This window comes from Lactobacillus mulieris, assembly GCF_007095465.1.
Classification (GTDB): domain Bacteria; phylum Bacillota; class Bacilli; order Lactobacillales; family Lactobacillaceae; genus Lactobacillus; species Lactobacillus mulieris.
In genome coordinates this window covers 1-57,671 of record NZ_SDGL01000004.1, presented here as the reverse complement: position 1 = coordinate 57,671, position 57,671 = coordinate 1, and the positions used below count along the sequence as shown (strand labels likewise).

The 57,671-nt window shown below is 33.1% G+C and carries 48 protein-coding genes and 1 pseudogene (1 of these 49 running past the window's edge); 16 read left to right on the top strand and 33 right to left on the bottom strand.

The genetic code is table 11. From position 1 onward, the window contains the following. Window positions 1-307, bottom strand: the 5' portion of a protein-coding gene (locus ETI37_RS02410) for a histidine phosphatase family protein (protein WP_006586213.1). 293 nt of this gene lie to the left of the window's left edge; 307 of the gene's 600 nt are visible here — the first part of the coding sequence; the start codon lies at window positions 305-307; its stop codon lies beyond the left edge, outside the window. A 74-nt stretch (window positions 308-381) separates the two neighbouring features. Between ETI37_RS02410 and ETI37_RS02405 the strand changes: the two genes are divergently transcribed. Next, a complete protein-coding gene (locus ETI37_RS02405; protein ID WP_006586212.1) occupies window positions 382-1,134 on the top strand; it encodes an alpha/beta hydrolase in 753 nt (250 codons plus the stop codon). Here the strand turns inward: ETI37_RS02405 and yaaA are convergent. After that, a pseudogene (yaaA, locus tag ETI37_RS02400) lies at window positions 1,121-1,882 on the bottom strand (peroxide stress protein YaaA). The gene ETI37_RS02405 and the pseudogene yaaA sit on opposite strands and share 14 nt — an antisense overlap. 102 nt (window positions 1,883-1,984) lie before the next feature. Between yaaA and ETI37_RS02395 the strand changes: the two are divergent. Beyond that, window positions 1,985-2,647 carry a hypothetical protein gene (locus ETI37_RS02395; protein WP_006586209.1) on the top strand — a complete coding sequence of 221 codons (663 nt, stop codon included), beginning with the start codon at window positions 1,985-1,987 and terminating at the stop codon, window positions 2,645-2,647. Window positions 2,648-2,682: 35 nt separating this feature from the next. On the opposite strand, the gene ETI37_RS02390 is transcribed toward ETI37_RS02395, so the two are convergent. After that, entirely contained in the window at window positions 2,683-5,220 is a 2,538-nt protein-coding gene (locus ETI37_RS02390; protein ID WP_143458384.1) for a M1 family metallopeptidase, read from the bottom strand. 125 nt (window positions 5,221-5,345) lie between these two features. Here ETI37_RS02390 and ETI37_RS02385 point away from each other — a divergent pair, with 125 nt between their 5' ends. Together ETI37_RS02385 and ETI37_RS02380 are read left to right on the top strand one after the other, a co-directional pair. After that, a complete protein-coding gene (locus ETI37_RS02385) occupies window positions 5,346-6,560 on the top strand; it encodes a L,D-transpeptidase family protein (RefSeq protein ID WP_006586207.1) in 1,215 nt (404 codons plus the stop codon). 164 nt (window positions 6,561-6,724) lie between these two features. After that, window positions 6,725-7,606, top strand: a complete 882-nt coding sequence (locus ETI37_RS02380) for a LysR family transcriptional regulator (protein WP_006586206.1) — start codon at window positions 6,725-6,727, stop codon at window positions 7,604-7,606. A gap of 45 nt (window positions 7,607-7,651) precedes the next feature. Here ETI37_RS02380 and aroD read toward each other — a convergent pair whose 3' ends face one another. The 3 genes from aroD to ETI37_RS02365 are packed head-to-tail and all read right to left on the bottom strand — an operon-like array spanning window position 7,652 to window position 10,566. Next, the gene (gene aroD / locus ETI37_RS02375; protein ID WP_006586205.1) at window positions 7,652-8,410 is read right to left on the bottom strand and encodes a type I 3-dehydroquinate dehydratase; all 759 of its coding nucleotides are present in this window, start codon (window positions 8,408-8,410) and stop codon (window positions 7,652-7,654) included. An 8-nt stretch (window positions 8,411-8,418) separates the two neighbouring features. Further along, entirely contained in the window at window positions 8,419-9,606 is a 1,188-nt protein-coding gene (locus ETI37_RS02370; protein ID WP_006587577.1) for an MFS transporter, read from the bottom strand. 36 nt (window positions 9,607-9,642) lie between these two features. Next, the gene (locus ETI37_RS02365) at window positions 9,643-10,566 is read right to left on the bottom strand and encodes a shikimate dehydrogenase (RefSeq protein ID WP_006586203.1); all 924 of its coding nucleotides are present in this window, start codon (window positions 10,564-10,566) and stop codon (window positions 9,643-9,645) included. A 150-nt stretch (window positions 10,567-10,716) separates the two neighbouring features. Here ETI37_RS02365 and ETI37_RS02360 point away from each other — a divergent pair, with 150 nt between their 5' ends. Next, window positions 10,717-11,637 carry a LysR family transcriptional regulator gene (locus ETI37_RS02360; RefSeq protein ID WP_006586202.1) on the top strand — a complete coding sequence of 307 codons (921 nt, stop codon included), beginning with the start codon at window positions 10,717-10,719 and terminating at the stop codon, window positions 11,635-11,637. A gap of 47 nt (window positions 11,638-11,684) precedes the next feature. On the opposite strand, the gene ETI37_RS02355 is transcribed toward ETI37_RS02360, so the two are convergent. Both ETI37_RS02355 and ETI37_RS02350 read right to left on the bottom strand, forming a co-directional pair. Further along, window positions 11,685-13,394 (bottom strand): FAD-dependent oxidoreductase, encoded by a 1,710-nt coding sequence (locus ETI37_RS02355; RefSeq protein WP_006586201.1) that lies wholly within the window; start codon window positions 13,392-13,394, stop codon window positions 11,685-11,687. Window positions 13,395-13,524: 130 nt separating this feature from the next. Then, the gene (locus ETI37_RS02350; protein ID WP_006586200.1) at window positions 13,525-14,703 is read right to left on the bottom strand and encodes an MFS transporter; all 1,179 of its coding nucleotides are present in this window, start codon (window positions 14,701-14,703) and stop codon (window positions 13,525-13,527) included. Between the two features lie 261 nt (window positions 14,704-14,964). On the opposite strand from ETI37_RS02350, the gene ETI37_RS02345 reads away from it, so the two are divergent. After that, window positions 14,965-15,840: an ROK family protein gene (locus ETI37_RS02345; protein ID WP_006586199.1), complete on the top strand. Its 876-nt coding sequence runs from the start codon at window positions 14,965-14,967 to the stop codon at window positions 15,838-15,840. A gap of 47 nt (window positions 15,841-15,887) precedes the next feature. Here ETI37_RS02345 and ETI37_RS02340 read toward each other — a convergent pair whose 3' ends face one another. The 9 genes from ETI37_RS02340 to ETI37_RS02300 form a co-directional block, all read right to left on the bottom strand. Then, complete coding sequence (locus ETI37_RS02340) at window positions 15,888-17,099, bottom strand: L-lactate MFS transporter (RefSeq protein WP_006586198.1); 1,212 nt, start codon at window positions 17,097-17,099, stop codon at window positions 15,888-15,890. A 227-nt stretch (window positions 17,100-17,326) separates the two neighbouring features. Continuing rightward, complete coding sequence (locus ETI37_RS02335; RefSeq protein ID WP_143458383.1) at window positions 17,327-17,809, bottom strand: PTS sugar transporter subunit IIA; 483 nt, start codon at window positions 17,807-17,809, stop codon at window positions 17,327-17,329. A gap of 10 nt (window positions 17,810-17,819) precedes the next feature. Next, window positions 17,820-18,335, bottom strand: coding sequence for a hypothetical protein (locus tag ETI37_RS02330; RefSeq protein WP_006587575.1), 516 nt, complete (start codon window positions 18,333-18,335; stop codon window positions 17,820-17,822). Between the two features lie 63 nt (window positions 18,336-18,398). Continuing rightward, complete coding sequence (locus ETI37_RS02325; RefSeq protein ID WP_225306401.1) at window positions 18,399-19,088, bottom strand: MurR/RpiR family transcriptional regulator; 690 nt, start codon at window positions 19,086-19,088, stop codon at window positions 18,399-18,401. Between the two features lie 132 nt (window positions 19,089-19,220). Further along, complete coding sequence (locus tag ETI37_RS02320) at window positions 19,221-21,092, bottom strand: PTS sugar transporter subunit IIBC (RefSeq protein WP_143458381.1); 1,872 nt, start codon at window positions 21,090-21,092, stop codon at window positions 19,221-19,223. 76 nt (window positions 21,093-21,168) lie between these two features. After that, a complete protein-coding gene (locus ETI37_RS02315) occupies window positions 21,169-22,512 on the bottom strand; it encodes a family 4 glycosyl hydrolase (RefSeq protein ID WP_006586193.1) in 1,344 nt (447 codons plus the stop codon). A gap of 240 nt (window positions 22,513-22,752) precedes the next feature. Further along, window positions 22,753-22,905 carry a hypothetical protein gene (locus ETI37_RS02310; protein WP_006586192.1) on the bottom strand — a complete coding sequence of 51 codons (153 nt, stop codon included), beginning with the start codon at window positions 22,903-22,905 and terminating at the stop codon, window positions 22,753-22,755. Between the two features lie 25 nt (window positions 22,906-22,930). After that, window positions 22,931-23,842: an ROK family protein gene (locus ETI37_RS02305; RefSeq protein WP_006586191.1), complete on the bottom strand. Its 912-nt coding sequence runs from the start codon at window positions 23,840-23,842 to the stop codon at window positions 22,931-22,933. Window positions 23,843-23,950: 108 nt separating this feature from the next. Continuing rightward, window positions 23,951-25,150, bottom strand: coding sequence for an MFS transporter (locus ETI37_RS02300; protein ID WP_006586190.1), 1,200 nt, complete (start codon window positions 25,148-25,150; stop codon window positions 23,951-23,953). Window positions 25,151-25,331: 181 nt separating this feature from the next. Here ETI37_RS02300 and ETI37_RS02295 point away from each other — a divergent pair, with 181 nt between their 5' ends. Continuing rightward, the gene (locus tag ETI37_RS02295; protein ID WP_006586189.1) at window positions 25,332-26,237 is read left to right on the top strand and encodes an alpha/beta hydrolase; all 906 of its coding nucleotides are present in this window, start codon (window positions 25,332-25,334) and stop codon (window positions 26,235-26,237) included. 29 nt (window positions 26,238-26,266) lie between these two features. Continuing rightward, complete coding sequence (locus ETI37_RS02290) at window positions 26,267-27,127, top strand: helix-turn-helix domain-containing protein (protein WP_006586188.1); 861 nt, start codon at window positions 26,267-26,269, stop codon at window positions 27,125-27,127. A gap of 2,035 nt (window positions 27,128-29,162) precedes the next feature. Here the strand turns inward: ETI37_RS02290 and ETI37_RS02280 are convergent. The 4 genes from ETI37_RS02280 to nagA form a co-directional block, all read right to left on the bottom strand. Continuing rightward, entirely contained in the window at window positions 29,163-30,650 is a 1,488-nt protein-coding gene (locus ETI37_RS02280) for a glycoside hydrolase family 1 protein (RefSeq protein WP_006586186.1), read from the bottom strand. 10 nt (window positions 30,651-30,660) lie between these two features. Continuing rightward, the gene (locus ETI37_RS02275; RefSeq protein ID WP_006586185.1) at window positions 30,661-32,628 is read right to left on the bottom strand and encodes a beta-glucoside-specific PTS transporter subunit IIABC; all 1,968 of its coding nucleotides are present in this window, start codon (window positions 32,626-32,628) and stop codon (window positions 30,661-30,663) included. A 198-nt stretch (window positions 32,629-32,826) separates the two neighbouring features. Continuing rightward, entirely contained in the window at window positions 32,827-33,660 is an 834-nt protein-coding gene (locus ETI37_RS02270; RefSeq protein WP_006586184.1) for a PRD domain-containing protein, read from the bottom strand. Further along, window positions 33,660-34,820 carry an N-acetylglucosamine-6-phosphate deacetylase gene (nagA, locus tag ETI37_RS02265; RefSeq protein WP_006586183.1) on the bottom strand — a complete coding sequence of 387 codons (1,161 nt, stop codon included), beginning with the start codon at window positions 34,818-34,820 and terminating at the stop codon, window positions 33,660-33,662. Before nagA ends, ETI37_RS02270 begins: the two co-directional genes overlap by 1 nt. A gap of 144 nt (window positions 34,821-34,964) precedes the next feature. Here nagA and ETI37_RS02260 point away from each other — a divergent pair, with 144 nt between their 5' ends. Further along, window positions 34,965-37,943, top strand: a complete 2,979-nt coding sequence (locus ETI37_RS02260) for a TIM-barrel domain-containing protein (protein WP_006586182.1) — start codon at window positions 34,965-34,967, stop codon at window positions 37,941-37,943. Between the two features lie 50 nt (window positions 37,944-37,993). On the opposite strand, the gene ETI37_RS02255 is transcribed toward ETI37_RS02260, so the two are convergent. The 4 genes from ETI37_RS02255 to ETI37_RS02240 form a co-directional block, all read right to left on the bottom strand. After that, entirely contained in the window at window positions 37,994-38,749 is a 756-nt protein-coding gene (locus ETI37_RS02255) for a YibE/F family protein (protein WP_006586181.1), read from the bottom strand. A gap of 1 nt (window position 38,750) precedes the next feature. Beyond that, complete coding sequence (locus ETI37_RS02250) at window positions 38,751-39,851, bottom strand: YibE/F family protein (RefSeq protein ID WP_006586180.1); 1,101 nt, start codon at window positions 39,849-39,851, stop codon at window positions 38,751-38,753. Window positions 39,852-39,925: 74 nt separating this feature from the next. Beyond that, complete coding sequence (locus tag ETI37_RS02245) at window positions 39,926-40,645, bottom strand: hypothetical protein (RefSeq protein WP_006586179.1); 720 nt, start codon at window positions 40,643-40,645, stop codon at window positions 39,926-39,928. Window positions 40,646-40,656: 11 nt separating this feature from the next. Next, entirely contained in the window at window positions 40,657-41,742 is a 1,086-nt protein-coding gene (locus ETI37_RS02240; protein ID WP_006586177.1) for a D-alanine--D-alanine ligase family protein, read from the bottom strand. A 204-nt stretch (window positions 41,743-41,946) separates the two neighbouring features. Between ETI37_RS02240 and ETI37_RS02235 the strand changes: the two genes are divergently transcribed. Beyond that, window positions 41,947-43,446 (top strand): CAP domain-containing protein, encoded by a 1,500-nt coding sequence (locus ETI37_RS02235; protein ID WP_006586176.1) that lies wholly within the window; start codon window positions 41,947-41,949, stop codon window positions 43,444-43,446. A 353-nt stretch (window positions 43,447-43,799) separates the two neighbouring features. Here the strand turns inward: ETI37_RS02235 and ETI37_RS02230 are convergent, their stop codons facing one another. The 3 genes from ETI37_RS02230 to ETI37_RS02220 form a co-directional block, all read right to left on the bottom strand. Next, window positions 43,800-44,633, bottom strand: coding sequence for a hypothetical protein (locus tag ETI37_RS02230; RefSeq protein WP_006587569.1), 834 nt, complete (start codon window positions 44,631-44,633; stop codon window positions 43,800-43,802). 10 nt (window positions 44,634-44,643) lie between these two features. Further along, window positions 44,644-45,330 (bottom strand): TetR/AcrR family transcriptional regulator, encoded by a 687-nt coding sequence (locus tag ETI37_RS02225; RefSeq protein WP_167494283.1) that lies wholly within the window; start codon window positions 45,328-45,330, stop codon window positions 44,644-44,646. 137 nt (window positions 45,331-45,467) lie between these two features. Next, entirely contained in the window at window positions 45,468-46,454 is a 987-nt protein-coding gene (locus ETI37_RS02220; protein ID WP_006586172.1) for a ribose-phosphate diphosphokinase, read from the bottom strand. Between the two features lie 141 nt (window positions 46,455-46,595). On the opposite strand from ETI37_RS02220, the gene ETI37_RS02215 reads away from it, so the two are divergent. Then, on the top strand, window positions 46,596-46,970 hold the full coding sequence (locus tag ETI37_RS02215; RefSeq protein ID WP_006586171.1) for a DUF1304 domain-containing protein: 375 nt from the start codon (window positions 46,596-46,598) through the stop codon (window positions 46,968-46,970). Between the two features lie 28 nt (window positions 46,971-46,998). Here ETI37_RS02215 and ETI37_RS02210 read toward each other — a convergent pair whose 3' ends face one another. After that, the gene (locus ETI37_RS02210; RefSeq protein ID WP_006586170.1) at window positions 46,999-47,655 is read right to left on the bottom strand and encodes an alpha/beta fold hydrolase; all 657 of its coding nucleotides are present in this window, start codon (window positions 47,653-47,655) and stop codon (window positions 46,999-47,001) included. A gap of 18 nt (window positions 47,656-47,673) precedes the next feature. After that, window positions 47,674-48,489: a glycosyltransferase family 2 protein gene (locus ETI37_RS02205; protein WP_034530443.1), complete on the bottom strand. Its 816-nt coding sequence runs from the start codon at window positions 48,487-48,489 to the stop codon at window positions 47,674-47,676. 162 nt (window positions 48,490-48,651) lie between these two features. Here ETI37_RS02205 and ETI37_RS02200 point away from each other — a divergent pair, with 162 nt between their 5' ends. Then, window positions 48,652-49,611, top strand: a complete 960-nt coding sequence (locus ETI37_RS02200; protein ID WP_006586168.1) for a DUF1002 domain-containing protein — start codon at window positions 48,652-48,654, stop codon at window positions 49,609-49,611. 51 nt (window positions 49,612-49,662) lie between these two features. Here ETI37_RS02200 and ETI37_RS02195 read toward each other — a convergent pair whose 3' ends face one another. Next, complete coding sequence (locus tag ETI37_RS02195) at window positions 49,663-50,427, bottom strand: TerC family protein (protein ID WP_006586167.1); 765 nt, start codon at window positions 50,425-50,427, stop codon at window positions 49,663-49,665. 28 nt (window positions 50,428-50,455) lie between these two features. Next, a complete protein-coding gene (locus tag ETI37_RS02190) occupies window positions 50,456-51,223 on the bottom strand; it encodes a ribonuclease H family protein (protein WP_006586166.1) in 768 nt (255 codons plus the stop codon). A 75-nt stretch (window positions 51,224-51,298) separates the two neighbouring features. Between ETI37_RS02190 and ETI37_RS02185 the strand changes: the two genes are divergently transcribed. From ETI37_RS02185 to ETI37_RS02170, 4 genes are all read left to right on the top strand, one after another. Further along, window positions 51,299-52,222 (top strand): alpha/beta hydrolase, encoded by a 924-nt coding sequence (locus ETI37_RS02185; RefSeq protein WP_006586165.1) that lies wholly within the window; start codon window positions 51,299-51,301, stop codon window positions 52,220-52,222. Between the two features lie 37 nt (window positions 52,223-52,259). After that, window positions 52,260-52,964 carry a zinc metallopeptidase gene (locus tag ETI37_RS02180; protein ID WP_006586164.1) on the top strand — a complete coding sequence of 235 codons (705 nt, stop codon included), beginning with the start codon at window positions 52,260-52,262 and terminating at the stop codon, window positions 52,962-52,964. Between the two features lie 22 nt (window positions 52,965-52,986). Continuing rightward, window positions 52,987-54,444: a cardiolipin synthase gene (gene cls, locus ETI37_RS02175; RefSeq protein ID WP_006586163.1), complete on the top strand. Its 1,458-nt coding sequence runs from the start codon at window positions 52,987-52,989 to the stop codon at window positions 54,442-54,444. 327 nt (window positions 54,445-54,771) lie between these two features. Then, entirely contained in the window at window positions 54,772-55,323 is a 552-nt protein-coding gene (locus ETI37_RS02170) for a hypothetical protein (protein ID WP_006586162.1), read from the top strand. 24 nt (window positions 55,324-55,347) lie between these two features. Here ETI37_RS02170 and ETI37_RS02165 read toward each other — a convergent pair whose 3' ends face one another. Further along, window positions 55,348-57,477 (bottom strand): glycoside hydrolase domain-containing protein, encoded by a 2,130-nt coding sequence (locus tag ETI37_RS02165; protein ID WP_006586161.1) that lies wholly within the window; start codon window positions 57,475-57,477, stop codon window positions 55,348-55,350. Between the last annotated feature and the right edge of the window lie 194 nt (window positions 57,478-57,671).

The following is a 57,671-nucleotide window of genomic DNA, read 5'->3' as shown; positions in this document are numbered from 1 at the left end:
AGCCCTTAGGATATTTTTTAATTAAGTCGTCAACTTTTAATGTATCCCATTCGCCAAAATCCATTTCTTTAATTCGCTCATCAAAATTAATTTCCTTTTTCCCCTTAACAAAGATTTCTGCTGTTTTTTTGGCTCTTTGCAAAGGACTTGAGAAGACTAAATCATATTTTTCTGGATTAAAATGACTAGCTGCAACTGTCGCTTGCTTAATTCCCGTTTCGTTTAATGGCTGGTCAATTTCTCCACCTTGAATACGATTATCCTTATTTAAGTCTGTTTGTCCATGTCTAATAAATGTTAATTTCATATTATTTCCTTTCTAGTTGTTACTATTCGAACTAAAAGCGCTAAAATAAAGTTATAAGAGAAGGAGGGACTATAATGTCAATTTTCACAATCCAACGCGATGGCTTAAATTTAGTCTGTGAACGGGAAGATCCCTTTGGTGAAAAATACGATTTAGCCATTATTATGCACGGTTTTACAGCCAATCGAAATACGGCATTAATTAAAGAAATCGCAAACAAATTGCGCGATGAAAATGTTGCCAGTATTAGATTCGATTTTAATGGGCATGGTGATAGTGATGGTGCTTTCGAAAATATGACAGTCTGGAACGAAATTGAAGATGCCAACGCAATATTATCTTATGTAAAATCTGACCCTCATGTTAACCATATTTACTTAGTTGGTCTCTCTCAAGGGGGAGTAGTTGCATCTATGCTTGCTGGCCTTTATCCTGATTTAATAAAAAAGGTGGTTTTACTAGCTCCAGCAGCCTGTTTAAAAGATGATGCCCTAAAAGGCAATACTCAAGGAGTATCTTATAATCCAAAAAAGATTCCAGATTCTGTTCCTTTTAGAAACAAAAACTTAGGTGGTTTCTACTTACGTGTTGCTCAAAATCTTCCAATTTATGAAATAGCTCAAAATTATTGTGGTCCAGTTAGTTTAATTCATGGTACCAATGACCAAGTAGTCCCTGCTAAATATGTTGAAAAATACCAAGCTATTTACCAAAATAGCGAATTGCATTTTATAAATGGTGCCGATCATCGCTTTAGTGACACATATCAAAACATTGCCAGTGATTTAACGGCGGACTTTTTAAAACCTGATTTTAGTGTCTTTTAAAATCATACTGCGTTTTAAAAATATATTTATCAGCGCTTGAAGTTAATTCATCAAATTTATATCCAAAATCACTAAACGCTTGAAGTTCTTCAGGCGTTTTTATTTGGTTTTCACCAATCCATCGCACCATTTCTCCTCGACTCATTTTTGCATGTGTCCCAATCATTTTCCATTGATCTTTTCTTTTTTCTAAAAAATCAACTGTTATAAATTTTTCTCCTTCATGTAAATATGGTATTACTGCTCTAGCGTATTCTTTAGAAGCTAAATTAACAACTGTATCATCATCTTCGAATAATTTATCATGAATTAAACTATCCCAAAAATGATACAAGCTATAATCCTTAAAACCTATCAGCTTATTTTTTAATTCTAACCGATATGGGCTAACTGCATCAAAAGGACGTAAGACACCATATAAACCAGAAAGAATTCGTAAATTTTTTTATATATAAATTAAGGCAGGTTCAGTAAACAAGTCTGGAGCCATGTATTGATACTGAATTCCTCCATATGAAACAATTGCTGGAGTTCTTGCATTCTCTAAATCCATGGTTTTTAACTGAGATATTCCCTCTTGCACTATCTTGTCGCTTGCTTCCCAGATTTGCTTTAATCTATCTGCTTCTTGCCTCTTTAAAAAATCAGCTAAAATTTTAGCCTGTTCAAGAAAATCCGGCTTAGTCTTTGCTAAAAAACTTTCTTGATTAACTACCATCTTTTTAGCTGGTGAAATAATAGTTTTCATATGACTATCTTTCCTTTTTTAATATGTGGAGAATGCTAAAATTTCTCCTTACTGCAATTATACGGTAAAATATAAATGAATACCTAAGGGAGGGCTTAAAAAGTGAATCCAGATTATGGAATTATTTTAAATTTCAAAGTAAATGCCAATGCTAATGCACAAAAAATAGTCCGTTTAGCAAGAAATATCGGCGCTCGTGCTATTAGTGTTGAGGGAGCTAATGATTTAGCTCCATATAAGGAAGCTTGCAAAGACTATACTATTGAATTGGTTAATGCACATGGCATTGACTTAACTAGTGCTAATGCAATTGATGAGTTAATCAATTTTAAACGTAATGAACAACATGCAGTTTTTAATGTAGAATTGGACGAAATAGGTGATTTACTTGATGAACAAAAAGCAGCACTAACTTTACTTAATGATTGGATGCACTGGTTTGGTCACGCCTATAATGAAAGTGGTAAAAGCACTTTAAAAACAGCAGACTCTAATTCTTTTATTTGCGAAAATCGTCATGCAAAATATCAAGTATATGTTTTTATTAAGTCTCCATTACCTAAAACTATTAAAGTTGAAGGATTCGATCATAAGCCAATGCGAGCTGAATGGATTGATGAAAGAGTTGAACTACCCTTTAGTTTTCAAAATAAGGAAGTAACAGTAGAATTATCACCTTATCCGGATGGTATTGACTACAAGTGGCGTGTTTTAAGAATTATGAAGCACCGTCCTGAAGATGATATTAAAGAAACACAATTTTAAACATAAAAAAGAGAGGCGCATCTAGCGCCTCTCTTTTATTCTTCTATAAATAAATTTTTAACTGCTTGATTAACCTTAACTTTTTCAGCTTCAACTAATTCAACACGAGTTTCAATAACCTTAGTATCCATCTTAATTTCACGAGTTAACATTGGTTGATCAAGTTTAGGTTCAAAGAATGCCTTAAATTCCTCAAGGCGCTTAGCTGTCTTAAAGTTTCTCGCAATTACTGTAATGAACGTAGTGAATTCCATGTCACCACCAACAGTCTTATCCAGCCATGCCCATTCATTTCTAATCCAATCCCAGGCAAGTTGTTCACCTAGCTTATTATTTAAGACACTTGCAAACCAACCACGTAAATCTTGTGGCTTAACAATATCAGCATTCTTAAAGTAAGAAACCACTTTTTCAAGTTCACTTTCACTCTTAGATGAAGTAATTGCAGCAGTTAAATCACTCTTAAAGCTTGCATCACTAGTAGTTTGGTAAAGATTAATTAACTTATCAGTTAATGCACTTGAGCCACAATTCTTTACTTCGTTAATTAAAACATATGGACGAACATCCGCATTTAAACTTTCTAAGTCATCTTCATGATCTTGGTAAAGCTTGTGTGCTGCACGAACTGAATCAATATTTCCTCCATAAAGACTTGCGCTTAAAACGTATGGACGAGTTAACTTATCTTCATCACTTTCATCAGGTTTTACATCCCAACCCAATCTCTTAACTTGTTCTTCACTTAAGCGGTTGTAGAACTGCTTCAAGTAGTTTTCAGCATCTGAATCTGGAGTTACAAACTGACGTAACTTTCTAGCTGTAGTGTAAATTGCATTATTTACAAGGTTTGACTTAGAATCTTTAAGTTTATCAAGTAAAGGAACAACTTCAGCATATGAACTTTCGCGACCTTCACTAAGTAAGCGTAAATCTTGAAGAAGTTGTAACTTACTAATTGAATCTAAATCTTCTACTTCTGCTAGAATATCATTCATTAAAGTTTCATCGTACTTAACAACACAGTGAGTAGTATTGCCAACATTAATTCTTAATGCATGACCCGCTTTTTCACGTAAAGTCTTGTAATCACCCAAGTCTAATTCTTTTTCAGTCATAATAGCTGGTGCTTCAAAGTTGGCATTTAATGGAATTTGCCAAGTTCTGCCCTTATCTTCACCTTCACCAACAAAGAATTGCTTTTGCGCTAACTTCAAGTGGCCATCTTCAACAAAAGCATTCACTACAGGATAACCTGGTTGATTGAGCCATGAGTGCATAATTTCTGCAATATTCAAATCAGTTGCAGTTGACAAGGCATTCCATAAGTCATCCCCAGTAGTATTACCAAATTTGTGATGGTCAAAGTAGTACTTAAGTCCTTTTTGTAAAGCCTTATCGCCTAAAAGTGCTCGTACCATTACTAGCATTCTAGAACCTTTAGCATAAACAATGGCACCATCGAATAAAGTATCAATCTCTGCTGGATCTTTAACTTCAACATAAACCGATTGAACACCATCAGTTGCATCTCTTGTCAAAGCTGCTGGAGCTTCAGAAGATTGGAACATTTCCCCAACATTCCAGTTAGGTTCCAAGTGATCAAGTGATAAGTATTCCATCATATTAGCAAAACTTTCGTTAAGCCATAAATTATCCCACCACTTCATGGTTACTAGGTCACCAAACCATTGGTGAGCAAGTTCGTGCGTAATAACAGTTGCCACTAGCTTCTTCATATCAAGTGGAGTGTTGTCTGGATCTAGCAACAAGTAAGCTTCACGGTAAGTTACCAAGCCCCAGTTTTCCATTGCACCAGCACTAAAATCTGGTAGCGCTAATTGCCATGAATGTGGTAATGGATACGGTGTTTGGTAGAAATCTTCATAAAATTCAATTGCACGCTTAGCAATATCCAAGGCAAAGTGTAATTCTTTGGCCTTGTGTGCCTTAGTTGCAAACACACCAACTTTAACGCCACTCTTAGTTTCTGTCATCTTAGATTGCAAATCACCAAAGGCAAAGGCCACTAGATAAGTTGACATCTTTACAGTCTTTTCAAAATAGTGAACGCCATCTTCACATTTAATTTCTGGCATGTTAGCAAGAGCGGTTTCACCTTCATGCTCGTCAAATTTAAGAGCTAAACTAAAAGTAGCTTTTGCTTCTGGTTCATCAATACATGGAAAGGCTTGTCTAGCAAAAGTCGTTTCAAATTGAGTACCAATAATTTCTTCTTTTTTGCCATTTAGTTGGTAATACGATGGATAAATACCCATCATTGTATCAGTAAGCGGTGCACTATAGTCAATGCTGATAGTAGTATTGCCGGCTTTAGCTAATGTAATTTTAATTGCTTCAGCTTTTTCATCTACTTCAAAAGGTACTGCTTCGCCATCTTGAGTTACCTTACTAATGCTCATAAACTTTTGATGAACAGATATTTCTTTAGATAATGCTTCACCAGCAATAGTTGAAGTACCATTTATTTTTTTATCGGCCCGATTTACATTAATGAATAAATCATAATGATTAGGGTGAAATGTATCATAAAAACGATTGATTTTTCCCATTATTTTTTCTCCTTAACTTAATAAAAAGCTGTTAATTAGATAATACCAAAAAAGTGCAACATTTTAGCAATAGAATGCTTTTTTTGGTAAAATATATTCAAATTTAAATAGGTGGCGAAAAAATTTTGACTGGAAAACATTCAAAAAATACTGCAGATAATTGGTTTAAAAAAAATAAGATACTCGTTTCTCTTTTTTCTGCAATTGTTATCCTTTCTTTGTTTGGTGGTTTTATCTATCACAATCATATCGAAGAGCAGCGACAAGCTACACTAAAGTACACAAGCAAACATTTTAATAAAAATGTAAAAATATTTGGCGTTAAAGTTGGTGGATTAACAATCAATCAGGCTGTTACTAAAATTAACAAAAACGCTAAAACAGCTGCAACAATGACTGATGGTAAAATTACCAGCATGAAATTAGATGGTATTCAAGTAACAGATAAAAAAACTGTTACTAAATATTTCAATAAACAGCATACTTCTCTTCCATCAGATAAGAAATGGAATTTTGCTGATAACACCTTAAAAGAAGCAAAAAAGAAATTATCCGAATTTTACAATGCCAAAACAACTTATAAAGTTGGGGGAAAAGATTTCTCACTTGAAGCAAAGAACTTATTTAAGACAGTTGAATACTATGGTGGCCAATTCCACTTTACTGATACTTCTGCTTTATCTGCCAAATTGTCCCAAATCAACTCAGAAGTCTCAACTTTAGATAAATCATATTCATTTACAACTCCTAATGGAAAGACAATTACTGTAACTAATAAATCTTACGGATGGGGCATTAATACTAAAACAGCTATTCCTGCAATTGAAAAAGCTCTAAGCAACGGAGATACCACCATAGATGGTTCTAATTACATTTATGGTAAAGGCTATAGTACTTATGGTACTGGATACACAACAACTAATAATGGCTTAGGTAAAAATTATGTAGTAGTTTCTATCAAAGAACAAAAATTATGGATTATTAAAAATGGTGTAGTGGCTGTGACTTTGAATGATGTAGTAACTGGAACTGCTCAAACTAGTTCCGGATCTTCTGATGCTACTCCAACTGGTGTTTGGTACATTGAATACAAACAATCACCAAGTACTTTAACAGGTACTAATGATGATGGCTCAAGTTATTCATCTAAAGTAAGTTACTGGATGCCATTTACTTTAAGTGGTTGTGGACTACACGATGCTAGCTGGCGAACTGATTGGTCAAAGACTGCCTATCTAAAAGGTGGCTCCCATGGTTGTGTAAATATTCGACCTAGTGAAATAAAAAAGGTTTGGGATGCTGTTGAAATGCATGAAGCAGTAATCGTTTATGACAATTAAGTAAACAATTCTCCAAAAAGAAGCTCTATCAATATAGTTATAGGGCTTCTTTTTTAGTAAACATTTTTTGTTATTTAAATATAACACTATTGCATAATTAGTTATTTTATTTTATATTCATAGAGAGGGTATTAGGGATTTCATAGAAAGAGTGGATTTTTTCAATGAATTTACGTCATTTAGAGTTTTTCGTTGAACTAGCACATACTGAACATATGGCAAAAGCTGCTGAAAATTTAGGTATAACGCAGCCATCTTTGTCATATGCAATTAGCAGTATCGAAAAAGAATTAGGTGTGCCATTATTTGAAAAAGATGGACGTAATATTAAGTTAAGTAAATATGGAGAAATATATTTAAGATATGTCAAAGCTGGCTTAGCAGATTTTAGTAAGGGAAACACTTATATTAGTGAATTAGTTGATACTAATAGTGGAACTGTTCGTTTCGGTTTTTCATCCGCAGCACGTGAAGTAGCACCTGTAATAGTAAATAACTTTAAACATGAAAATCCTGAACAACATATCAGTTTTTACTTTGAACAAGATATCACATCAATTATTATCAAAAAACTACTAGATGAAAAAGTAGACTTAGCAATTGTAGCTAATCCTGATGATTTAGAAGCAGTGAATCTAACTCATTTATTTGATCAACAGCTATATTTAGCTGTTTCTGTTAATAGTCCATTAGCTAATCAAGATAAAATCAGTGTTAATGACCTTGCTTCATATCCATTGATTACATATCCCCACGTCAACTGTTTAAGACAAAATATTGATACTTTCTTTGAAAGAGCCGGGATAGAACCTAATATTTCAATGGTTTTGGCAGATACGGCACCTATAATGAACTTTGTAAATTCAGATTTTGGCGTTGCCATTGTGCCTAAAAGTGAACTAATTAATCAACACAAAATAAAATTTCTAGATATTGATAGTGATGCTGCTATTAATCCAGTTTATGTAGCAACTAAGAAAGATCACTTTTTATCTCCCGCAACTAAACGAATACTTGCTTATATCAAAGAATATTATAAAAAATAAAAACAAAACCGTTAAAGCCTTGCTTTAACGGTTTTTTATGCATTATTAATGTAATTCTAAATACTTCTCAGCATTTCTCAAATCAGAAATAGTTAATTGACCTGGAGCAGATGTCTGACCAACAGCACCAAATGATAAACTTGATCCAAATACCTGTCCAGCTATCCGACTGACTTTTCCTAAATCCCCCATTGCCATTGTAATGATTGGATTAGAAATAGTTTCATTTACAACTGTAGTAGCCATCAATAAAGTTAAAACATCCATGCTTGAATGTGGCATACATGCAAATTTAGGGATATCAGCACCTAATTCGGCCATCTTTTTCAATCTAAATTCGATTATATCTTTACTAGGTACTTTATCAAAATCATGATTGCTCATAACTACAATTACATTATATTGATGCGCCACTTTAACTAACCGTTTAACTGTATCTTCATCATGGAAGAGTTCAATATCAACAGCATCACCTAACCTATTTACAATAATTTGATTAAGCAAAGATAAATATCTTTCTTCAGGTAATGATAATACTCCACCTTCGTTTTTGGTTCTGAAAGTTATTAAAATAGGTATTTCTTCCATAACCTTACGAAGTTCTTGGGCTACCATTTTCAATGTATCAAAATTATTTATACCTGCTTCAAAATAATCAATCCGCCACTCCATCAAATCTGGCTTAGCCTGTATAATTTCTTTAGCTGCAGATATAATTTCTTCCCTTGTCCTTCCGACATTAGGTACGGCTATTTTAGGTAATCCTTCACCTAAAACCACATTTCTAATTTTTACAGTCGCCATAATACTTCCTACTTTCCTAATTTGCCAAACATCTTTTTATACCGCATAGCAATCATACTAGTATCAATAAATCCAATTAATGCAATAATCACATCAAAAAGCATCACATTTCGCATGTTTCCAATCCAATTAATTGCTAAAGGTATCGTAAATGATGCAATTGAACCTGCTGTATAAAAGAAACCTGTAACTGTTCCTTTACCAGCAGGGAAAAATTCAGCCATGACTGTTAATGCTAATTGCATTACACCACCTGCAGCAAAAAATCCAACCAATATCGATAAAATAATCATCAAACTAGCATTAGTAGGATATAACCACATTAGGGCTAATGAAATAAATGCACCTAAAGTGTAAATAGGAACAAATTGAATTTCACTAAATTTCTTACCCAAAACAGCAGTAGTTAGCACACAAATAATTGATCCTAAAGAATACCAACTAACTAATGAGTGAGCTGTTACTTGCGAAAGATTACCTATTTTTTGACCATATTGTGTAAGCATCTGGCTTACCAAATAAAAGGTTGCTTGTGAAATATATCCATAAATAATAAATAAAGTGCCATCTAACCATAAATTAGTTTTTACATTATTATCAGTTATCTTTTCTTCAACAGTTTTATTAGTTGAATTTGAGTCTGGGAAAGCTCCACCAAACATGAAATAAAGAAAAGTAAGCACCAAAATAGTTGCTGGAATTAAAAATGACCATCCATACCACATATGTGCAGCTGCTAAAAAGCTAACAATAAAGGGTAAGAAAAATTGCCCTGCACTAATAAATGCCTTTAATACAACATTAGAAGTTCCTTTAGAATTTGGATAAATTTCCATCAAACCTGGATAAGTACCGGTATCAAGGAACGAATTAGCCATTCCTGCTAAAATTCCTAGAATATACGCAATAACCGTATTCGGTGACATTAAAATGCCAACAAAGAAAATAAAATAAGTAACAATTCCTAATTGAACAAATGGTTTTCTCCCAAATTTATCAGATAAAACTCCTGAAGCTAAAAGATTTATAATTCGTCCAATTCCTAATGAAGAAACTACTGCAAGAGCACCAGTTTCCGTAGTTCCCCATTGGTGAGCCAAATTAGCTGCATTTTGAGACAGGATAATAACGCCCATCCCATGAACAAAATAATTGAAATAAAGCGCTAGGGCCGTAGGTGTATATTTATTCTTCATAACTATCCCCATATCTACTCAGTAAAATAATAGCTTTTAATTATTATCTTTAGCATCATTTTCAAAAATAACTTGACGAATATAATCAGTTGGCATGTCTTCACCAGTCCAAAGCTTAAATGCGGCAGCCCCTTGTTCAATCATCATGCCGATACCATTTAAAACATGCTTTACACCAGCTTTTTGAGCGACTTTCATTAGCTTAGTAGTTCTTGGAGCATAAACGGTGTCAAAGACAGTCATATCTTCGTGGAACCAACTAGGATCTTCAACTAAAGTCATATCTTCAAGAGGCTTCATCCCAACACCTGTTGCATCACAATAGATGTCGCATTCACTAATGGCACGCTTGAAGTCATCTTTGTCTTCCAAGTGGTGTAAACTAGCCTTACAGTTAGTCTTTTCATTGATTGTCTTCACATTCTTTTCAGCTTGAGACCATTTATCATCGTTAAGGTTAAAAATTTCAATTTCACTAACACCATCAAGAGCAGCTTGAACAGCAATTGGAGTTGCGGCACCGCCAGCACCAGCTAAACACATCTTCTTACCACGGATATCAATACCTTCATCTTCCAAGCTCTTCATAAAGCCAATTCCGTCAGTAGTGTAGCCTGTTAAAACGCCATTATCGTTAACAATAGTGTTTACAGCATCACACATTTCTGAAGCTGGAGATAATTTATCTAAGTATTTAATAACTTCTTTTTTATTAGGCATAGAAACATTTGAACCACGCATATCCAAAGTTCTAATAGCTTCAACTGCCTTAGGTAACTTCTTGTTATCAATTTCAAAGCAAAGGTAAGTAAAGTTTAAACCTAATTTTGCAAAAGCATTATTGTGCATTGTTGGAGACATTGAGTGGCGGATTGGGTAAGCCATCAAACCAATTAAGTAGGTATGACCATCAAGCCAACCATTAATAGGACCATTTACACCAGTTATTTTATTTGTCATAATTAAAATCTCCTTAATAAAAATCTTTGTTAATATGTTCTCAATTCACTTTTTATGGTATCGTTTTCAAAGTAAGCAATAAATAAAACTAGTTCAATTTATCAATAAAGACAGTTTATTATTTATCCTGTAAATTCGAGGAGAAATTTTATGAATTTAAGACACTTGGAATTCTTTGTAGAATTAGCTCATACTGAACACATGGCACGAGCTGCAGAATCTTTAGGTATCTCCCAACCTTCTCTTTCATATGCAATTAACAGTATTGAAGATGAATTAGGAGTGCCATTATTTGAAAAAGAAGGTCGTAATATTAAGTTAACCAATTATGGTCGCATCTATTTAAAGCACGTAGAAGCAAGCCTAGATGCCTTAAAAAAGGGCAATGAATACGTTGCAGAATTGCATGATATTAATCAAGGACATATTCATTTAGGATTTACCTATACTATGGGCCAAGACCTAGTACCTGAGTTAGTTTCAACCTTTAAAAATAATCCAACTGCTAAGAAAATCACTTTTTCGTATAGCCAAGATATTACAGATAAATTAATTGAAGAATTACTAGAAGAAAAACTTGATTTAGTTTTTGCATCAAAAGCTACAACTCCTGCTCTGGTAGCGCAAGTTAACCAATTTCACCTAGTAAATCAAGAATTATTAGCTGCTGTTCCCTTTAACCATCCTCTTGCTAAAAAAGATGAGGTTACTCTTTCCGAACTAGCTAAATATCCTATGGTACTTTATCAGCGTAACAGTGGCTTAGGAATTTTTCTCAAAAAAATATTCGATCAAGCAAACATAAAACCAAAAGTAGCTGTCGAAGTTCAGGAAGATCATTCGGTCTTAGGGTTTGTTCGTTATAACTTTGGGGTTGCAATCGTACCTCATATGTCACAATTAAGTAGTGGGATAGTGAAACTGTTACCTATTAAAGATAAGGCAGTAGTCCACCCAATTTATGCCATTACTAAAGCAAATCACTTTTTACCACCAGTTGTGCAACGTTTTCAAAGTTACGCTGAAAAATATTGTCGAAATAGTTTTAACGAAAAAAATACTATGATTTAAAAAAATAAGCTATTCTTATCTCTTAAAGGATAAAAATAGCTTATTTTTTATCGATTATTGCAATTGTCACTAGCATTAGTTCCAGCTAAAAAGCCTGAAGCATAGCTCCATGAATTCATCATACTTGGCATAGAGTCATGACCATTGGCACCACCAATTATTTCACCAGCTGCATAATAATTAGCTACTGGCTTCATATCACTATTTAATAATTGCATTTGGCTATTAGTTTCATACCCACCTAAAGTTGTACAGAAGCGAAGTTTTTGTTCAATAACGTAGTAAGTATCACCTGAATATTCATGCATAAATTTTGCCTCACGTCCGAACTCAGGATCCTTACCATTTTTAGCATAATTTTGATAATTAGATAAGGTATGCTGTAAATTTTCAAAATTAATACCAGCTTTATTAGCTACTGTTTCAAGATTTCCTTTTACTAAAATTGGGCTTTGCTTGCCATCAAGTGCAAAATAATGACTAATTTCATCAGCAGTAAAACCATATTTAAGCATTAGTTCATAAAATCTGTTCCAAATTCTTTGATCCATAAGAACAAAAGCTATCTGATCTTTTTGAGCAGCAATTGCATCTCTAAAATGAGTGTATGGATCTGATTCATTTACAATTCTATTACCAGCCCGATTAATAAAAATTGCCCCCATATCACTTGCTTCTTTTGTTGAATAAGTTGTAAGTTTAGCAATTCCAGGTTCAACTTCTAATCCATGTGGATAAACTTTATACCAATCTAAATTACGGCTAGCCAGATTTAATCCCTTGTTAAAGAAGAAATAATCTCCAGTTGAAGTCATTGGGCCATAATAAGGAATCGAAGTCCGCTTTTCTTTGAAGTCTTTGGCGCCCCAACCACCGGCAGCCAAAATAAGAGATTTAAACTTAACGTTTGTAGTTTGGTGCTTTCCTTCAGCAACTAAACTAACAGGTACACCATCTTCAGAATTGATTTTTTCAACACGCGCATCAAGTAAAATCTTGCCACCTTTTTCTTCAAAAGCAGTTGCTATCTTCTTAATTAATTCATATGAACTTTCACTTGGCATTTCCACTTGCCGATTAACCGAATGCTCAATTGTTTGTGTTTCTGCTTTTTGATAAGTCAAATTAGCAAACTCTTTAATAAAATCAACAGCCTTACCAATATTATTAACTAAAATCTTTGATAATTCAGGATAATTGGTACCTCGGCATTCACGAGTAATATCATCAAAAAGTCGTTTACTGCTGTCTTCTTGCGCCTCAGTACCAAATAATTGCTGAGCCAAGTTAGAACCTGTAGCTACTACATTTGAACCATTTAATATTGTAGCTCCACCTAAATAACCATTCTTTTCAAGAACTACTACATTTTTTCCCATTGAAAGAGCTCGGCAAGCTGCAATCAATCCTGCAGCTCCTGAGCCAATGACGGCAACATCTACATCTAGGTTTACTTCCCGATGTGTTTTATCGCTCTCTTTAGCTACTGGTGTAACTCCTGCTTGATTTAAGGCATTTTTTCCAGAATCAAGTAAGGCACTTGTCATAATAGTAGCGCCCGATACAGCGTCTACATCAAATGATTGCTCCTCTATAATGGAATTTTTTAATTTATCAAAAACCTGATTAAATATTGCTGGTGTTTCACTAGATTTGGTAACTTTTATATCTTTTATTTCGTTATTATCAATATTAATATCAAATTTAATCTTGCCATTACGACCATTAGCTTCAGCTTGCAAAGTTTGTTTTGTCATATTTTACCTCTCCTATCACTAATAGTAATCGGTTTCATTTTAAAATGTTTTTTAATTAAAAAAAACAAACAATGACATAATTATTAATAGATTCAGACTATTGATAGTTTTTCGTTTAATCCAACTGAAGCTAACCTTTTTTATTACATACTTTTACAATTAAAGCTAATACTGAACCTAATAAAGATAAAAATATATTCATAATTACAATATATTTCGCGGAATTAGCCCCTGAAAAACCAGTTATCCAGCTCGCAATAGAAAAAATTGTCAAATTAGATAAAGCTGAAAAGAAAGCTGCCCACGATTGCGCTGTTGCCTTAATTGTTGGATAGCTATTACCTAATACTGTTAAAGCAAGCTGATACAAACCACCGGCAGCAAAAAAGCCTACAGCCAGATTTGCAAATGACACTATCCAGCTTGCTTTAATTAAAACAGTAAGAATTAAGCTAAGTGCGGTAAATAAAGGATAATATAGCAAAAGGTCCACTTCTTTAATACCCTTTTTTATAATGAAGGAATTAAAAACTACTGCTATACTTGCTCCAAAAGCATAAATTGTTTGAAGATAGATGGGATTACTTACTCCATAACTTTTAGCTAATTCTTGATATGTATTTACCCATAATAAAAATACTGCAGTAGAAGTATAACCAATTAAAGCTAAAGCAATAACACTAATTGGCAGTCTATCAGTAAAAGCAAATGATTGTTTCACCAATTGCTTTTTAGAATGGTGTTGAGGAAATGGCAAGCATATTAATAAAAAAGCTAATGCTAAATAAACCAACCCTGTACCCCAAAAAACTATCCGATAGTTTGCTCCCAAAAGGCTAACAACAAAAGCAAAAATTGGTAAAGCAAATTGACCGATATTAATTGCAAATTTTGTCATAATTCCAGCAATTGAAGCATTTTTAGGAAATATTTCCATTAGAGAAGGAAAATTACTTGAATTAACGAAACTCTGTCCTATCCCAGAAGTAGTAGCAATTATATACGCAACAGTTAGATTAGGTGCATAAAGTAACCCTATAAAATAACTTGCCCAGATCAAATGACCTATAACAGCACAAAATTTTCTACCAAAATAATCAGACACTGGTCCTGTTATCAAAATCGATATAATACCGCCTAGCCCTATAGCTGCAACCACTTGCAAAACTCCACTTACATCAGTATGCCATATAGTAGCGAATTCTGGTTTATATTGTGCAACCATTGATAAACGTAATCCCATCATAAAATATGACAAATATAAAATACTTGCAGTTATTTTTAAATTATTTATTTTTTTACTAGCCATATCTATCAGCCTCGTACCTATAAGCTTATCTCAAGTATATTTGTAAGCGTTTATTCAATCAATTGTGCTTTACCATTAAATCGATAGATATAAACAATCAATCTTATAAAACCACTTATATCTTCCATCTAAAAATACTTGGTATCTTTTTTAAGAAAAAATGTGTTAAAGCTACAAGTAATGTCTAATTTGTGCTAAAATCGTTATGATTTTTAAAGCCTTTACATTTTATAAAAATCAAAAACGGAGAGGAAAACACTAATGACAAATGCAAAAACTGTCGGCAGCATTGAAGCTGGAGGTACCAAGTTCATTGTTGCTGTTCAAGATATTGAATCCGGTAAAATAATTGCAACTGACCGAATTCCCACTACAAGTAGAGAAGAAACTTTCAAAGCTTGTGCAGAATTTTTTAAGAAAAATCCAGTAAATGCCCTTGGTATTGCAACCTTTGGACCAGTTGATATTAATCCTGATTCACGTACTTATGGTTATATTTTGGATACACCTAAGCCAGGTTGGTCAGGTGCTAACTTCAAAGGATTTTTCGAAAAAGAATTAAACATTCCAGTTTACATCACAACTGATGTAAATGGGTCTTGTTATGGTGAATATATTGCCCGTGGTGCTGATAATACCAAAACTTACTTATACGTAACTATCGGTACTGGTATCGGTGGCGGTATTATCCAAGAAGGTAAATTTATTGGTCGTAACTACCACCCAGAAATGGGTCATATGATGGTAGTAAGAGCTGAAGGTGATGATTATAAAGGTGGTTGTCCTTTCCATGGTGCTTGCGTTGAAGGCATGGCCGCAGGTCCTAGCTTAAAAGGTAGAACTGGCATCCCTGGAGAAGATTTACCAAGAGATCATAAAGCATTTAGCTTTTTACAATATTATGTAGCACAAATGCTCTACAACGCCTACATGACCACTCGACCTGACGTAATGGTTGTTGGTGGTTCCGTTTTAAACGAAGATGATTTAGTACAAATCCGCAAATACTTTGATGACTTAAATAATAACTATGTAGCAACTCCTGACCTTGATGAATTAATTGTTCGACCAGCAGTTGCCAACAATGGTTCAGCAACTTTAGGTGACTTTGAATTAGCCAAAAAGTTATTAAAATAAATAATATAAAAAGACCTCGGAAATCCCGAGGTCTTTTTATTGCTTAATTAGGCTTTTTTCATGTGTTTGATTTGAGTTTTTACAAAAAATGAGACAAGTAAAGATATAACATCAATAATAATAAAAATAAGTAAAGTCTTGGAATAGTCACTGCCGTGACTGGTATAGGTGATAATTGTAGGACCAACCATTCCAGCAACTGCCCAAGCAGTTAAAGTGTAACCGTGCAAAGCACCAAGTTCACGAGTGCCAAACACGTCACCTAAATAAGCAGGAATTACGGAGAAACCAGCTCCGTAACACGATAGAAGAAGACAAAGTGCCATTGAAAATAGTAGTTCTTGTCGCAAATAAAGAATCGTGCCTAGACAAAGAATATCAACAACAAAAATCAAGGTATATGTTAGGGGACGACCTATATAGTCTGATAAACTTGCCCAGATCAATCGGCCAAAACCATTGAATAAACCAATAATTCCAACCAAAGCAGCAGCTTTTGCGGCATTCATATTGACCATTCCTTGAGCCATCGGAGAAGCCATCGAAACAAGGCCAATACCAGTAGTAATGTTTATAAAAAACATAAACCACAAACAATAAAAGGCTGGTGTTTTTAAAGCGTCATTAGCTCTCATTTGAATACCTGTACTATTTTTTGGCAAATTAGTTTGAGTAGGAACTTCTCCAGGTCGTGGGCGCTTAATTAATTGAGCTGCCAAGAGCATTACTACTAAGTAAACAGCACCTAAAATATAAAAAGTCTTTTCAAGGCCAACGCTTTTAAGACTCAAGAGGTGATTAGCAACAGTACTTGTTAACAAAGCAGCAAAGCCAAAGCCCATAATTGCTAGTCCAGTAGCTAGCCCCCGTTTATCTGGGAACCACTTAATGATTGTAGAAACAGGAGTTACATATCCTGCTCCTAGCCCTACACCACCAATTACTCCATAGCACAAATAAAGTAGCCAAAGTTGATGAGCTCCAATTGCAACACCGGTAAGCATTACGCCTAACCCGAACAAGATGGCAGAAACTGTACCAGTTACAGTAGGCCCATATTTTTCAACTAATCGTCCCATAAAAGCAGCAGACATTCCCAGGAAGAAAATAGCTAAACTAAAAGCAAATGTTACTGCTTTAATAGACCAACCAGTTTCAGCAGCGATTGGTTTTGTAAAAACGCTCCAAGCATAAACAGAACCAATCATTAAATGTAAAACAACGCCAGCAAGGGCGACAACATAACGGTTTCTTTTCAATTTTTACCTCCAAAGTATCAAGCTAAGTTAATGCTTACAGGTATGAATATACTACTTTCCAAAAATGGGTCAATCAAAATTGTAATATGCAAGCAACAAGATGTGCTATACAAATCATTGATATATTCAATATATTGGGGTAATGAAAATTTTTAATATTTTTTTGTAACATAAAAAAACAGAAGCAGGTATCTTCCTGCTTCTGTTCATTTCTGTACGGATATTAATTACTTATATTCAATTTCTTGAACAACATCACCGGCTGAAAGTGGCCTTGGGTCAACTGCGGATACTGATTTTAGTAAATCCATATTAGTATAAACCACAATAATTGTATCTGCTAACCCAGCTTGTTTTATCTTGTCTAAATTTATTTGGGCTAATTTATCGCCTGCCTTAACTTCTTGATTCATTTTTACAAATACATCAAAAGGAGTTCCCTTTAATTCAACAGTATCAATTCCCATATGAATCAAGACTTCTAACCCTTTATCTGTTGTAATTCCAAGAGCATGTTTAGTAGGAAATAGAGTGGTACTTTTCCCTGATAAAGGAGCAACAATCGTCCCATCAAAAGGTTCAACAGCAAAACCATCACCCAACATTTTTGTTGAAAAGACATCATCATTAACGTCAGTAATTTGAATTAAATCTCCCTTAACTGGTGATACAACTTTTAACTTTGAATTTCTTTTAAATAAACCGAACATTGCTTAACCTCTATTTCTTAAATTCAATTATTACCAATAGAACAAAACTAAGTAATAATAACGCTGTACCTAAATTTATAACTAGCTTGGCTTTAAGATTGATTTGTTTTTCATTTGGAAGTTCTTGGCTTAAATAAATTCCTAAGATTGCCATAATTACACACATAAAATTACCAACTAAAGCTTGTGTAATAACTTGCGTAACCATAAACACTCTATAAGTTTTTCTTTTATAGAATATTTCTAAATTTAAAAGACAAAAATAGCCAATTATCAAATCGCATAAAGCTATAATCACTCCAACTGCTAATCCTGCTTGATTTTTTAGAAGATTAGAAAAAGTTGTTGCTGATGTTACTAAATGTAGGCCTACTAATGCTGCACAAGCAAGTGGCACAAAAATTAATACATATGAATACCACTTCAGCAACTTTTTAGGCGTTAATTTTAAATTTTGAACAATTCTATCTAAAAAGCTAGAAAAGTTTAAATGTGAAATCATAGCTATCCCTTCTTCTGTTGCCAATCAAAATATCCATTCATAAGCAAATCAATCAAAATATATGCTGGAGAGAAACAGGAGCGGGGGCTACCCCCCCCCATTATTTTTATAACTAAAATCAATTGTTTGGAAAAAGAAACTATAATCTGAAATCGTAGCTAAATCATTACTTCCCATTTTAGTTAAAGATACTAATTTAATCTTATCTCCAACTAAACTAATCTTCTTTAATTCATTTACTATGGATGAATTATTTCCGGAATATGAAATTGTCCATAACATATCTCCCTTATTGAAGAATTGACCTCTCATCTTCAACTCATCCAACGCTGATGGCAACAACACAGTTTGCTTGCCAAATAAAAATAATTCTTTAGAAATATAACTAGCTAATAACTCTTGCTGCCAACCGGTTGAATACAAATATATTGTTTTAGCTGTTTGAACATCAATATAAAAATTAGTTAAGTTTCGTGCTTCAAACTGTTTAATAGTGTTAGTAGTTAAGTCAGCCATTTCTTTAACAAAATTATTATTTGGGTGATTTTTTATTGAAGAAACTGCTGAAAGTTCAAATTTTAATTCACTATAACCAGATAGTCCCAATTTTTTACACAATCTAAAAATAGCTGATTCTGAAACATATAATTTTTTAGATAAATCTTTTAAACTAAGCTGAGAATTTTCTTTAGCTGAGCTTAATAAACCTTGAATAATCTCTTTTTCAGATCCACTCAAGTCACCTTGTTTTTCATAAATACGCGTTTGTAAATTCATGTTCTCATCCCCCATTATGCTAATTTAAATATAGCACAATGGACTAATACAAAGGACTACAGACGTTGATATTTTGAATATTTTTCTGTTAAAATATTGCCATTTTGTGTACAATGAAAGTCTTTAACACTTTTACATTATTTCTTTCATTTTAGCAATAATGTCATCTGTTTCTAACCCTACTGCAATATCTACTTCTTTATCTTTTATTTCTAAGTTGTATGCCCCAACTTGTTTAAATGCAACTTCATCTGCCACTAAGCTTGGATCTACAACAGTTACTCTTAATCTTGTAGCACATGACATTAGTTTTTCGATATTACTTTGGCCACCTAATAGATCAATAAATCCAGTAGCCTTTTCAAGAGTTGGATCCACTTCTGTTGAAGCAACATTATCGTGGCCTTGCTCTTGCATCATCGCTTGCATTCTTTCAAGAACTTGAGCAACATCTAATCCGACAATTACTTGCAAAGCTTTACCATGGTGTACAACACTGACAGCTTTATTTTGCTTAAATGCTGAATCAGAGGCAACTTTATTAGTATCTACAACAGTCACTCTTAATCTTGTTGCACATGAAGTTAAATCTTCAATATTACTTGGACCACCTAATAATTCAAGATAAGCAGATGCACGTGCAATATATGGATCATTAGCATTTGCACTTCCTGCTTTTTCAGCAGCTTTCTTTGCTTTGTATTCAGCTTTTGACAAAAGTTTAACATCTTCATCATCAGCTTCACGACCTGGAGTAATATAATTAAACTTCAAAATCATGTATTTAAAGACGAAGAACACAATTATTGCAAAAATAAACCCAATAACAAATTGAATAATATATGTTTGCCAATGGTGTGGCCAAAGTGGAATCCAGTTTTGAGCAGCAATACCAATTGCACCATCAGTCATATTACCTACAACACCAAAAGCACACATAGTAGTGTTCATAGTTGCTGAAAGCAAAGAATAAATCACCCATAATACAGGTGCCGCAAACAAATAAGTAAAGTCAACAGGTTCCGTAATTCCAGCAAAAACCGAAGTTAAAGCTGCTGGAATAAGTAATGCTGAAGTTTGCTTTTTCTTGCTCTTTTTTGCAGTTGCATAAAATGCATAACAAATTGCTGGAACTAAGAATACTTTTTCATTCCCATAAAGTTGGAAGCCTAATTCTGGTGCCAAAACACTAAGTGGCTTACTACTTTGAGCAAATTCTGCCAAGTGCTTTAGCCAATATGGTTGTAATCCACCTTCAACAACTGCTGGACCAAATTGGAATGGAATATATACTAAGTGGTGTAACCCTGTTGGAATAAGGATACGGTTTAAGAATGTATAAATCCCAACACCAACTAAGCCGCTATGTACAATAAAGGTTTGCATACTTGTAATTCCTAATTGAATCTTAGGCCATACTAAACAAGTCAAGAATGCAAAAGGAATCATTACAAAGAAACCTAACATTACAACATATGTTGAACCTTGAAAAGTAGCTAACCAATCTGGTAACTTTTTATCAAAGAAATGATTATGCAAATAAATAACAATTCCGGCTACTAATAATGCCCCTACCATACTGGTGTTAAGAGTTTTTATACCGGCAATCATTGTAAGACCGCCATTTGTTGAGTTAGCAACTAAATCCTTAGCATAATTATTTACGCCAAAAAATGGACCCCAATATTGTAAAAAGCCAGCTACAAAATAATTAAAAGTTAAGTAGATAACTAGCGATTCCATTGCAGCTCTACCTTTAGCTGCATGTGCTAAACCAATTGGCAAACCTACAACAAATAATAAATTAACTTGATTAAATACGGTCCATCCACCATTAGCTACAACATTCCAGATTCCGTTCCAAAATGTCCCTTCTTTGGCAAGCGAACCAAAGATCAATGGATTGGTAAATAAACTACATAAAGCTACGACAATACCTGCAAATGAGAATAGAAGGACTGGAACAAACATTGCGGCTCCAAACCTTTGGAGTTTCTGCATCATAATTTTTCACCTCGTAAGCAAAAAGGTGCTAGTAATTAGCACCTTTTATATCTTTACAACTATATTCAGATTTTGATTACTTTAATTCTGGCCAATAAGGTGCGTTAACTGGAATCATATCGTCAAGAATCTTCTTTGCAACAAGTGCATCTGGGACTGTCTTGTTAAGAGCAAATGCTTGCCACATCTTTTCATATGAATGTTGTTCATAAGCATCAACAACTAATTGTTCACAAGTTACTTGTTCCATAATCATCCCTCTTTGGAATCTGCCAGCTTCACCACAAGCAATTGGTTGAACACCATCTGCACCAAATAAGCATGGAACTTCTACAATTATATCGTCTGGAAGGTTTGAAATAGCACCATTATTAGGAATGTTTGCTAAGAATTTTTCATGAGTGTTGTAGGCAATTGCATGACAGATATCAACAATATATTCTGAGTGAATTGCATTCTTATCCCAAATATTGTTCTTAGCTGTACCTGCTTCAACGATTCTCTTACATTCACCAAAGACAATCTTTTGGCGATATTCAAGAATTTCATCAGTACGAGTATGATGTGGATCAGCATGTGCTACTTCGTATTGTGGGTAGTAATAGTACTGCATATAAGTATTTGGCAACGTATCAGGTTCCAAAGCATAGCAATCTTTGGCTTTCTTAAAGGTTTCTACCCAACTAGCTTCAGTATCCTTATCGAAATCTCCACCTACATAATATCCATTTTCACGAACATACTTCTTAAGCTTAGGCATTAAGTCCTCGCCAGTCTTGTAGTTTCTAACTTCTTTCCACCAACCGAAGTGATTCAAACCATAGTAGATAAAGTCTAAATCATGGTAATCTTTAAGGCCACAGATGCGAGCCATTCTAGTCATAATGTCAATTGGCATATCACAAATATTGATTACCTTTGACTTTGGACGGAAGCGACGACAAGCTTCAGAAACAATTGCAATGGTGTTTGAATAATTAATCATCCAAGCATTTGGTGAATACTTTTCCATGTAATCAATAATTTGAATGATTGCTGGAATTGAACGTAAACCATATGCCATTCCTCCGGGGCCGGTTGTTTCTTGACCATTTACACCATATTTAAGAGGAATCTTTTCATCATGACTACGCATTTCGTATTTACCAACACGAATTGAACCAAAGACGAAGTCAACATCAGTAAATGCTTCTTCTGGATCAGTAGTATATGAAAACTTTATTTGTGGTGCACGTTCTTTAATAATAATGGCACATGCATCACCAATCTTCTTTTGTCGTTCAGCATCAATATCATAAAATTTAATTTGGCGAAGTGGGAATTTATCTTGTTGATTAATTAATCTTAAAATAAATCCTGGTGTAAAAGTACTACCACCACCAGCAATTACAACTGAAAACTTTCGATCATCTTTAACCATAAATCTGTCTCCTTAGAAATGATAAACATTTATTAAGTGAGGTACCTTACATGTTTATTTATACCAATTATTTTTATTGTTTGGAAGCCTTTTCATTACTATAGAATTAGTATTTCACTGTTTAAAAATAAATTGTCAGCCAGTGAAATATATTTCAAAGAAATTCTTCATACAAAAAGCGTTGATAAACTTAGTGTCATCCTAAGTTTATCAACGCTTTCAAATTCACTTTAAAAAAGATTAATCTAAATCATTGCATAAAACTTTTATTACTCGATTGTATACTTCTTGTCTATTTTGATGAAGACCATGATCACTCTCAGCTATTAGATGAATTTCAGATTGTGGCCAAATTGCATGATATCGAATTGAAGCATAATTATTTACATTCATTTTTTCAATATCTAAATATTAATCTTTATTCGTCCTCACCATTTAATTTCAACAGCAAAGCATACAAAGCCCCATAAATATTAGCTTCATTCATAAATTTTGCTCTTACGATAGTTGGCCGTGTCAACATTTTAGCAATAAATGGAACTTCATTAGTAATCAATCGGTATTGTTTATTGATAGCTTCTACCACCTTGGGTTGAGCACTAATGCCACCACCAATTACGAATTTATCCAAATCAACTACTGATTGAATATTAAAAATAATAGTGGCAACTTCTTTACACTCTCGCTCTAAAATTTTTAATGCCTGATCATTGCCATTATTAATAGCATCAAAGGCTGCATACCCATCTTTTAAATCAGAATTTCCAATTAACTTATTAACACTTTCAATCATTTTTACAGCTGAACCATAAGTGCAACCAAAACGTTCAAAGCCTGACTTATCTCCTTCAGTCTGCATAAAACTAAGTTCACCTGCTTGAAAATGACTGCCTCTCCAAATTCTGCCATCTAAGATAATTCCGCCACCAATACCAGTTCCTAAAACAACTGCAGCACCATTATTAACCCCTTTTAATTCACCAAGCCAAAGCTCAGCTAATGCCGCAGCTTTACCATCATTTTCAACACCAACAGGAACGTGATATTTATCACCAACAAGTCGTTGAAAATTTACACCGTCTAAATAAGGTAAAGCTCCCCCAAAGTAAACAGTGTTAGCTTTCGTATCTACTTTACCCGGTGCACTAAAAGCAATTCCTTCAAATTGTCCCTGATACTGATCTGCAATCTTATAAACTGCTTTTAAAAAATCTGCTAAATTATCCGTTGGTGTGGGTACTTTATCATGCTCAATAATTTCACCTGCATTATTTAAAAGGGCATATTTCAAATTAGTACCGCCAATATCGAAAGCTAAATATTGTGTCATTTTATTACGTCTCTTCTCTTCTTTTTATATTTATTATATGTATTATTAGTAACTAAATTAGGTTATCAATTGACCTAATTTTTTATTACTTTCCATTTAGCCAAAAATCTAAAATTGGTGCTTTGTTTTTATATTAATCCTATGTACCCGCAAATAATGTCCCAATCCATAAACTGTTAAAAGTATAAAAGCAGCTGCACAAATAAACATCGCAAATCTTGGCGTTGAATTACCTAACACCCCAGATAAGGAATTAAGAATATATGGAGAAACTGAACAAGCAATGTTAATCAAAACTAAAGCAATCGTTGTAGCTAAGTTAACTGAACCATGTGGTGCTGCCCAAGAAAGCCAATTATACAAGTATGGGACAGCTAAAGCTGCACCGAAGCCAAGAACAATATTTCCAGCAAAAATCATAACCAAGTTGGTCGCAAAACCAAATAATAAAAATCCGATTGCAGTAATCAAAAATCCGATTGGGAAAATTTTATCATGTAGCTTCTTGAACAATATCCCAAAACTTGCCCCAAGTGGAATTCCACATAGCCCAGTAATACCAGTTAATGCCGCATATTGACTCATACTACCTAATTTTTCAGAAGTTACCAAGAGAGGTAGCTTGTAAGAAAGTGGCATATAAAAAATAAATAGAATGAAAAAGACGGTCCAAATCACAACTAATTTTGAATTAATTTTTTCTCTATTCTTTGGTGCAGCTTTTTTAGTTATCGTCTTATTAGCTTTATCATTAGGAATAAATAGGGCAAATAAAATAAAAACGGGAATAATTAATAAATAAATACCAAAAGCCATGTGCCAGTTAATGGTAACTAACCAACTTAAAATAAATGAAACAAGAGCTGTTCCTAAGGCTCCCATTACATTTTGAAAACCTAACATTGAAGCAGTTTCTTCTTCATCATCATTATAAAATTGGGGAATCAATGATACTGCCAATGAATTGAATAATCCTATTCCCATTCCTAATAACAATCTGGAAATTGCAATCATCATAAAGCTACTTGCATACATCGGAAAAGTACCACTAATTAGAGCTAATACTAATCCTGATAGAACTGTTTTCTTTTGCCCTAAAAATCTAATCAAAACAGGACTTAAAATCAGCCCTAAAATGATTCCAATATTAGGTAAAGTAATTAAACCTTCAACACTAGCCTTACTTACTCCACTAAATGCAGGATAAAGTAGTGGCAAAGCTGATGACACAGCTGGTGCAATCATCAACAGTGTTGAAATAGATAGCAATGCTATTTTAAAAATTAGACTATTTTTATTATATTTCATCGTACAGCCCTCCTATATTTTTCACTGTCTAGCATACCTTTATGAGTAAGCGTATACAATACTGTTAGTTATCTAAAAAACGGCGTTTATTGACCAATTTAAATTTGGTTACAAATCGCCATTTTTTAGTCATTGAGTTGTTACTTTTTTCACTTTATAAGCTGTACACTGTAACTGAATTATGACTAAGGAGGAATTAATTATGGCTGATTTACCAACTTCTGTAGATGAATTACGTGCTATTTTTAAAAAAGGAGACGATGCACGTGATGCCGGTTTACCTACTAATATTCCCGAAGTAGAGAGAATCGATAATTTAAGTTATGGACCTGACGAAAAGTGGAATTTGTTAGATATTTATTTACCAAAAAATAGAACTGGAAAAGTCCCCACCATTATTAGCATTCATGGCGGTGGCTGGGTATATGGTACTAAAGAAACCTATCAATTTTATGGCATGTCTCTTGCTAAAATGGGTTTTGGATTTGTAAACTTCAATTATCATTTAGGACCTGATGTTGTTTTTCCTGGAATTTTAGATGATGTTCAACTGTTAATGGAATGGATTGAAAACCATGGTGCAGAATACGATTTGGATTTGAAGAACATCTTCTTGTTGGGAGATAGTGCCGGTGGGCAAATGACTGAGCAATATTTAGCCATTTCTACTAATGATGATTTTCGTAAATTATTCGGATATCAACCTTTAAGCTTTAAATTTAATGCTGCTGCCTTAAATTGTGGTGCCTACTTTATGTTGGACAAAGAACAAACTCAAGGTGCTGTTGCGGCCTACTTTGCACCAGAAGCAATTAAGGATAAAAAAGAGCTTTTAAATACTGAACAATACTTAACCCAAAATTTGCCACCATTATTTATCATGACAGCCAATGAAGATTTTTTGCATGATAATGCTATTCGCTTAGATGGCTTTTTAAGAGCTAAAGGAATTAAGCATGAGTTGCATATTTATGGCACTCCCGATAAACCTAGACAACATGTCTTCCATTGCAATGTTCGAGATGAAATTGGACAGCAATGTAACAAAGATGAAATCGATTTCTTCAAGCAATATATTGTAAAATAGGTTTATCTCAGTTCTAGTGGAGGACTGCAATGCCTATGTATGAACATGAAATTGTTAAACCCGTTGGTCAATTATCAATTTGGTACCATATTTTTGATGATAATCAAGCATGGAATGCTTATATTCCTGCTCATTGGCACAGAGGAATCGAATTAAGTTATATAGAGCGAGGATCGATTGATGACTTCAGAATTGGTGATGCCCATTTTTCTTCTAGTTCAGGAAAAATTTTAGTAGTTAATACTCAAGAAATTCATTCAATAAAAACTCAAGTCAAACAAAATGATTTAGCTCTCTCAATCATTTACCCGTACTCATACATTGAGGGGCTATTTCCAAAAATTAATAATTATCGAATTGAAATCAACCATCCTGAAAACTTTACTGAATTACAAAAGTTAGCTTATCTGAATCTTAAAAGCCAGCTAATTCAATTTATCGCAACAGCTCAATTAAATTCTAATGATCGAAATATTCGATTATCAATTATTTCACTAGAAATTTTAGATAATTTACTGAACAATTTTGTTCAAAAAAGAAAACAACTTCCTGCTAAAAAAGAGGTAATAACTCAAAGACTTCAAGAAATTGTTGAGTATATAACTACAAATTTACAGCAAGACTTATCTTTAGAAATAATTGCTAACGAGTGTCATATATCACGAGAATATCTTGCAAGATTTTTTAAAAAGAATATGGCAATGACTGTTGCAGAATATATTCGTTACCGTAGAGCAATTTCAGCTAGAAAAGATTTACTTTCAAAGAATGCAACTTTAACTGAAATTGCTATTGATAATGGGTTCAGTGGCATTCGTTCTATGAATCGGGCATTGCAGGAATTTTATCACGAAGATGCAAAAGAGATTCGTAAAAGAGAACAGAAATAGACAATAAAAATTGCATAGGTTGTTGTATAATTAAAGATCTAATCAGAATCAAAAAGACAGCTGTTATCCTCAGCTGTCTTTTTGATTTTTATTGTTTCCAAAATTAATTGGTACTATTTATAGGCTCTAAAATGTAGGCAATAAAAAAGACGGTCATCAGACCGCCCACCGTTGCATGTTTTCACACATGCAGAACTTCTCTCTGTGCTTATTATATCACATTTTGTGATAAAATTGAATTGCATGTTTTCATGCCACTTTTTTTATGAAAGGAGGTATCAGCATGCAGAACTTCTTTCTATTACTACTTGTCTTGCTGGTTCGTGAATTACGAAAATTAATTCATGAACTGAACATTATGTTCAATAAAAAGTAAGGTAGTACAAAGCCACGATTATGCGTGGCTTTTTTATTTTCCAATTGTTTTTCGGATAATACTGCAAACTTTGAGGCATGCTTTTGAACTTTTTGCTTTAAAACTCATTCGTTATGTAAGTGTAGGCAATAAAAAAGGCGGTCATCAGACCGCCCACCGTTGCATATCTTTTGAGAACATGCAGTTACTCTTCTTTTATTTATTATAACACATAATATGCTAAAATAAAGTTTGCATATCTTCTAAACCTGCTTTTATGAAAGGAGGTGAGAATATGCCAGTTACTCTTCTTCTCTTATACTTGCTTGTTCGAGAAATTCGAAAGATTCTTGAACTTTTTAAAAAGTAAGTATGGTAAGCCACGGGAAACCGTGGCTTTTTATTTTCCAATTACTTTTCAAATAATACTGCAAACTTTGAGGCATACTTAATCTTTTTACTTAAAAACTCAATCGTTACATAAATGGAGGCAATAGAAAAGGCGGTTCTAACGAACCACCCATAAAACGTCGACGACGGATTGATTTCCCTTTCAATTCTTCTTACACGTTAATTCATTATTTTTATTATCGTGGTACCTCCGAAGTACCTGAAAAAACTCTTCAAAAAGTTTTTAGAAGATAATCAAGACTAATTGTTGAGCAAGAAAAGAGTAGTCATTTTTGATTGCTCTTTTTTTTTAAAACACTCTTTGCTAAAATCCATGATGATTCATTTCATCTAACTTCTTTTTTAGCTCTTCATTCTCCGCTACAAGTATTTCTTTTTTAGTTTCTTATCCACCTCAGACTTTGTGTAAAAAAGCTTTTATATTAAATTCCCTTGAAACACGAAAACAATATACTATAGACTAAAAGATATTATCTAAAAACTAAAATAACAAATAGAAAGGGTTTAATATCACATGGTCATATCTGAATTTACATTAAAAGAAATTTTACAAGTTATCTGGGCTAATACATTCCATATCAATACAAAAAAATCTAAAATTCTCCAAATTATTCTTGGTATCTTAATACTACTAATTCTTATTGTGTTTTTTCTTATGTATTATAATTCTAGAGAATTTGTTACACTAAATAAATTCTCTAGAATTGTCTTTGCATTACTCTATACACTTTATCCTTTACCTATGCTCTATTTACAGTTTTTTTAATACTAAGCCTTATCTATAAAAGAAAACAGATAATTTTTTTCGAAAAAACTTTTTCTGATAATTTATCAAAAATAGATACTTCTACTTTCAGAAATTCCAATATTAAAATCCCTTACATAAAACATGCTCAAGAAAACTTTATAAAAGCTCAATTCTATGATGTAGGTGGAATATACAATGATATTATTTTAGTTAAAAAAATCTCTAAAATACCACATCTTTCTAGTAAAAATATCCTTTATATCAAGAAAAAAGATTTAACTCCTGAACAATTATCTATCTTAAAACGCCATGTAAAACTTTGGATAGGTTAATTTAGACTAAGCAATCAAAGAATCATATTTAAATTTACAATAATAAAAAAGATAGGTATTCCCCCCTTCTTTTACGTAGCCCTTATATATTTTGCATATAACAGGAGTAATCTCTAGTTTTGTAGTACTACACTTATGAATTAACACAAAAAAGCCACTTAATTTACGATTAAGTGGCTCTTTATTTTCCTAGCTTAAATCTTCACCATTTGAAGCAATAACTTTCTTATACCAATAGAATGAATCCTTCTTGTAACGCTTCAAACTACCGTTACCTTCATCATCTCTATCAACATAGATAAAGCCATAACGCTTACTCATTTGGCCTGTACCAGCACTTACAAGGTCAATACAGCCCCAAGTAGTGTACCCAATTAAATCTACACCGTTATCAATTGCTGCTTTCATTGCTTGAATATGTTGCTTCAAATAGTCAATTCGATAATCATCATGAACTTCATTATCTGCAGTCAATTTATCAACTGCACCTAAACCATTTTCAACGACCATTTGTGGCAAGTGATAACGATCATTCATCACTTCAAGGTAATATTCTAAGCCCATTGGATCAGTAGCCCAGCCCCATTCGGAATACTTCAAATATGGGTTCTTAGCTCCTGCTGCAAAATTACCACCAACTTTATCCTTAGTTTCATGGGTAGTAATTACATTAGACATGTAATAAGAGAAAGTGTACATATCAACTTTACCAGCTTTAAGATCTGCTAAATCTTGGTCTGTAATATCTAAGTGAACATTGTGTTCATTCCACAAACGCTTAGAATAGCTTGGATATTCACCCAAAGCTTGTACATCCCCACAGTAAAAAATATTTTGTTCCCAAGCATAACGATTAGCTAAAATATCCTTAGGATCTGGTGTTAGTGGGTAATTTACAATGCCACAAATCATGTTGCCGACAACATAATCAGAATCAATTTCGTGAGCAGCCTTAACTGCACGCGCACTAGCTACAAATTGATAATGTAATTTTTGATAAGCATGTTGATATACTGCATCATCATTAATCTTTTGTCCAAACATATTAAGCATTAACAAACTACAATTAATTTCATTAAAAGTCAGCCAATACTTAACTAATCCCTTATATTCTTTGAACAATACTTTAGCATACTTTACGTACTCATCAATCATTGCTCGGTCTTGCCAATCATTGTATTTTTCACTTAAATACAATGGATCTTCATAGTGAGAAATAGTAACTAACGGTTCAATATTATATTTCTTTAGTTCTTCAAATACCTTGCGATAAAAATCAAGTCCCGCTTGGTTAGGCTCTTTTTCATCTCCCTTAGGGAAAATTCTTGTCCAAGCAATAGACATTCTAAAGGTCTTAAATCCCATTTCAGCGAATAATTTAATATCTTCTTTATAGTGGTGATAAAAGTCAATTGCCACATGATTAGGATAGTATTCACCTGGTAATATTGCACCTTTTGCGCCTTGGGGTAGCCCAGCACCTGGCATAGCTGGTGTTTCTCCGGCTTTGCCATTAAGCATATAAGTTAACATTCGTGGCTTATTTAAACTACCAGCAGTTGTAATATCTGTTACTGATAGGCCTTTTCCGCCTTCATCATATCCGCCTTCAAGTTGATTAGCAGCGGTTGCTCCACCCCATAGAAAATCCTTTGGGAAACTTGTCTTTGTACTCATATTTTTCCTCCTAATCCAAATCTAAAACATTATCACCAATATGAACTACTCCTTGTTTAGTTAAGCTAATTTTATGATAGTTCTTTGTATTAGTAATCACAATTGGTGTTGTTACGTCATAACCTGCCTTTTTGATTGCTTCAATATCGAATTTAACTAAAGGCTCTCCTGCTTTAACAACTTGATCTTTTTTAACCAAAGTTTCAAAACCTTTACCATTCAAGTTAACAGTATCCATACCAATGTGCATCAAAACTTCAGCGCCATCATCTGTATGCATTCCAATTGCATGACCAGTTGGGAAAACCAAGACTACATGACCATCAGCAGGAGCTCGCAGAATACCTTCACTTGGTCTAATAGCTGCGCCATCTCCCATAGCCTTAGTTGAAAAGACTTCATCCTTAACTTCAGATAATGGAATTAATTCACCATTCAATGGACTAACTAAAGTAGTTGGCTTGTTGTAATCAGAATTTGTTTTAGCAATTGCAGCATTTTTCTTAATTTCAGTTGCTTCATTAGCTGCTGTTTGAACATCTTGTGCAATGTGTTCTTGATCTTGTGCATCAACAGCATCCTTACCAAAAAGCATTTGTAAAACAAATCCTAAAATGAAAGCTACAACCATTGCAGCAATTAAATAGTAAAGTGAGCTATTAATTCCAGTCTTAGGATTAATTGCGGCTGGGATTACAAATATCCCCATACCACCCATCATATAAAGTTTTACGTTACCTAAAGCAATAATAATAGTTGCCAAAGCAGAAGCAATACATGAAATAATGAAAGGCTTTTTTCTTGGAAGAGTTACACCATAAATAGCTGGTTCAGTTACACCAAAAATGCCGGAAATAAAAGCTGGAAAGGCAATTGCTTTAGTTTTTTCATTTTTTGTTTGGAATAAAATTGCTAATACAACACCGATTTGGGCAAATGAAGCAGCAAGTGATAAGTCAAGAATTTGATCAAAGCCATTTGCAGCCAAGTTAGCAAAGAACACAGCCACAAATCCCCAGTGAACACCAAAAATAACAAATACTTGCCAAAATGCTCCCATCAAGATCCCTGCTAAAATTGGGCTAATGTGGTAAGCAGAAACAGTGATTAATGATAATAAGTTACCAAACCAAGTGGCAATTGGCCCAATTACTAGGAAAGTAAGTGGAACAACAATTAATAAAGTAAAGAACGGAACAAGGAAAGTTCTAACTACTGCTGGAACCCAACTTTTAACCCATTTTTGAACATAACTTGCAAACCAGACTGCTAAAATTATTGGAATAACAGTTGATGAATAGTTCATCATAATCACTGGAATACCAAAGAAGGTAGTGTGAATATCTGATTGTAAGAAGGTTCCCTTAAATACTGTCATCAAGGTTGTCTTACTACTACTAATTGCAACAATTGCTGGATAAACCATTGTTGCCGCAATTCCCATCGCAGTAAAGATTTCAACCTTAAACTTCTTGGCAGCATTAACTGCAATTAAAATTGGCAAGAAGTAAAAGAAAGCATCCCCAATTGCATAAAGGATTTGATACTCACCTGATGTTTTAGACAATAATCCAAGCGAAGCACAAGCAGCAACGATTCCTTTAATCATACCAGCACTAGCTAACGCACCTAAAAACGGTGTAAAGATACCTGAAACGATATCAATAAACTTATCAGCAATTGACATATTGCTAGTATCAACATAATCATCGTCTACTTGTCCACCATCACTAAAGCCACCTACTTTAACTAAAGTGTCATACACATCTGCAACTTCATTACCGATAACTACTTGATATTGTCCAGCTGATTTAACAACCGTTACAACGCCATCCGTATTTTTGAGCTCATCATCATGAGCCTTCTTTTCATCTTTTAGCTTAAAACGCAAACGAGTAGTACAGTGAACTACACTAACTACGTTATCCTTACCGCCAACTCCAGCGATAATCTTTTTACTTAGGTCTTCGTAGGCCATAATTTACACCTCTTAACAATATAAAAACCCGAGAAATCATGCCAAAAACTCCAGAAAAACTCCGGTTAGTATAGACATAATCTCTCGGGTTAATGCTTAGCTTAACTAATAACACACCTTAGTGATTACTTGTTAAATATTAACTTTATGTTTTTATAATACTATTCTCTGTAAGCGCTGTCAACGATAAAATAAAAATTATCGATTGCTTACTCTCCATACATGTAAAATCAGATAAACTTCATCATCTTCACCTAATTGATATCCCGTCTTTTCTTTAATAAAATAAGCAATTTTTTCTACTACTTTGCTAGTTTCGGGATATTTTTGCTTCATTAATTGACCAAAAACAGGATCTAGTCCATCATTTTTGCGATCTTGTTTTTTAATAATTTGAATGAGCAAGGCCCGAAGATGGGTTACAAACCTACTGTAGTTAAATGATGTGCGATCTAAACTTTTACCAGTTTCTAAACTAACAATACGTAATATCCCATCTAATAACTTACTAAGTTCCATAGTTTCTTGAACAGTCTCTTTATCAAAGCCAACATTAACCAAATGATAAGTTAAAAAAACAACTTCACTTTCTGGCAAAGTTACTTTAGCTTCTTTTTCAACCATAGCTACTAATTCTCTAGCAACAGCTACTTCCTTAGGATAGAGCTTTACCACTTCCCATTGCATCATTTGGTTATCTAAAATCATGTTTTCTTTATTTCTAGTTAACATGAAGTCAACGTGATCTGCTAATGAAGTATAAGCATAATTATCAAATTTTATTCCTATCTTTATTTGAGAAAGCTCAACCATTTTATTAGTTAAGCTGAGAGCTAGTGAACTTAAACTAGTAACTGTTTTTAAAGTGGTATCTTGGTCAGTATTTTTAAAACGACGTTCTATTTTACTTTCCTCAATTATGTCGCCGGCTTTTTTGCCAAAACCAATACCTTTTCCAATAACAATCCACTCTACTCCAGCCTCATCCTTAACCAAAGCAGCACTATTGTTATAACTCTTTTCAAAAATCATTATTTTTCTACCTTATATCTTGATATTCCATCTAAATAAGTTTCTACCAAGGTCATGTCATTATTTAAAATCAAAAAGTCAGCTGCTCGATCAGGTGCAATAACACCACATTTATCTAAAATTTTACTACTCTTAGCTGGGACATAACTAGCCATCATTACAGCATCTTCTCGACTTACAATGTCCCAATCAACCAAGTTTTTAACAGCATCTTTTAAAAGTAAAATACTTCCTGCTAAATTATTGCCATTAACCAAACGAGCCATGCCATCTTTTACATAGACTGGCAATTCGCCTAACATGTAATTACCATCAGGCATCATCCCCGCTTGCATACAATCCGTAATTAAACAAATATGTTCGCACCCCTTAGCTTGAATAAGTGCTCGCAAAGCTGGAATTTCTACATGGTGCCCATCAGCAATTAACTCACAATCAGTTAATCGACTAGCAAAAGCGGCCCCAATAATATTAGGTTCATGTTGCGATAAATAATTCATCCCATTATAAGTATGGGTAAACATGCTAGCCCCTGCGTTAATAGCCTTATTAGCATCTTCAAAATTGCTACTTGAGTGTCCCAAGGAAACAGTTACTCCTTCTTTTACAGCTTCTCGAATAAATTCACAACTACCTTTACGCTCAGGAGCCATTGAAATCTTAATTAGCATATTATCACTAGCTTTACGCCAGCCATCAAACAATTTAATATCAGGATCAACCATGTACTTAGGATTTTCAGCTCCTCCATGTTCAGGAGTAAAAAATGGTCCTTCAAAGTGGATGCCTTGAATCTTAGCACCTGTTTCTTGATCCTTATGGTCTGCAAACATTTTACAAATATTTGTCAGAGTTTCATCACTTGCTGTAATTGTTGTTGGTAACCAAGAAGTCACACCAGCTGCAAGCAAACCTTCTGAGATTTTGTTAATACCTTGCCAATCACTCTTCATTACATCTTCATTAAGTAGACCATGAATATGAGTATCGACATACCCTGGAGCAACTGCCTTATCAGGATATTCTTTTATTTCTCCATTAGGCTTTTCATTTTCTGGATAATAAAAGCCAAATTTTCCATCATCAGTTATTTCTAAATAACCACCTAATTCTGTTTTATTTTTTAAGAAAAATTTTGCTGCATGAATGTAGTAAGTCATATATCTATCTCTTCTTTCATAAAAGCGCTATCGTTACTAATCATATCGTGACGATAAATATCTTTAAAGTCAACTAAATAGCCAAAAAATTTCATGATTTTTCGTTATAATGTAAGTAATTAAAGAAATATTTAGGTGGTAGATATGGCACAAACTATACAAGGTCGTCATCAACTAGGTGCTTTAGTTGGTGCACAAAAAACAGAAAATTTTTATGAATTACATTACTCAAGTGGTGAAACAGCTCGCTTATACATTTTATCGGATGGCATTTTTCGGTTTTATCTTGATCCAAAAGGCTTATTTGAAACAAATGCATTGGATTTAAACTTATCTTCATTTGATAATTCCTATCATGAAAAAAGTAATGCAAAAGCAACTAGTGAGGCCTTCATTATTCAAACAGGCTCAATAAAGCTAGTCTTTGGCCAAAAGCCAGCAACTTTAACAATTTTTGATGAACAAGTCCACCGCAATCGTTTAAGTCAAACCAGCCCATTAGAAATTGGTGATGGTGCAAGTATCGAGTTTTTAAAGCAAAATCAAAATGAATACTATTATGGTGGAGGATTGCAAGGCGGTCACTTTAGTCATAAAGGGAAAAAAATTCAAATCAAAGATTTGAAAGTTGCAGGAAATGGTGGAGTTATCAACCCTATTCCATTTTTCTGGTCAAATGCTGGTTTTGGAGAATTGCGTAATACCAACGCAATCGGGACATATGATTTCGGTTCTAAAAATTCAAGTAATTGCTTATTAAGCCATGCTTGTGAGGAATTTGATACATTCTATTTAATTGGAAATTCTCCTCAATCTATCTTACAAAAACTTTATCAGCTAACTGGCAAGCCTTTTAATCTACCAAAATACGCTTTAGGTCTAGGTTATCTGGGTAACTTTTTAGATTTCACTTGGAAGAAAAGTGACAATACTAACCGTACAGCTACCAAATTTGAAGATGGTGGTTATTATGAAAAGACCACTAATCCAGAGGATATTGCTACTAAAGCATCTTTAAATGGTGAAGAAAATGCAATTTTTTCTGCCAGAGCAATGATTGATCGTTATCAAAAAATGAAGTTTCCACTCAGTTACTTTATTCCAGATTTTGGCTCAAAAACACCAGCTAAGCTTGATGAATTGCAACAGTTTAATGAATATGCTTTAAGCCAAGGGGTTATGCCGGGAACCGCTCATGTTGAAACTTTACTAGCTAATACGCAACTTGCTTATACTGATAAACAAAACGAAGCTAAAACATATTCTGCTTTAGCCAATAGTTTAAAGAAACAAAGACCATTTGTTTTAACTGGCAATGGAAATGCTAAAAGTCTTCACACTAGTGCATTAGCTTTTGGAGAAGATGGTGGTGAATGGGACGCTTTGAAAGATCAAATAGCCAGTTTACTTGGTTTATCTCTTTCAGGACAACCTATTAGTGGCTGTGCAGTAGATGGTATTCGTGGCGGAGGAAATGCGACAGTAAGTGTCCGTGACTTTGAATGGAAAAGTTTCACACCATTATTATTTAACATGGATGGTCAAGGAACTACTCCTAAGCTTCCTTTTGTTTACAACAATAAAATTTCCAAAATTAATCGCGCCTATTTAGCTCTAAGAAAGCAATTTAGTTCATATTTGTATACTTTAGTTAAAAAAGCGCAAGCTGGTGACTTAATTATGCGTCCTCTTTTCATGGAATTTCCACATGAAAAAACAAACTATTCAGATGAATGGTCTAGTGAATTTATGCTAGGAAAAGACTTATTAATTGCACCAATTACAGATGGTCGTGAAGATGAAAAAGGTCATGCAATTAAGGATCGTTTATATTTACCAAATCACCGCACTATTTGGATTGATTTATTTACTGGAAAGAAGTATCCAGGTGGTAGAGTATATAACAACTTATCATTTCCACTTTGGCACTTGCCTGTCTTCATTCGTTCAGGCGCAATTTTAAGTCAAGGTAATCGAATTTTTACTATCTATCCTCAAGGAAAGACAGTTACAGAAGTTGTAAATGATAATAACTTAAGCGAATCAGAAACTTATACTACTACAATTACTTCTAACTTAAATGATGATCGGTTACACTTATCTTTTGCACCAGTTGAAAATCTTCATGAAGATGCTGCTAAAGATCAAGCAACTTATTTAAATATCTTAATTGATCATTATCCTGGAAACGTTAGTCTTAAAATAAATGATGAACCCGTTCGCCTTAATGAATCAGGTTCTTTCAATGCCTTTTTAACTGCTAAAGAAGGATATTACTTTAATACTAACTTTATTGCTGCTCCTGCTTTTAGTGATTTCACTAAGCAACGCCAAACTGCCTTACAAATCAAACTGGCCAAGCGTGATATTACTGATACCAAAATTGATATCTTTATTGATAACTTCCACTATGTTAAAGCAAATGAAGCTCATGCAATTATTGATTCTGCTTTACGTGCTCCTGGGAAGCCTTCAATTAATCCTGATAAGACAACAGCTCACAGTTTAACAGCAATTTGGCCTAATGATGCTCAAGTTCAAATTGAGGTAAATGACCTAATTTATGATGGAATCAGTGGCAAGAATTTCACTTTCAACAATTTAAAATCAGAAACTCTATACAAAATGCGCTTGCGTTACTTATCACATAATAAGGTTTCAGAATGGTCTGATTACTTTGGTGGTAGAACTAAACCTAGTCAATATAAGTTTGCAGTTAAAAATGTCCAGATGCATTCTTCTATGCTTAGTCAAGAAGGCCACGATGTGGCGTTAGCTACTGATATGCTTCTAGCCAGCGAATGGAGAACTGCTGATAAAATGACTAATGATGGGTTAACTTTAACATTCAATTTTGCAAAAGAAGAAGAATTATCAAGAATGGTTTATCTTCCAAGAACAGTCGATCAAGTTGGACGGATTACTAAAGCTAGTTTAGCTATTTCTAAAGATGGAATTCATTTTGAACTATATCGTAATGAAATTAATTGGCCTAATGATCCTAAAAATAAAGTTGTTGGTTTGCGAGATGTCAAAGCTAAAGCTATTCAAATGCACATTACTGAATCTAGCGATGGCTTGATAGCAGCTAAGCAATTCTACTTCTTCAAGCCAAAAAAATAATTTCAGTATAAAAAAGCATAAGCTTACGTGATTTACTTTCTTCACGTTGCTTATGCTTTTTCTTTACTAACTTTTTTAGCTAACAAATAACTTGTTAAAGGAATAGTTAGTGCTACTCCAATTATCGAATAAACCATTATCAAAACTTCATTAACAAATAACTTGTCATTTAAAATTTTCCCCAAAGGATAGTTTAAACGCATATACCAAATAAACAGTGGCAAAAAACTACCGAACAATCCAAATAAAATAGTATTTACACTAGTCCCTAAAACATCTTTTCCAATATTAGCACCACTTTTTTCAAGTTGAATGCGGGTAATCTCTGGATTGTGCTTTTTTAATTCTAAAATACCACTACTCATTGCCACACTCGCTTCACTTATTGCACCTAATGTACTAAATATTGCAACAGTAATAGCTATTTCTGGATAACTTAAACCTGGATACGGAGATAGACCAACCAATTCTTCTCCTGCTTCGTCTCCAAATCCAGCTGCTTGGGCAAAATATTGTAAACAAATAATAATTAAAATCGTAGCTGTTGCAACCAAAATTGCAGCATAAAAAGAATTTTTAGCAACTATCATATCATGTGTACCTAAGAAAATAATTGCTGCTAATTTTAAAGGAATAAAAATTAATGTTAGAACCAAGATATTGATTCCCCATGATATTAACAAAGCTACCAAGACAAGCAAAATTCCATTGACCATCACACTCAAAAAACTATTAAAACCAGTTTTGCCACCAATTAACACCATTAAGGCAAATAAGAGTAAAACCAATGCTGTTAAAGTAGTCATCTTATTCCCCTCTTTTCTTTAAAAAGACTAAACTAGTCAAACTAGCAAAAATTACTGTTAAACATATTCCAATAGCACTCATTAAACTTTGAATAGCACCAAGTGATAAAGTAAATTCGAAACTAAAAGCCAAGGTATTATTATCTCGTAAATACAAAATAGTCATTGGTAAAGCCTCAGCAATAAAAATTAAAACTAATACGTTAATAAGTGGCCCCATAATTTCTTGTCCCATAGTTCTACCACTTAATAATAATTGCTTAGCTGTTAAATCTTTTTTATGTTGAGTTAATTCATAAAGACTAGAAACTATATCTGTCGCTTCATCCATAACAGCACCTAATACCCCCAATAGGGCTTGAGCTAAAAAAAGTGAACGTGGTGATTGCGTGGCATAGTCAACAGTTTCATATTTCATCCCCGCTTCACCAGTTAATTTCATTATCAAATAACATATTCCAAATGAAACAAATACCCCGACCAATGTTGCAAAATAAGTTGCAAGCATTTTCTTATTAAATCCTTGCACAATCAGCAAAGATACAAAAGCAAACAAAACAACCCCTAATCCATAAATTGCAAATATTTCTGTCCCATTTTCTTGAATATCAAACTTTATGATGAAGTAAAAAATAATCCAACTTAAAACTAAGGATAATACTAACCAGAAAGTATTTTTTCCTGCAATTATTAAAAGTAGTGTCAGTACAATTGTAGTAGCTAAAGCCAAAATCCAATCTCTTTTTGGACTTAATAAACTAATTTGTCCCTTATTGAATGAAACTAATACCCTTTCTCCTGAGCGATAAGCTTGCGTTTCTAATTGCGATTTAACATAATGATTTTTTACTGTGTAAATTTTTCCTTGATACTTACCAGAAATCACTTTTAGCTTTAACGTCTGTACGCGCTTTTCATCATAATTTTTATATTCATCTTCGGTCTTATCAGTAACCTTATCATTTAAATTTTTGTTTACAATAATTGCCGTATCTGCATAAGAAGACGGTTTAAAATAAACCCAACTAGTTATTATTAACCCTAAAAACAAAACAAAAAGTGTGAACAAATTTTTCTTAGTTATCTGCTTTTTCCACATCATGTTCTTCCTTCCTGTTATTATTTTACCTACAAAAAAAAGATGGCCTAAAAATAGGTCATCTTCTTATTCATTTCTTAACCAAGAAATCTTTCCCACCAGTGCTTTTTCTTAGGAAGTTGCATATCTGCTAAAGTTCGGTGAACATTTTCTTTGGCGCGCTTTGCGGCGTTTTCTTGGGCCTTCTTTAAAATTGCACCACGTACTTCATCTTCACTTTTTGACATATCCTTTGCAACTTCACTACGCTTTTGTTCAGGCGTTTTTTCATCAATTTCTTCATCAAAGAAATCATCATCCATTTCAGGCAAATCTGCAGTTGCTTGTGGAGCAGCTAATTGCTTTTGACTATCAATCAATGCTGCATTTTGTTTTTGAACTTCAGCAACTTGCTTTTGTAAATCGGCAATGGCTTGATTTTGATTGACAATAGTTTGTTGCAAGGCTGATAACAACTTAACTACTTGTTTGGAATCCATCAAGGCATTAGCTTGTTCCTCGATTTTTTTATCAGCCTTTTTTTGGTCCTCAACTTTTTTATCACTTACTGCAAATATTTGTTGCGCTGCATCACTCAACGTTAAACCACTTTGCTTAGCTAATTTATGAAAAGCTTTAAGGTCTTCAATATTCTTAGCAGAATATAACCGTGCACGTTGACTAGTACGTGCATAATATTCTGAATCCCCAGTTGTTTTTTCAACAATCAAAGAATATTTTCTCAATGTTGCTACACTAATTTTGAGTTCAGCTGCTGCTGTGCTTGGATTTACTAATTCTTTTTCATTCAAACTCATCAATTCTTCCCCTATTCAGGCTTATGAAGCAAAGTTTTTTTGTGATTATGGCGTTCAACAGCCAATTCAATCAAGCGAGAAATAAGATCGGTATACTTAATACCAGCTTCTTCAAACAATTTAGGATACATACTGATATTAGTAAAACCAGGAAGCGCATTCAATTCATTAAAAATAACTTCATGATCGCTTGTTCTTAACATAGAGTCAATTCTAGCCATTCCACTACACTCAGTTGCACGATAAATTTTTTCTGCATTTGAGCGAACTTTTTCCACAATTTCTGCTGGTAAATCTGCTGGAATTTGTAAGGTAGTAGTTGAAGAATCATCATATTTATTTTTATAACTGTAGAATGATCCTTTGGCATTAATAATTTGACCAACACCTGAAACAATAATATCATCATTTCCTAAAACAGCTGTTTCAACTTCAGTACCATCAATTGCTTCTTCAACTAATACTTTATCATCATATTTAAAAGCTTCTGCAAGAGCTGGTAAGTAGTCTGCTTCTGATTTAACATGACTAATTCCAACACTTGAACCTTGGTTAGAAGGCTTAACAAATAAATCAGTTCCTAATTTCTTAGAAACATAATTGTAATCAAGCTTAGAGTTATTTTTATCATTGTACTCAAAGCGCTTAATAGCAACCCAATCAGCAACAGGTACCCCAGCTCTTTGTGCCAAAATTTTAGTAAATTCTTTATCCATTGTGACAGCTGCTGCTAATACATCATCACCAACAAATGGTTTATCAAGCATTCTAAAGAACCCTTGAATAACACCATCTTCACCAATATTTCCATGAACAATTGGGAAGTAAACATCCATTTCAGGTAAATTAGCTAATTGTTCAAAGTTTGAAACATTAGCTAATTTGTGTGGATTTTTGATAGTATAAGTAGGATCATCCCAAACCTTTTTGGAATCTTCTAAACTTGCAAAATAATTATCTTTTGTTAACCAAATTGGATATACATCATACTTTTCTTTATCAATTGCGTTATAAATGTTGTGGCCAGAAACAATGGAGACCTCATATTCTGAGGAGTTACCACCAAAGATTAAGCCAACTCTGGTTTTATCTGTCATTTTTTTCTCCTTTAATTGTTCGTTTTTATCTCCTTATATCGTTCAATCTTTAATTATACGCATTTACAGCTTAATTGGCGTATTTATTAGGAAAAAAACTAGAAAAATTTTAGCAAATGTGTTTAAATTGTTACATAAATGTTACAAAACTGTTACAAAAGAAATGTGATATCATATATCTATAGAAAAGGAGGGCTTCAATCCATGAATTTCAAGCGAAAACTTGCTACTATTTCAGCAAGTATCATGTTGTTAGCTCCAACATTTACTACAACTATTGCTACACCTATTGCTAGTGCAGCAACTTTTACTAGCTCTGAACTTAATACTATTCGTTCATTCCAAAATCGCTATGCAAGTTTGGATCAAACGCCATATAGTAAAAGCAATTTATATACAATTACTCCTAACTTAACTGAACCATTTTCTGCAGGGCAAATATCTCAAAATTACATTGACTCTCAATTAGCCTGGATTAATTATTATAGAGCACTTTTTGGTTTGCCAAGTGTCACTGCAAGTAAGACTGAAAATCAAAATGCACAAATTGCTGCTGCAGTTATGGCTGCCATTGGCGCAAACCCATTCCAAAATCAACACGGTTTACCAAATGAGTCTAAGCCTAGTTATATTAGTGAGAGCGACTGGGATACAGCAGTTGATTTAACCAAAAATTCCAATCTTAACTTCAATATCTTAAATCAATCAGCTGGAGATGTAATTACCGACTTTTTGACTGACAGAAACAATTTAACAGGTGGAGACACTGGTCACAGAGCTTGGATTCTTTCACCTTGGCTTTATACAACAGGAATAGGTGCTGCTTATGGAGCAAATGGCTATCGTTATTCTGTTCAAAGAGTTATTAATCTATCAGATGTAATGAAAACCGCTGCTAAATCTACTATTACCTATCCTAGTGAAGGAGTTTTCCCAATAGAGTTATTAAGTGGACAAAATATTTATTGGTCATTTTATTTAGCAAATGAACAAATTAAATCAACTCCAACAATTACTGTTACTGACTTAGATACCGGTCAAAAGGTAACTGCAACAGATGTTCATAATTATAGTTCTAGTTTTTATGGGAACTTCTCAACCAATATAACTTATAAGCCTGGCAATATTAGTCTTATTTCTGGGCACCAATATCAAGTAAACATTAATGGTATCTACTCCTATAGTTTTAAACTATTTAATCAAGTTGCCGCTAACCAGCCTAGTTTAAACACTACAACAACTAAATCATCAACTAATGTTCAGAATCAAGTTGAACAAATCGAAAATAACCAGTCATCAACTCCTGCAGAAAAAGATGTCAAGATCAAATCAGCTTTATTACTAAAGGCTGAAGAAATCAGCGACACACTTATGAAAGATAGAATTACAAATACCGCTATTTTTGGAAGATCTTATCAAGATGGTAAAAACTTCTATAATCTTGGCAAAAACCAATGGTTTAGAGACTTTTATCGTGTTTCAAATCCATTAATTAGTGCTGGAATTTTAGATTCAGATGATAACATGCTTGATAAACAAATTTATACTAGTCCATATGCTAACTTACAAACAAAAACATATGCTTATCTCAAACCACAAACTAGTTATGCATATGGTCAAAGTATAATAATTGGCGGAATTACTTGGTATTACCTCGGACCAAATCAATGGGTTCAAAAAATCCCAAGTAAAAATCCAGCATAGAAAAAACATTTTAAATAAATAATAAATAAAAACGTTGATAAGTTTTTTAAGACTTTATCAACGTTTTTTGTATTGCTCTACTATTCTCTCGTTTATTTTATTCCTATCATGAATTAAATAAAAAATTCCGATAAGTATAAAAAATATATAGGTGCTTGTAAGAACATTAAATCCATTTTTTAAAACAAAATAACTAAACACTAAAACAGAATAAGCTGTTAATATTAATCCACGATGTTTTTTCAAAAATTTAATAGTCGGATTATCTGAATACTTAGTTCTTATCGAATTAGCTAAAATAATTAAAACCAATATTGAAAAAAGCAACATAAAATTTATCTCCTGAAATAATCCTATTTTGTAGAAGTTAATTGCCAAGGAATAGTATTAATTACAAAAATAATTGCACCGAACATAACATATTCTAAAAATACAGAACTTGCTAATTCTAACCAGTATCCAAAGTCCAAAATACTTATGCTTTCAACATTAAAGATTAGTGGTATCATCGCTAAAATGACATAGATAACAATCATTAAAGCTCCTGTCCACATACCTGCACCTGTTATTTCATGAATTATAGCCTTCAAACGTAGCTTTTCTCTCATTTCCATCAATGTAGAAATCAATGATAAGATTAAAACTATTACCAAAACAGTATTAATGATTAAAAACATAGTTACTAAATTTGCTTGTTGTGTAACATCAGCTAATTCAAAGGCCGAAATAATAGTATATACAGAACTATCTCCTTGTTTTTTTAAACTCTTTAAAACATTTTGAGCTTCTGTTGCTGAATTAGAATTAATTTCTTTATTCAAAGTAGAATAAATCTTATTTGCTAAATTAGCATTATCCGTCTTAAACCAATGAATTCCTAATGTATAATCTATCAATTCATCAGATAATACTTGAGTTTGATCTGCTGTCAATAAGTTAGAACTGCTGTTTTTTTGACCATTAACTAACACTGCCAAGCGATCAAATTTTGCATTAATTTGTGCATCAACCACTGCTTGCCCATTACTTGTCCGAGTAATTCCCTTCATAAAAGAAGGATTCATTAATGTAAAACTAAATAATATTAAACTTACAACTACAAAAATTGTTGCAATAAAGGATCTTTTATATGATCTATTTTGCTCAGCATCAAGACGTCTAATCTCTGAACGCGTCGTTTCTGCCATATTACTCTCCCTAACTGTAAATTTCTTTACCTTCGTCAAACATGTGATCAATAGCAAAATGAATGCTACCAATATCTGCATTTCGAATTACTTGATGCCCTTCTTCGAGGACTTCCTTAATTTCGGAAGTATCATAATTCATAAATACTCCCATTAAAGTTGAAGTCATGAAATCAGCAATTTCTTCAGGGTTAAGGTTATGAGGTTTGCGTTTAAGGTAAAGTCGGCCACCTCCAGCTGCAATAAAAGAAATCCCGGAACGAATTCTTTCAATTTGATCAGGTGTAAATTCTGAAATCAAATTTCTTTCAACAATCCATGAATTAAGCATTTGGCTCCATGAATCAAGAGTAGTATTATCACTAAATGCCTGTCTAATTACTTGATCTAATCCGTTATCACGAATTCCTAAAGAACCAATAATATAGCAAAATGCCTTCACTTGAGTAAATAAATTTTGTTTTTGATCTACAACATTTGTATAAACTTCATCCCACAAAGTGTTGAATAGATTATGCATAATATCAGTGGTTAACTTTTGTTTATGTGGATAGTAAGATTGCAGTAAAGACTTAGAAATTCCTGATTTTTCTGCAATCATTTGAAGCGATACATTATCGATTCCATATTCACGAATCAATTTGAAAGTATTATCTAAAATAATTCTTCTCCGCTTCATATTTTTATGTCTTGCCACAATAGTCATCCTCTCTATCAATTTGTCTATACAATTATAAAGAATTATATCAATTACTTCTAGCTTTGTATAGTAATAAGCAAAAACTGACTCCTAATAAGAGTCAGTTTTTCAATTTCTTAATTATTAACTAGCAATTACTTAATTCTATTTTGTTCATCAAAAATTTGGTGAATTGAACGATCATTGTATACATAATCAATTCCACGTGCAAGCAATTGATCGACTGATACTCTAACAATTCTATCAGGATATTTTTCGTGCTTAATAGTATCAGTAACTACGATTTGTTCAATTGGCAACTTATTCAAAACATCAACTGCATCATGTGATAATAATGCATGACTAGCTGCAACATAAACTTTAGTTGCACCAGCTGCTAAAACAGAGTGAGTTGATGAGGCAATCCGTGAGCCAGTATCAATTAAATCATCGACAATGATACATTTCTTCCCTTTTACATCACCAATCATATCGTGAACTGAATCATCGTAATGAGCACCACGTTGATCGACAATTGCAATTGGTGCATTAAAGTTAGTCGCAAAGTTACGAGCTAACTTAGTGCCTGAATGATCTGGTGAAACGATTACTACATTATCATCATCGCTAGTAGCAATCCCGTTATCTAAGAAGTATTGTGCAAGTAATGGCAAAGCGTGTAAATGGTCAACTGGAATATTGTAAAATCCTTGAATTTGTGAAGCATGTAAATCCAAAGTAATTAACCGATCAATTCCAGTTAATTGAAGTAAGTTAGCAACTAACTTAGCTGTAATTGGTTCACGAGAACGGCTCTTAGTATCAGAACGAGAATATGCCAAATATGGCACTACACAGTTAATACGGTGAGCTGATGCACGATGTAAAGCATCACAAACTATTTCCAATTCCATAAAGTTTTCGTTAACTGGATCTTGAATTGATTGAATAACAAATACATCACAACCACGTACAGTTTCAGCAATGTTTACCGCAATTTCACCATCGCTAAAATGATGTACAGTTGTTTCAAGCAAAGGCATATGCAAGATATTAGCAATCTTTTCATTTAAAGCCTTATTACCACCTAAACCGATTAACTTCATTGGGTGTAACATTTGATGGAGTTCTTCTTTATTCATTGTATGCCCCTTTAGAAAAATCTATATACAATTCTATTATAGACAAAAAAAGACGTTGGATAAACAAAGGCTTCCAAAAATATTGAATTTCTTTCAATATTTTTTGCTATAATATCCAAATATATTATTTAGGAGGATTTTATGAGAACTTTTAGTATTGTTTTATTATTGATAATTGCAATTGAGCATTTATTTATCGCTTTTTTAGAAATGACTGCTAATCCAAAAAAACAAGCAAAAGCTTTCGGAGTTGATGTAGAGTTTCTCAAACAAGCTGATGCTAGAATTTCTATGGCAAATCAAGGAATTTATAATGCAATGCTAGCTGTAATTATTATTTTAGGTCAGTGGGTTTTCACTGGAACTAATACAATATACGCAAACTTGCTATTCTCAAGCTTTGTTAGTGTAGTTGGTTTTTTTGGTGGTTTAACTGTTAACCAAAAAATTTATTTTGTTCAAATGACTCCCGGACTGATTGCTTTAATTATTAGTTGCATGAGCTTATATATGTAAAAAGATAGCGATATATATCGCTATCTTTTTATCTACAAAAATCTTTAATTAAATCCAGCATTTTAAAACTATGAACTGTATAACTATCATGGGTTTGTCTAGGCATAATTACCAATCGTGCATTTTTCATAATTTGAGAATACCATCTTACATGTTCAACTTTTACCCAGTCTTTTTCTCCTACAACACACAAGGTTGGAGTAATAATTTTTCTTAATTTTTCTGGCTCAATGAGTGTTTCTGTTAATTCAACTTGGCTATCTGGATCACGTTTAATGAAACGCTTCACTCCTTCAACAGCATAATGATATGGCTTAATTCCCGCACCATGTACAAAGACCCCTGCCACTATCGCTTTTTTTAGCATATTAGGATATTGGCTAGCTAACATTAGAGTTACAACCCCACCAGCATCATAGCCATAAATATATGGCTGTTTTAAATCAAGTTTACGGATAAAAGCTGCCAAATCACTAACTTCTTCTTGATAATGCTCTGCAGCATCTCCTTCACTTAGACCATGTCCTCTCATATCTAAGACATAAACAGTATAGTATAAAGAAAGCGGTGCTAAAATTTTATCAAACATTCCACCATCTAAATGATGACCGTGAAGTAAAATCAACGGTTCACCTTTGCCTAATTTTTGATAATACAATTCAACATTATTAACAGTAACTTTCATTCTTATTCCTAAATATCCTTAGTCAATATTTGAATTCTTGAGCAAGATTTTATTAGCTTTTTTCTTTGCCTTTTCTTGCTCACGTTCTTTCATAATACTTTTTATAATTTTACTCCAAATTAAATAATTTCCCATAAGTAAATCTGATGTCTTCTTTAAATTAGGCTTATGGACAATTGAATCAGACCGTTGCCAATAATGATAATATGGCTTTTGTGTATAGTAAACTTTTCTTGCTATTGAAATATATTTAACATTAAAAATCTGATCTTCCATAAATGCTACATCTGCATCAAAAAGCAAGTTATGCTTTCTAACTAATTTAGTTCGATATCCTTTATTCCAGCAATAGCCCTTCATTGGAGAAGCAAAGATATCAGTAAGTTTCATAAAGGCATTTCCTTTAGTCAACACTCCACTTTCAGGCTTACCTACAACATGGCTTCTTCCCTTAGGACGATCAATATAATAACCACAAGAAACCATATCACAATCTGGATGAAGCTTAAAAGCTCTAATAAAAAAGGAAACATATCCTGGATCAACAAAGTCATCCCCATCATGAAAAGTAAAATATGGAGTATCCACCTGACTTAAACCAATATTTCTTGCTGAAGAAGGCCCACCATTCTTAGTTTTAATTACAGTAAAATATGGAAATTTTGGCCGATATTGTTGCAAAATTTCGCTAGTCTTGTCAGTAGAACCATCATCAATAATCAAAAGCTTAAAATTAGATTCATCTTGATGAAGTAATGCATCTAAAGCTCGTGGTAAATATTCTGCTAAATTATAGACCGGCATAATCACGGTCAACTTTGGTTGTTGCAAAATTCGGCTCCTCCTTTTCTTAAAATTATATCATCGAACCAGTTTAATTCCTATTTTAAGTAAAAGGTTAAAGGAAGTTGTAAAACTATTAAGCTTTCTTTGCGAAGTTAGCTTCTCATTTATCAAAATAGGTATAATATAACCATAAAGGAGTGAAATGTTATTATGAAAAAATTTATGGCATTTTTAGTTGCAGCAATAATTGCAACAGGATTCAGCTTCGCTAACAAAAATACTGCTAAAGCTGATGATGATACAACACCAGTTGTAACTTTGGGTTCATCCTTAACTAGCAGTCAAAAACAAGGTACTATTAATACCTTAACTCAGTCATTAAATGGCGCTTCTTACAAAACAATTACGGTTACAGGGAGTGACTTAGTTAAATATCTTAATCCATCAGGTGAAACCTTTACTAATTCATCTGGTGTCTGGTCCAGTGCAATGATTCAAAAGACAAGTAGTGGCAGTGGTATTAATGTAAAAATTTTGAATTATAATGGTTCAAATAATATTACTACTATTACAGCTAACCAGTATAAAAATGCTGCTTTAACTGCCGGAATTACTGATGCCAATATTTATATTACTAGTGCTACGCCAATTGATGGTTCTGGGGCTTTAGCTGGTATATATGCTGCTTATGCGCAATCCGGCAATACTCTTAATCAAAGTCAAGTAAATGCCGCACAAAGTGAATTAAACACTTTAAGTTCAATCACTCAAGATAACAAAAATAAAGATGGCTACAGTGATGCACAATTAAATAATGCTGTTGCTGGAGCAAAAGCTGATATGGCTAAATATGGTTCAAATATCACTAATAATCAAATAACAACTATTGTTAACAATCAACTTGAAAAGAATAATTTAACAAATGTCATTACTAATTCTCAAAAGCAACAAATTATCAACTTATTAATAACCATCAAAAAATCCGGAGCATTAAACTCTAACAGTTTTAAAGAACAAGCTCAAAAGTTATCTAGTCAAATTCAAGAAGGTGCTAAGAGCATTTTTAATAAGTTAAATTCCCAAGATACTAAAAACTGGATTCAAAAAGTAATTGATGCTGTAGTTAATTTCTTTAAAGGCTTATTTGGTGGGGCAATTATCTTAAATTAAATCATTACTAAGTAAAAAAGCTTTGACTTGCGTCAAAGCTTTTTTTGTGTCCTAAAAATGTTTAGGTCCATGTTTTTTTATTCTCCAAAAATGAAATAAAATAGTGATTCCTAAAACAATAAAAATAATAATTGCAAAAATATTATTTGGTATTTCAAATTCTAGTGGTGGCAAATCAAGCAATAATTTCATAGCAATGAGTCCAATTAAAATGTAAGCCATTGGTTCAAGTTCTGGAATATGTTCCATTAGCTTGATAATTATTTCAGCTACTCCTCTCATGCATAAAATACCTATCATTCCACCAATTAAAATAATCACAGGATTTTCTGATATTGCTAAAGCAGCTAAAACTGAATCAATTGAAAAAACAATATCCATTAATTCAATAGAAATAACAGTCCGCCAAAACAAAGAAAAAATATGTTTTTTAGATTTATGATGTGAATCACGTTCATGTTTTTGCTTAACTTTTTCAGGATGATGCTGTTCATAAAAGAACTTAAAACTTAAATAAAATAGGTATATACTACCAACTAATTTAATCTCCCAAAAATGAATTAAATAAGTTCCTACTCCAATAATAATAAAACGAAAAATATAAGCACCCCATAAACCATAAAGAAGAGATTTTTCCTTTTCAAGTTTAGTAGGTAAAACTTGCGTTTGAGCCGCTAAAACAACAGCATTATCAACAGATAAAAGGCATTCCATCAAAATTAACGTTAAAATTATCAGCCAATCTTTCCCACTAGTGATAACGTGGGTCCAATTATCTATCTCAAAAAATGGTTGATACATTTTAAAAATTATCATGTATATGTCTCTTTTCTATATTTATTTTTTACATTTTATCCATATAAATGTTTAAAGCCTTATCAACAAAGTTATTTCCATAATTATCCTCATGACCATGAGTCCATTCAAATTCTGCATTTTTAAATTGAGGCAATAATCGGGATAATTCTTGCCATAATTCTTTATTTTTTAGCTCTCCTTTGCTTCTTTTCCAACCATTATTTCGCCAAGACCAAATCCATTTCTCAGTTATTGGTCTCAAAACATAACGAGAATCTAAAACGAAGATTGTTTTTTTATTATTAAGTTTCAGGGCTAATATTCTTTTCATAGCTTCAATAAGACCAGTTAATTCCATTTTATTATTCGTTGCGCCAAATTCCCCGCCAGCTTTACTAATTCTATTACCCTCATGTTCAATTAAATATGCCCATGCAGCTTTATCATCTTCTTGAACATGTCCTCCTTTAACATTGCCATGATTTCTACAGCCTCCATCAGTAAAAACAACCACTTCATATTGGCTATAATCTGATTTAGAAGCAGTGGTTTGCTTTTTCATTGAAGTCTTTTTTTCAGCCATCACCTTACTTTGAGCTTTTATTTTTTCCACTGCAGCTGTTAAATTATCCTCACTTGGTTTCATAATTGCTCTTTTTTGGTCTTCCGACAAATCCAGATATTGGCTTGCTTCTAAAATGTTGCTAAATGATTTATACTCCGCCCCACTAAAGCCATTAACTTGCTCCTTACATTCATCCCAAGTCCGGAAAATACCTATCTTTCGTCCTTTTTTAACTGCATAAAACTTCATTTATTACTCCAATCATAAATAATTCTCAATTAATGTTAAAATACTACTATATAAATACACAAGAAGGAGGTCAATATGTTCTTTAATTCACGAAAATATACTGAAGAAACAGAACACAATCGAATTAAACAATCCCAAGATCCTTCAATGTTTAACTTGATAAGTCTTGGAATACTAGCTAGTTTTCCTCCCTCTCGTTTTTTCTTACGACTACACCCTAATAAAATCACATCGTATTCCAATTATAAAATTGAACCCAGCACTTGCCAACAAACTCCAATTTTATATATCCATGGTTTTCGAGGTGGAGACTATACAACTAGAGTATTAGTAAAAGAAGCTGGAAAAGCCAAGCATAACCCACACTACTTAAAAGTTACTTGTGATGCATTTGGAAATTTTACTTTTGAAGGGACTTGGACAGGGGATAAATACCCAATTGTACAATTAGTCTTTCGGCAGCGAATTGCTGGTATGAGTGCAATAAGCTATTATTTAAGCCGCATTCTTCCTTTCTTAAAGAAGCAATTTAAATTTGATACTTATTTTGCAGTAGCCCATTCTCTTGGTGCACCTGCAATCATTGCAACAGCTATGCGTTACTTTAAGCATAAGAAGTTTCCTGTTTTAAAAAAAGCCGCTTTAATTGCGGGACCTTTTGACGGTGTAACTTATTTAGGCGATATACCTAATGTCAATTACCTTGGTGAAAAAGGTCATCCAATTGCCATGAATTTCACTTACTTAAAATTTATTTTAGGCAAAAAAAGGATTTGCCCTGATGCAAGCATTTTAAATATTTACGGCAATATTTTAGACGAAACAAATACTGATAAATTCATTTCAGTTGTTTCAGCTAAAAGTATTCGCTATATTTTAGCTCCTCAATTAAAACTTTACCAAGAAGTGGAAATTAGAGGGGAAAATGCTGAGCATAGCTGGTTACATGATGACCCTTTTGTTAACGATGTTATTAATCGATTTTTAGGTTTAAAATAGATATAATAGGTAAAATAACTTTTACGGAGGATTAATTATGTTTTTCTCACCATTTTTATTTTGGGATCCTTACTTTTGGTTAATACTAGTTGGTTTAGCCATTACAATGTGGGCCTCATGGAATGTTAAATCCACTTTTAATCGTTATGCAACTATCCCAAGTCACAACAACATTACTGGGAAAGAAGCGGCTAAGTTAATTTTAGAAGATGCCGGGATTTTTGATGTAACTATCCAAGAAACTAGCGGAGAACTAACAGATTTTTATAATCCTAGTGATAAAACTCTTAATTTATCTGAACCTGTTTATAATTCTTCAAGTATTGCCGCTATTTGCGTAGCTGCTCATGAAGCTGGGCATGCAATTCAAGATGCCAAAGCATACATTCCAATGAGCTTTAGATCAAAGATAGTACCTATAGTTAACTTTGGTGCTAACTTATCCATGCCTTTGATTATATTAGGAGTAGTGCTTAGTTTTAATCAAGTATTAATCAGAGCCGGAATTTTATGTTTTGCGTTAACTTTATTATTCCAAATCGTAACCTTGCCTGTAGAATTTAATGCTTCAAATCGGGCTCTTAAAAAGGTTAAAATGCTGGGAATTATTAATCCAAATGAATATCCAGCTGGAAGAAAAGTTCTATTTGCAGCTGCTTTGACATATGTTGCAGCTGCCTTATCCACTTTCTTACAACTACTTCGTTTAATTTTACTATTTGCCGACAATGACCGAAACTAGACCTAATGGAGGAGTTAGCTGAGTGTTTTGGCTTAAATATCTTCATATTATTGTTATTAGTATTAATACTATTTTAGCTTTTTATGTAGTTTTCAGAAGGAAAAGATCTGTAGCTACTGCTTGGGCTTGGTTAATTATTTTATTAATTTTCCCAATTTTGGGCTTTATTTTATATGGATTTTTTGGGAGAGGATTATCACAAGAGAATCTTTTTGCAATCAATAAACAAAACCACATTGGCTTACGAAATGTACAAAAGATGATTCCCCGTTTTCAAAAAAGGGCTGGTAAATCTGATACTGCCCATAAAGCACAGGTAGCGATTGAATATTTTAACCAAAACCGAGAAGCTCCTCTTTCTAAAAATAATAAGATAAAGCTTTATACTGATGGACATGAAAAATTTCGAGACCTAATGTCAGATATCAAAAATGCAAAAGAAACAATTAACATTGAATACTACAGTTTCTATAACGATGATATTGGTAATCAAATACTCAACTTATTAGTAAAAAAAGCTCAAGAAGGGATCAAGGTACATCTAATTTATGATGCTTGGGGATCATTTGGAGCAACTAGTAAATGGTTTGATAAATTACGCAAAGCTGGGGGAAAAGTATTACCATTTATTACTTCACGCAACATGATCCTTAGATATCGCATTAATTATCACTTACACCGAAAAATTGTCGTTATTGATGGTAGAATTGCTTGGACTGGTGGTTTTAATGTTGGTGACCAATATTTAGGTAAAAAGAAAAAATTCGGTTATTGGCGTGATACTCATGTGCGAATTATTGGTTCTGCTGCACTACTTTTACAAGAACGCTTTGTTATGGATTGGAATGCTTCTATTACAAAAATTAGCCAAGTTATTACTTTTTCGGAGAAGCTTTTCCCTGATTTAAATGAAGATGAAATTACAGAAAATAATGTCGCAACCCAAATTGTCGCAGATGGTCCTGATAGTGAATTACCATACATGCGTAATGGGATGATGAGATTAATGTTACTGGCAAGAAAACGTCTTTGGATACAAACACCTTATTTAATTCCAGATGATGCCATGATTGCTACTTGGCAAATCATTGTCAAAAGTGGCGTTGATTTGCGCATAATGATTCCTTCTAAACCAGATCACCCTTTTATTTATCGAGCAACTCAATGGTATGCTAACCAATTAACTAAAATGGGAATTAAGATTTATATCTATGATAATGGATTTTTACATGCCAAAACAATTGTTGGCGATTTTGACTATGCAGTTGTAGGTTCAATGAACCAGGATTATCGCTCATACAGTCTTAATTTCGAAGATATGGCGGTATTTTATGATAGCAATATTAATAACGAGTTAGCTCAAATATTTGAAGAAGATATGCAAAATTCCCATTTACTAACAATTGAAGAAATTCAAAATCAATCACGATACTTGCGTTCACTTCAAAGCTTCTCACGATTACTATCACCGATACTATAACTAAAAGACACGACTTCCATAAAATAATGAAATCGTGTCTTATAAAAAATGTATAAAGTATATAACGGTTGTATAGTACTACTAGAAACTATACGCCTTTTCTATCACTTAAAATGAGTAATCATTAAAAGCACTAATTTTTTCACTGACTGCCAAAGTAAATTACTCCACTTTTTTAACCAATTAATTGGTACCATCATAAAGAAAAACATTATATCCTCCTTTCTTTATAAAAAGCTTTTATATTAAATTCCCTTGAAACACGAAAACAATATACTATAGACTAAAAGATATTATCTAAAAACTGGAAGAAAGGGTTTAAATCACATGATTATATCTGAATTAACCAAAAAAGAAAGACAAATGTTATCAAAATTTATTCTACGTAGTTATTGTGATATTTTACATATAAAAGAAAGTTTTAGTGCTATATTAATTCTCAATTTAATTTATTTTGGAACTAATTTGATAGGTAATTATTCACCAACTTATTTTGACGAAATTATTACTAGATTCGTTATTCTTAGTGATTTGATTTTAATTATACTATTTGGAATAATGTTTTATCTTATTGTTTACATAATCAAAAAATTATATCCTAAGAAACAAATCTTTTTTTTAAAAAAATATAAATATAACTTTCCTGAAATTATGGAGCCAGCTATAAAAGAAGCTTTTGATACTTTTATAACTGAAAAATCTATATTTTTATGTAAATATAAATATGGGTTTGAAAATTCTAATTTTTATTTTCTTTCTATCAAGATTAATAAAGACATATCTTCAGCTAGATCTGTAATATTAAATAAAAAGACTTTAACACGCGAACAAAAAAATATTATAAAAAAACTTGCTATTAAATGGAAAACTATACACTAGTAAAAAATTTTTTCAAAACGTTTTTTATACTACGGATACAACAGTAACAAAAATATAATATAAAAATTGAACAATGTTAGCCAAAACAAATCCCAATAAATTACATAATGCAATTGCCACAGTAGCTCCTACAGAGACTTTCATTATTTGCTGTTCCAATTCTAATTGTGGACTAGGAGCTGGAGTAGGACTGGTAGTTGGTATTGGATAAGTTCTAACAAGATCTAATGGTTCTACCTTAAATTTAAAAATAATAGATAATTCATTTGTTAAAAGTTGATTTTCTAGCTTCTGAATATTGAAAATAATCTCACAGCTTACTTTTCCATCTACTGGTGCTTCAGTTTTGATAGTTAAACTACCTGCACTAATTGATGATACTAAGCGCATTTCTCCCATTTTTCCAAATACGGCATCTACCGTTGCTTGTTGATTATTAAATAATGGTCCTAATAACCCACTTAAATTGGCTCCATCGAGTTTACCATTACTAATGTTAAAGGTTGGATTACCACCTGTCCCAGTAAAACTTTCTTCAAATTCAACACTTTCTTCAAGCATTGGAGTTTTAATAAGAGGATATTCTTGGTTAAAGCTAATACTTGTTAAATTCAATAGAGAACCTAAAATATCTAAGGCTTCATTAGCGGAAATAGGTTTAGTAGATGTAGATGGTAATCTGAACTTCTTACTACCTTTATCACTACCAGAAGCTGCTACTTGATCAATATCTGTACCACCAATTGTATACTCGACAAATTGATCAAAAGCCCAATTTTCTGGCATTTCAAAGCCTAGATTTCCACTCCAGCCATAAGACATATCTGCCACAAAACTTGCAGAAATACCATCTTCAATACCATGAAGACAAACATTACGTGTCCCATAAACCCCTGCTTCGTATTCACAATTTACAAAGACATTATGAATAGCACGTAAATATGGATCAACAGTTCCGTCAATATCTCCATCTTGAATATCTACATCAACCGCAAAGTAGATAGTTGTACCTGCTGGGAAGCCAAGATTTCTAGCATTTACAATTGCAGTAACAGCATCACTATAACCTTGTTTAGAATTGAAATAGCTAACCTCATAACCTCCATCTTCATAAATTGGAAAAATAGCTAGACCAGCGTTAGTAATTCTTCTGATTTCGTCTGTAGTTAAGTTTTTAGGGCGTTTATTAGCACCTACACCAACCGAACCAGTTAAGTAGCGACCAACTACACTAAACCCATATCGTTTAAAGTTAGCAATATCCGTATCCGTTAATTGTTTTGATGTATCTAATGCAATTGAATCACGATTAGTATTACCATTACTTGTTAATAGCCCTTTAATAACAGTTAAATCAGCTGTAGTACTTGTTTCAGGAGCTAATTTCATAAATTTTCTAAATGCTACTACTTCTTCACCAATTTTTGAACTATAATATCCACTGAAGTCGCCAGCTTTATTAAATCCATTAACAAATAAACCGTATTGAATGATTTTGACGACTTCGCCCTTTTGACCAACACTCACTGTTGGGGTAGCTGCAATAGTTCCAGGTCCATAATTACCGTTAGCACCTGAAACTCCGCAAGCTTTTTGAAGGGCATATATTAAAGCAGTATTAGTATCTCTTTGATAGATACCATCACATGGCATGATACCCAATTCTTGCCAGTACTTACTGTTTAAATATTGTTGCATGGAGCGAATTAATTCGCTCTTTTTTGTTTGATGAATTACTACAAATGCACTCATATCAAAAAGAGCGGCCATCAATTGGACAGTTAAAATTCCATCAGCTGTGATCCCTGCATCTGATTGCAAAGTCTTAACAGCATTAGTTAATTCAGAACCATAAGATGCTGAAAAATCAGTTGGATTAATCCCCTTACACCAAAAAGCACCCTTAATCAATTTAACAATATTGCCTGAATATCCAGGTCGAATCTTATTAATAATATTGCTTAATGCCGCCTTAGTTGAAGAACCAAATCCTTCACCTAAAGCAGAAATGCCTAATTCATGTTGCAAGCCTTCACGTAAACTATAAATTGTTGGCCAACCAGTCTTACCGTCAATCGGTGCCTTTTCAAATCCTGGTACACCACCATAAGTTTCATTTAACCAAACTTGCACTTCTTTTACTCTCTCATCCATATTATTGGACCTCCTAAATTATTTTTCGAACATATGTTCGAGTACAATATACAACTAAAAATTTATGTTTGCAAGTAAGAAAAATAAAAACATACCATATACCTTTACTGAAAGTCTGAAACTGTCAAATTTTTTGTGTAAATAGATTTTTCTCGTAGATTGATTTTTTAATCTTTTATTTAATCAAAGTAGGA

Excerpts from the sequence above, each read along its gene's own strand:
- ETI37_RS02380 (WP_006586206.1), top strand. The coding sequence starts at position 6,725 with ATGAATTTACGTCATTTAGAGTTTTTCGTTGAACTAGCACATACTGAA.
- ETI37_RS02235 (WP_006586176.1), top strand. The coding sequence starts at position 41,947 with ATGAATTTCAAGCGAAAACTTGCTACTATTTCAGCAAGTATCATGTTG.
- ETI37_RS02315 (WP_006586193.1), bottom strand. The coding sequence starts at position 22,512 with ATGGTTAAAGATGATCGAAAGTTTTCAGTTGTAATTGCTGGTGGTGGT.
- ETI37_RS02305 (WP_006586191.1), bottom strand. The coding sequence starts at position 23,842 with ATGACACAATATTTAGCTTTCGATATTGGCGGTACTAATTTGAAATAT.
- ETI37_RS02250 (WP_006586180.1), bottom strand. The coding sequence starts at position 39,851 with ATGATGTGGAAAAAGCAGATAACTAAGAAAAATTTGTTCACACTTTTT.
- ETI37_RS02185 (WP_006586165.1), top strand. The coding sequence starts at position 51,299 with ATGTTCTTTAATTCACGAAAATATACTGAAGAAACAGAACACAATCGA.
- ETI37_RS02350 (WP_006586200.1), bottom strand. The coding sequence starts at position 14,703 with ATGGCTAGTAAAAAAATAAATAATTTAAAAATAACTGCAAGTATTTTA.
- ETI37_RS02230 (WP_006587569.1), bottom strand. The coding sequence starts at position 44,633 with ATGGCAGAAACGACGCGTTCAGAGATTAGACGTCTTGATGCTGAGCAA.
- ETI37_RS02165 (WP_006586161.1), bottom strand. The coding sequence starts at position 57,477 with ATGGATGAGAGAGTAAAAGAAGTGCAAGTTTGGTTAAATGAAACTTAT.
- ETI37_RS02345 (WP_006586199.1), top strand. The coding sequence starts at position 14,965 with ATGACAAATGCAAAAACTGTCGGCAGCATTGAAGCTGGAGGTACCAAG.
- ETI37_RS02245 (WP_006586179.1), bottom strand. The coding sequence starts at position 40,645 with ATGAGTTTGAATGAAAAAGAATTAGTAAATCCAAGCACAGCAGCAGCT.
- ETI37_RS02355 (WP_006586201.1), bottom strand. The coding sequence starts at position 13,394 with ATGACAAAACAAACTTTGCAAGCTGAAGCTAATGGTCGTAATGGCAAG.
- ETI37_RS02300 (WP_006586190.1), bottom strand. The coding sequence starts at position 25,150 with ATGAAATATAATAAAAATAGTCTAATTTTTAAAATAGCATTGCTATCT.
- ETI37_RS02360 (WP_006586202.1), top strand. The coding sequence starts at position 10,717 with ATGAATTTAAGACACTTGGAATTCTTTGTAGAATTAGCTCATACTGAA.
- ETI37_RS02405 (WP_006586212.1), top strand. The coding sequence starts at position 382 with ATGTCAATTTTCACAATCCAACGCGATGGCTTAAATTTAGTCTGTGAA.
- ETI37_RS02255 (WP_006586181.1), bottom strand. The coding sequence starts at position 38,749 with ATGACTACTTTAACAGCATTGGTTTTACTCTTATTTGCCTTAATGGTG.
- ETI37_RS02260 (WP_006586182.1), top strand. The coding sequence starts at position 34,965 with ATGGCACAAACTATACAAGGTCGTCATCAACTAGGTGCTTTAGTTGGT.
- ETI37_RS02320 (WP_143458381.1), bottom strand. The coding sequence starts at position 21,092 with ATGATGCAGAAACTCCAAAGGTTTGGAGCCGCAATGTTTGTTCCAGTC.
- ETI37_RS02200 (WP_006586168.1), top strand. The coding sequence starts at position 48,652 with ATGAAAAAATTTATGGCATTTTTAGTTGCAGCAATAATTGCAACAGGA.
- ETI37_RS02325 (WP_225306401.1), bottom strand. The coding sequence starts at position 19,088 with ATGAATTTACAAACGCGTATTTATGAAAAACAAGGTGACTTGAGTGGA.
- ETI37_RS02295 (WP_006586189.1), top strand. The coding sequence starts at position 25,332 with ATGACTAAGGAGGAATTAATTATGGCTGATTTACCAACTTCTGTAGAT.
- ETI37_RS02290 (WP_006586188.1), top strand. The coding sequence starts at position 26,267 with ATGCCTATGTATGAACATGAAATTGTTAAACCCGTTGGTCAATTATCA.
- ETI37_RS02170 (WP_006586162.1), top strand. The coding sequence starts at position 54,772 with ATGATTATATCTGAATTAACCAAAAAAGAAAGACAAATGTTATCAAAA.
- ETI37_RS02240 (WP_006586177.1), bottom strand. The coding sequence starts at position 41,742 with ATGACAGATAAAACCAGAGTTGGCTTAATCTTTGGTGGTAACTCCTCA.
- ETI37_RS02210 (WP_006586170.1), bottom strand. The coding sequence starts at position 47,655 with ATGAAAGTTACTGTTAATAATGTTGAATTGTATTATCAAAAATTAGGC.
- ETI37_RS02270 (WP_006586184.1), bottom strand. The coding sequence starts at position 33,660 with ATGATTTTTGAAAAGAGTTATAACAATAGTGCTGCTTTGGTTAAGGAT.
- nagA (WP_006586183.1), bottom strand. The coding sequence starts at position 34,820 with ATGACTTACTACATTCATGCAGCAAAATTTTTCTTAAAAAATAAAACA.
- ETI37_RS02365 (WP_006586203.1), bottom strand. The coding sequence starts at position 10,566 with ATGACAAATAAAATAACTGGTGTAAATGGTCCTATTAATGGTTGGCTT.
- aroD (WP_006586205.1), bottom strand. The coding sequence starts at position 8,410 with ATGGCGACTGTAAAAATTAGAAATGTGGTTTTAGGTGAAGGATTACCT.
- ETI37_RS02310 (WP_006586192.1), bottom strand. The coding sequence starts at position 22,905 with ATGAATGTAAATAATTATGCTTCAATTCGATATCATGCAATTTGGCCA.
- ETI37_RS02215 (WP_006586171.1), top strand. The coding sequence starts at position 46,596 with ATGAGAACTTTTAGTATTGTTTTATTATTGATAATTGCAATTGAGCAT.
- ETI37_RS02275 (WP_006586185.1), bottom strand. The coding sequence starts at position 32,628 with ATGGCCTACGAAGACCTAAGTAAAAAGATTATCGCTGGAGTTGGCGGT.
- ETI37_RS02195 (WP_006586167.1), bottom strand. The coding sequence starts at position 50,427 with ATGATAATTTTTAAAATGTATCAACCATTTTTTGAGATAGATAATTGG.
- ETI37_RS02390 (WP_143458384.1), bottom strand. The coding sequence starts at position 5,220 with ATGGGAAAAATCAATCGTTTTTATGATACATTTCACCCTAATCATTAT.
- ETI37_RS02190 (WP_006586166.1), bottom strand. The coding sequence starts at position 51,223 with ATGAAGTTTTATGCAGTTAAAAAAGGACGAAAGATAGGTATTTTCCGG.
- ETI37_RS02180 (WP_006586164.1), top strand. The coding sequence starts at position 52,260 with ATGTTTTTCTCACCATTTTTATTTTGGGATCCTTACTTTTGGTTAATA.
- ETI37_RS02335 (WP_143458383.1), bottom strand. The coding sequence starts at position 17,809 with ATGTTCGGTTTATTTAAAAGAAATTCAAAGTTAAAAGTTGTATCACCA.
- ETI37_RS02370 (WP_006587577.1), bottom strand. The coding sequence starts at position 9,606 with ATGAAGAATAAATATACACCTACGGCCCTAGCGCTTTATTTCAATTAT.
- ETI37_RS02280 (WP_006586186.1), bottom strand. The coding sequence starts at position 30,650 with ATGAGTACAAAGACAAGTTTCCCAAAGGATTTTCTATGGGGTGGAGCA.
- ETI37_RS02220 (WP_006586172.1), bottom strand. The coding sequence starts at position 46,454 with ATGAATAAAGAAGAACTCCATCAAATGTTACACCCAATGAAGTTAATC.